Source organism: Rhodococcus yunnanensis NBRC 103083 (assembly GCF_001895005.1).
In the GTDB taxonomy this organism is placed as follows: domain Bacteria; phylum Actinomycetota; class Actinomycetes; order Mycobacteriales; family Mycobacteriaceae; genus Rhodococcoides; species Rhodococcoides yunnanense.
Map to the genome: position 1 here is coordinate 170791 of NZ_BCXH01000008.1, position 57671 is coordinate 228461.

The window sequence follows — 57671 nt, forward strand, 5'->3', positions numbered from 1 at the left end:
TGGCGGGCAGGAACCGAGGGACCGTCAGTAGTGCGGCGAGGCGTCGGGCTATGGAGAATGCCTGTCCGTAGTGGCTGCGCAGGAGTGCGGGCCACGCGTGGGTCAGATCCTTCGTACCGATGAGGTCGGCGATCATGCGGCCACCTTCGAGGCCGTAGTCGATGCCCTCGCCGTTGAGTGGATTGACGCAGGCCGCCGCGTCGCCGATGATCGCCCAGTTCTCGCCCGCGACACCCGACACCGCCCCGCCCATGGGTAGCAGCGCCGACGCGACCGCTCGGAGATCGCCGTCGAGCTTCCAGTCCCGACGGCGTTGTGCCGTATACAGATCCAGCAGCGGACGCAGTGCGCCGGGACCGGGACGCTTTGCCGTCGCGAGCGTACCGACGCCGATGTTCACCTCGCCCGTGCCGAGCGGAAAGATCCAACCGTAACCGGGCTGCAGCGTCCCGTCGCCGTCGCGTAGTTCCAGGTGCGAGGAGATCCAGGGATCATCGCTGCGCTGAGAGGAGATGTACGCCCGTGCGGCCACGCCGAACGTGGTGTCCCGGTGCCACTCACGCCCGAGCTTCTTGCCGAGGGAAGATCGGACACCGTCGGCGACGATCAGTGTGCCGCAGCTGATGTGGTGCGTTCCCTCGGGTCCGGCGAACGTGACCGATCGGACCCGATTGTCGACGCGTTCGACGTCGACCGCCTTGAATCCTTCGAGCATTCTCGCGCCGGAATCGACTGCCACGCTGCGTATTCGGTCGTCGAGCTCGGTCCGCGGCACCGCGCTACCGACGGTCGGCAGCGATCCGCCCGGCCACTCGAGCTGCAACTCCTGGCCGAATCCCGACAGCCTCAGGCCACGGTTCTCGGCACGGCCACGTACCCACTCGCCGAGGCCGAGACGATCGAGCTCCGCGATCGCCCGCGGAGTCAGGCCGTCACCGCACGTCTTGTCCCGCGGGAACACCGCAGCATCGGCGAGCACGACGTCGTGGCCCGCTCGCGCCGCCCACGCCGCCGCCGCCGACCCGGCAGGCCCGGCTCCGATGACCAGAACTTCGGCATGGACCGGGATTGGGGGAGTCACCGGTCCAGTATCGCAGTGCGCGCCGTCGGCTTCGCATCCTCGGGCCATCGCATCCTCGGGGCGTGGGCTGCGGCACCTTCCGTCGCTGTCGCCCACTAGGTTCACTACGGTAGAACCGGGGATGCAGGACGCCGACAGCAGCCGCCGCAGAGTAGCCGTTCAGGACGAAGAGGACAGGATCAACAATCGTGAGCAGCACAGATGACGTAGGAGTGGAGCCTGCGGAACGACCCGGTTTGGGGCGAGTGGAGCCTGCGGAGCGACCCGGTTCAGGGCGAGTGGAGCCTGCGGAACGACCCGGTTTGGGGCGAGTGGAGCCTGCGGAACGTGAGCGACCTGGTTCGACGGTTGTTGCAGGGGTGGATCTGGTGGATCCGGAGCTCGCACGAACCGTGGCCGCTGGACTGACCAGCGTCGAGGACCTGATGATCGCCGAACTGTCCGACGGCGAGGACTTCCTCACCGAGGCTGCGCTGCATCTCGCGAAGGCAGGCGGCAAACGCTTCCGACCTCTGTTCACCGTCCTGACCGCTCAGCTGGGCCCGAAACCCACCGACGAATCGGTCGTGACCGCTGCCACCGTCGTCGAGCTCGTCCACCTCGCGACGCTCTATCACGACGACGTCATGGACGAAGCCGACATGCGTCGCGGCGCCCAGAGCGCCAACTCCAGATGGGGTAACAGCGTCGCCATCCTGGCAGGCGACTACCTCTTCGCCCACGCCTCACGGCTGGTGTCCACACTCGGACCCGAGGCTGTCCGCATCATCGCCGACACCTTCGCCGAACTCGTCACCGGACAGATGCGCGAAACGATCGGCGTCAAGAAGGACGAAGACCCCGTAGCCCACTACCTGCGCGTCGTATGGGAGAAAACCGGGTCGCTGATCGCCGCCTGTGGCCGATTCGGTGGCACGTTCTCCGGCGGCGACGACATCCACATCGCGGCGCTCGAACGACTCGGCGACGCCGTGGGCACCGCCTTCCAGATCTCCGACGACATCATCGACATCTCCTCGGTATCGGAACAGTCGGGCAAGACTCCGGGAACCGACCTCCGCGAAGGCGTCCACACCCTTCCCGTCCTGTACGCACTGCGCGAGGACACCGACGACGGCATCAGGCTGCGCGAACTCCTCGACGGGCCCGTCACCGACGACGACGCCGTCACCGAAGCCCTCGAGCTCCTCGGACGCTCACCCGGAATGGCCAAGGCCAAGGCGACACTCGGCGAGTTCGCGGACAAAGCTCACGCCGAACTCGCGAAACTTCCGCAGGGCCCAGCCAACGAAGCCCTCGGGCGGCTCGTCGACTACACCGTCGAACGCGTCGGCTGACACACTCCGCAGGCTCGGCTCCTGCATACCGGGTCACTTCGCAGGCTCCGCTCCTGCACTGTGGGTCACTCCGCAGGCTCCGCTCCTGCACTTCGGGTCACTCCGCAGGCTCCGCTCCTGCACTGTGGGTCACTCCTGGCGGGAACCAGAGCGGGTGCCACAGGCGTTCTTCCCTGTAGTGGACAACGCTTGGAAGGAAGTGGCGACCAGTGAGCTACGCGAACGGGGCAAAGACATTCGGGCTGCTCGTGGGTATGTCGGCGCTGATCGTATTCATCGGCGCACTGTTCAAGAGTCCGGTCATTCTGGCCGGCTCGATCGTTCTTGCCGTCGGCGTCAACGGATACGCCTACTTCAACAGTGCCAAGATGGCGCTGCGGTCGATGCGAGCTCAGCCGGTGACCGAGGTCGAGGCTCCGATGATGTACAAGATCGTCCGCGAGCTGGCGACCACGGCCCATCAGCCGATGCCCGCCCTCTACATCAGCCCGACCAACAACCCGAACGCATTCGCCACCGGGCGCAATCCCCGAAATGCCGCAGTGTGCTGCACCAGCGGAATTCTGCAGATTCTGGACGAGCGTGAACTGCGCGCAGTTCTCGGACACGAGCTGTCGCACGTCTACAACCGCGACATCCTGATCTCGTCGGTCGCGGGCGCCATGGCAGCGGTCATCTCCGGCCTCGCCAACTTCGCGATGTTCGCATCGATGTTCGGCGGGCGCGGCAACGGCGGGGCCAACCCGTTCGCGTTGCTGCTGGTGTCTCTGCTCGGGCCGATCGCGGCGACCGTCGTCAAACTAGCGGTGTCGCGGTCACGGGAGTACCAGGCCGATCAGTCCGGTGCAGAGCTGACGGGCGACCCGTTGGCACTGGCATCGGCGCTGCGGAAACTCGAACGCGGCGTGCAAGCCGCCCCACTGCCTCCTGAGCCGCGTATCGCAGCGGAGTCCCACCTCATGATCGCCAGCCCGTTCCGGGCAGGGGAGAAGGTCGGCAGGCTCTTCTCGACGCACCCGCCGATGGCGGAGCGGATCGAGCGTCTGGAGCGTATGGCGAGGGGCGGCTAGCCCGATCAGCGTGTGTCGACGAACCGTAAGTCGACGAACTCAGCGGTAGTTGACGAACTGCAGCGCGATACCGAAGTCCTCGCCCTTGAGCAGCTGCTGCACTGCCTGTAGGTCGTCGCGCTTCTTGCTGCTGATGCGAAGTTCGTCACCCTGGATCTGTGCCTTGACGCCTTTGGGGCCGTCGTCGCGGATCTTCTTGGTGAGTTTCTTCGCGTTCTCGGTGGTGATGCCCTGAACGAGCTTGCCGGTCACCTTGTAGACCTTGCCCGACGCGGCCGGATCGTTCGCCTCGAACGCCTTCAGCGACACGTCACGACGGATCAGCTTCTCCTTGAACACATCGAGGGCGGCCTTGACCTTCTCCTCGGTCTCGGAGGTGATCACGATCACCTCCGCTTCGCCGCTACCGGACCACTCGATGACGGTTCCCGAGCCGCGGAAGTCGAACCGGGTCGCCAGCTCCTTCGCTGCCTGGCCCACCGCGTTGTCCACCTCTTGACGGTCGACTTTGCTCACCACATCGAAGGACGAATCAGCCACTTGCAACTCCTGTGTCGAATCGAATTTGTAGAACTCTCGGTACCGACGTTAGCCCGTCCGCACCCCCGCTATCCACCCGGTTTGCGTTGGAGGGGCACGTTCGTTGTATTCTTCTCTCCGCGTCGAAGAGGTCGTGAGAAGTCTTCGGTTGCACCCGGCAGATTGCCCGAGCGGCCAATGGGAGCGGACTGTAAATCCGTCGGCTTATGCCTACGTAGGTTCGAATCCTACATCTGCCACCTGGAGACCCCAGCGAGTTGTTCTCGCTGGGGTTTCTATCTTCACGAGGAACCGCACGAAGTGCGCTGAGCATGCAATTTGGTACTCGGCGCCCGGACTGTGTAACCTCTTGAAGGCTTCGGCGCACAGGTAATTGTGCAAAGATGCCGCGCCCCCTTAGCTCAGTCGGTAGAGCGTTTCCATGGTAAGGAAAAGGTCAACGGTTCGATTCCGTTAGGGGGCTCGCTGGATTGGATGGTTCGCCCGGACATATCAGTCGACGAGGTCACTCGGAGATGAGAAGGTGTAGGGGTGAGCACCTGAGGCGGTGTAGCTCAGTTGGTAGAGCAAACGACTCATAATCGTTGCGTCGCCGGTTCAAGTCCGGTCACCGCTACACAAGAAAATGCACGAACATCACACTGCACGAACACAGCAGCATGCACAGTCCTGATTAACCGGATCAGATTTACCCGAAAGTAGGCGTCCAGTGGCCTCCTCCACCGATGTGCGGCCCAAGATCACCTTGGCCTGCGAGGTTTGCAAGCACCGTAACTACATCACCAAGAAGAACCGCCGCAACGATCCCGACCGCCTCGAGCTGAAGAAGTTCTGCTCGAACTGCGGAACGCATCGCGCGCACCGCGAATCTCGCTAGTCGCGGGCCGGCTGCCGGTCTTCGTCTGTAGGCGACGCCACGCGTTAGGCTTACTTCTTTCGCCCTAACAGCTATTGCGTCCTGGGTAGAAAAGGTTCGATTCTCGCGTGACCGAAATACTGCAAGATCCCGCTGCTCACGCTGCCACGATGGTCGGTCACCACTACAAGGTGGAACATCCGTACGAGGTAGGCCGAGAGAAGGTCCGCGAGTACGCGCGGGCCGTCCAGGACTGGCATCCGGCTCACCACGACGAGGACGCCGCCAAGAGCTTCGGCTACGACGGCCTCATCGCTCCTCTGACGTTCATTTCGTTGGTCGGAATCATCGCCCAGTCGCGCATGTTCACCGAGTTCATCACGGGTTACGACCCGAGTCAGATCCTCCAGACGGATCAGCGCCTCGAGTTCCACAAGCCGATCCACGTCGGCGACGAACTGATGTGCGAGGTATTCCTGGAGTCGTTTCGGCAGATGAGCGGCAGCGATATCATCACGACGAAGAACATCGTGACCGATCAGAACGGTGAGCTGGTTCAGACCACGTGGACTACCTTGGTCGCTCGGACCGGCGGAGAAGTCGACGAGAACATCGCCCACGCAGTCAAGGAAGTGATCATGCATGGCGCTTCGTAATTTCGCGGACGTGACCGTCGGCGAGGAACTGCCCGAGCGCATCGTCAAGCTCACTCGCGGCGACCTGGTCAACTATGCAGGCGTGTCCGGCGATCCCAATCCGATCCACTGGAGCGACGAAGTCGTCAAGCTCGCGGGTCTGGACAACGTCATCGCACACGGCATGCTCACGATGGGCCTCGGCGCGGGCTTCGTCACCTCGTGGCTCGGCGACCCCGGTGCGGTCACCGAGTACAACGTTCGGTTCACCAGCTCCGTCTACGTGCCCGCAGATTCTGCCGCGTCGGTCGAGTACACGGGCAAGGTCAAGTCGATCGACCCGGATTCGAAGTCGGCTGTCATCGCCATCACCGCACGATCCGAGGGCAAGAAGATCTTCGGTCGCGCCACGGCAACCGTCCGCCTGGCCTGATCGATCGGTGGAACCTGCTGCCGACGGGCAGGGATTTCAGGGTTCCACAACCTGTGCAGTACACTGAGATTTCTGGGGTTGTTCAGCGCTGCGCGCTGCCTAGGCTCTTCTCGGAGAGTCCATCGGGTAGCGCGTATGTTGTGTGATTCCAGAACGGCCCGATTCGATTCGGATGGGGCCGAAGGGGCGTAGCTCAATTGGTAGAGCAACGGTCTCCAAAACCGTAGGTTGCAGGTTCAAGTCCTGTCGCCCCTGCCCATGTTGCAGATACCTCGCCGACGGCGAGGTGGCAATGATTTCGGCTACTGAGAGGAACGACGGTGAGCGAGGAGCGCGGTAAGCGCGACGAGACGTCCGAGGACTCGTCGACGCCCGAAAGTGCTTCGTCTCGCACCGACGACGCAACTGCTTCCGGGGACACCGAGAGCGCAGGCGCCTCCAGTGCCACCGCTCGTCCCACCGGTAAGCGGACGGCTCGCCGGTCCCGCGGAGCGTCGATCGAGAAGACTCCTGCTGCCGCCACCTCGACCAAGGTTGCTTCGCGCGCCGAGAAGTCGCGTGAGCCGAAGCGCATGAACATCTTCAAGCGACTACGCAAATTCTTTCGCGAGGTCATCGCCGAGCTGCGCAAGGTCATCTGGCCCAACCGCAAGCAGATGGTCACGTACACCAGCGTCGTACTCGTGTTCGTGGCTTTCATGGTTGCGTTCATCAGTGGTCTCGACCTTGGGTTCACTCAGGGTATCGAGTGGCTGTTCGGTTGAGCCGACCGTGATCGACGAACTCCCGACCCGCATGAAACGACAGAAAGGGTGCCTGCTGTGAGCACGCCGCACAACGACGCCACCGAAGTGGCCGCATTCGACGCCGATGTCGAGGCGACCAAACAGGGCCTCGAAGCGGAGCAGGCCGCTGTGGATCGCGAGACCGACGAGGCCATCGCGGCCGACGTCGCCGCGGCCCAGGGCGACGACGTAGCCGTCGACGACTCGGTCGACGTCGCTGCCGAACCCGAGGACCCGGTCGCCGAGCTCAAGGCTGCATTGCGACGCGCGCCAGGAGATTGGTACGTCATCCACTCGTACGCAGGTTACGAGAACAAGGTGAAGGCCAACCTCGAGACCCGCGTCCAGAACCTCGACGTCGGCGATTACATCTTCCAGGTCGAGGTTCCGACCGAAGAAGTGACCGAGATCAAGAACGGCCAGCGCAAGCAGGTCAACCGCAAGGTCCTGCCCGGTTACATCCTGGTACGCATGGAACTCAACGACGAGTCGTGGGGCGCAGTGCGCAACACGCCTGGTGTCACCGGATTCGTCGGCGCCACGTCGCGTCCGTCGCCGCTGACGATCAACGAGGTCGTCAAGTTCCTGATGCCACAGGACGGCGCCAAGAAGGACGCGAAGGCTGCAGGCGCAGGCGGAGACGCGTCGACGGATACCACGTCGAAGCCGACCATCGAGGTCGATTTCGAGGTCGGCGAGTCGGTCACCGTCATGGATGGCCCGTTCGCGACCCTCCCGGCCAGCATCAGCGAGGTCAACGCCGAGCAGCAGAAGCTCAAGGTGCTGGTGTCGATCTTCGGCCGCGAGACTCCGGTCGAACTGGGCTTCACGCAGGTCGCCAAGATTTAACCGGCGCAGCTCCCGCGAGCCCGCACAGAACTTGCAGTAGTAACCGCAAGAAACCCGAGCGAATACAAGGAAAACGAAATGCCCCCGAAGAAGAAGAAGCTAGCCGGGATCATCAAGCTTCAGATCCAGGCAGGACAGGCCAACCCTGCTCCTCCCGTCGGCCCCGCACTGGGCCAGCACGGCGTCAACATCATGGAGTTCTGCAAGGCGTACAACGCAGCGACCGAGTCGCAGCGCGGAAACGTCGTGCCGGTCGAGATCTCGGTCTACGAAGACCGCACGTTCGACTTCAAGCTGAAGACTCCTCCCGCCGCCAAGCTGCTCCTCAAGGCCGCAGGCGTTGCCAAGGGCTCCGGCGAGCCGCACAAGACCAAGGTCGCCAAGGTGACCTGGGACCAGGTGCGCGAGATCGCCAAGACCAAGGCAGAAGACCTCAACGCCAACGACGTCGACCAGGCCGCGAAGATCATCGCCGGTACTGCTCGCTCGATGGGCATCACGGTCGAAGGCTGACCCTCAGCATTCGCAGCACCCCGTGGGAGGGCCTGCCAGGCCCGTCAACCACACTGAACTCACGATTGGACAGCAAGATATGGCAAAGCGCAGCAAGGGCTACCTCGAACAGGCAGCCAAGATCGACGCGGACAACCTCTACTCGCCGCTCCAGGCGACGAAGTTGGCCAAGGAAACGTCATCGAGCAAGTTCGACGCAACCGTCGAGGTCGCCGTTCGTCTCGGCGTCGATCCTCGCAAGGCAGACCAGATGGTGCGCGGCACCGTCAACCTTCCCCACGGCACCGGCAAGACCGCTCGGGTCATCGTTTTCGCCGCTGGTGAGAAGGCTGCAGAAGCCGAAGCAGCAGGGGCCGACGTCGTCGGCGCCGAGGATCTGATCGAGCGCATCCAGGGCGGATTCCTGGACTTCGACGCAGCGATCGCCACACCGGACCAGATGGCCAAGGTCGGCCGCATCGCCCGCGTCCTCGGACCGCGTGGCCTGATGCCGAACCCGAAGACGGGCACCGTCACCAACGATGTGACCAAGGCCGTCAACGACATCAAGGGCGGAAAGATCAACTTCCGCGTCGACAAGCAGTCCAACCTGCACTTCGTCATCGGCAAGGCATCGTTCGACGAGACCAAGCTGGTGGAGAACTACGGCGCCGCTCTCGACGAGATCCTTCGTGCGAAGCCGTCGTCGGCCAAGGGCCGCTACGTCAAGAAGGTCACCGTCTCGACGACGACCGGACCTGGCATCCAGATCGACCCGAACCGCACCCGCAACCTCCTCGAGGACGAAGCAACCGCATAAGTTCACTCGATTCCGAAAAAGCCGGCCCCTGTTATCGGGGGTCGGCTTTTTCGTGCGCGCTCACCTCGCACCTCGCACCGGGGATTGGGGAAGGCGGCGGGCTGGCGTCACACCCGCCCGAAGTTCGACGACAATTCGCCGAGGATTTCGTCCCACAGCGGGCGCGGGAGGTCGTGGCCCATCCCGTCGATGAGGTGCAGTGTCGAACCACGTACCGCGCGTGCGACGGCTTTGCCGCCGGTCGGACGCATCAGGCGGTCTGCACGCCCGTGGATGACGACGGTCGGTGAAACGATCCGAGCAGCGATACGACGCAGGCTTCCCGAACCCGTCACGGCAGCCATCTGGCGGAGCGAACCGGCAGGGTTGTAGTTGCGGTCGTACATCTCGCCTGCCGTCACGAGCAGCTCTTCCAAGGGAGTCGGGTAGGCAGGGCTTCCGATGATTCGACGAGTGTTGGCCGAATGCGCGACGATCTGCTCGCGCGTCGCATCCGGGCCGGGCCCCTTCATGAGAGGAATGAGCGCTCGCGGGTCGGGAGGCGGCAGGAAGGCCTCGTTGGTGCTCGAGAAGATGATGGCTGTGCTCAGCACTCGCTCCGGGTACAGGCCCGCGAACACTTGCGCGATCATGCCGCCCATCGATGCGCCGACGACGTGGACCTGGGGGATCTCGAGGTAGTCGAGCAGCCCTTTGGTATCGAGGGCCATGTCCGCCAACGTGTACGGGACACGGCTCGGCGCGCCGAGTCCGGTCCTGAGCAGTCGCAGCAGTGCCGAGCCCTCGATGCGCTCCCCGTCCATCTTGGTGGACAGTCCGATGTCTCGGTTGTCGAAGCGGATGATGCGGAATCCCCGGTCGACTATCCGTTCGCAGAATTCCTTGGGCCACAGCGTCATCTGGGCGGACAGGCCCATGATCATGAGTACGACGGGGTCGTCGGGGTTGCCCATGTCCTCGTAGGCGAGTTCGATGTCGTTCGATGGCGCGAAGCCGGTGCGTGAGAGCATGTTCGCCTTTCTCTACCAGCCGGGTCGGCCGAGTAGCGGCACGACGAGGAAGCTCGGATCGTCCGCGTCGAGGACGACGTCCTGTGCCCGACCTCTGGTTCTCAGAAGATCGGGGAGTATCGGCATGAAACGTGGTGCGTCGGTGGCGAATATGTCGACGCGGAGGCGGTGGCCTGCCTCGATGACGGCCTCGGTGGTCAGTAGGTCGATGTCGAGTGTCAGCACCTCGCCGATCGGCACGGGCAGCAGCGTGTTCGCGCGCAGAGGGTGGTGTGGCCGGGTGTAGTCGCCGTTCGGGGCGAAGAGCGACAGTTCGTCGTCGACGGCCCGCCTCGATGTCAGCAACGCACCGTTGGTGAGAACCGTCGGTGTGCCTGCCGGATCGACGTCGCACACCATGACAGCCCACAGCGCTTCCGGTGCGTGGCAGACGACCGTGAGATGCAGATTCATCGGCCCCGAGACGACGGTGTCCGAGTGCGCTATCGATGTGGTGAACGTCAGCGCGCCTTTCTCGGCGAACCTGTTGTCGTAGGTGAAGCCGCCTCCGAGCGCGGCAGGCAGTCCGGCGAGAACCTGGGTCGTGTCGCGGGACACGACCGATCGCAGTGTCGGGCGTATGGAGAACTCGCCGCTCGACCGGTCGGCGATGCCGACCAGACTGCCATCGGACACAGCGTGCGGCGCGGTGCCGGACTTGGACGCCGACAGATACAGGCGCGTCGGTTCGGCGTGCGGAGCAGGGAACCGTCCGTGCGCGGTCCAGTCGCCGCCCTGCTGCCTGAGCGTGACGGGACCGTAGTTCTCGATACCGTTGTCCTCGTCGCGTAGCCACCGGTCGAACCATGCACGCTCCAGCACGTCGAGCCTCGGTGGAAAGCCCGGTTCGCCGAACCCGATTCCTGGGTTGCCGTGATATCCGTCGCCGACGAGAAGTTGTTTGTGTCCCCGTTCGAGGGGCAGGCGGTTGTAGATGTCGGGTGCAGATCCGCCGAAGATGTCGTGCCAGCAGCCGTAGAGAAACGTCGGAACGTCGATGTCCTCGATGACCGGGTCGATGGTGTCGTAGTACGGGTCGTCGTAGATCCTCGGGTCGCCGCCTGCGAGGAACCCCTTGGCGAGATCCACGAGGTTGGTGGCAGGGGAGCGGACGCGGTCGGACAGCCAGTCGAACGTGTCGAGATCCCGTAGTGACGGAATCCATTTGAGTCCGTTGACCGTGGCGAGCCACAGCGGAATGAACAACGACGGTGCACCACCGGTCGCGAAGATCTCACGGACGATGTCCACGGATCCTTCGACGGCGAAGACCGCCTCGAGTCCGACGGGCTTCTTCGACGCTGCCTGCAATGCGTTGATCGCGGAATACGAGATTCCGGCCATTCCGATTCGGCCGTTGCACCACGGTTGGGAGGCAGCCCAGTCGATCACTTCCACCGTGTCGAGCTGCTCGCGAACTCCCAGTACGTCCCACGTGCCGGTGGACGAGCCGGTTCCGCGGACGTCCGCGATGATCTGCACGTAGCCACTACGGACCAGCGGACGGTTGAGCGACAGCAGGTCGGGAGCTCCGCCTGCCACCACACGTGTCAGTTCGGTGATGCCGTCGAATCGGGTTCCGGTCAGATCGAACGAGCTGGAGAACTTCCGGACGAGTGGTCCGATCAGCGGGGTGTCCAGAATTGTGTCGACGGCTTTGACCAGCAGCTTGTTGTACGGCGTTATGTTCAGGACAGTAGGGAAGTCACCGGCCACCGCACGGCCCGACGCGTCGGCCGGGCGAAAGACGTACGCACGCAGAACGGTTCCGTCGCTCATCGGTATTCGTACGTCGGCCGACGTCGAGATGCGGGGGTAGAGGGGCTTCTCCTCGACGAGTGCTCGCCACCTCTGCGCAGCGGTTCCGCCGCTCGGATCCCTCTCGCGTCCGGAGCCGGGGGCCGGTCCGGGGCGGAGGAGGGGGCGTGGCTGCGCTGCCGTCATACATATGATTGAACAGTCAAGGTAGGCAGTCTGTCAGGCGACCGGCACACCGACACGCGATTGTTGTTCGAGCTGACAGCGGTTCGCGCAGCGGTTCGTGCGCAGTCACAGCAGTGGGTGTTCGCGTGCCGGGACAACGTCCGGTCGGAGGCGGGGCAGGCTCGTTTTGGATATCGACCGGGCTCTGAGGTAGCCTGGTCGACGGTTCCGAATCAGAGATTCGTCTTTGCTTCGATTCCGCCCAATCAAGTTCTACCCAAGACCGTTGGTCACCGCTTTCTCGAGGGCATGCTTCCGTTTCACGGAGGTCCTGACAGATGCGCGGTTGAAGGTCCGAGATGTCGGACGGCCCACGCAGGAGAACGCGGTAGGGACTCGTTGTACGGCGTTCTCGCCGTGTGCCTGTCTACGCCCCGTGTGCTTCGTGCGCCGGGGCGTTCGTTGTTTCACGGACCTCTCGCGATCGACACAACTTCCCACGAGAGGAGGCGAAGTATGGCAAAGCCCGAAAAGATCTCTGCAGTTTCGGAGATCACCGAACAGTTCAAAGGATCGACGGCAGCCGTCGTCACGGAATACCGCGGTCTGTCGGTTTCCGGTCTGACTCAGCTCCGACGTGCGCTCGGCGAAGGTGCCACGTACTCCGTCGCCAAGAACACCCTGGTCAAGCGCGCAGCTGCCGAGGCCGGTATCACCGGACTCGACGAGTTGTTCGTCGGCCCGACCGCCATTGCATTCATCAAGGGCGAGCCGGTCGACGCGGCGAAGGCCATCAAGGCTTTCGCCAAGGACAACAAGGCCTTGATCGTCAAGGGCGGCTACATGGACGGCGCAACGCTGTCCGTGGACGAGATCAACAAGATCGCCGACCTCGAGTCGCGCGAGATCCTGTTGGCAAAGCTCGCAGGCGCCATGAAGGGCAACTTGTCGAAGGCTGCAGGCCTGTTCAACGCTCCCGCATCGCAGTTCGCTCGTTTGGCGTTCGCCTTGCAGGAGAAGAAGGCAGCCGGCGCACCCGCGGTTGCCGACGCACCTGCAGAAGCAGAAGCACCGGCGGAAGCTCCCGCCGAAAGCTGATCCGCTACCGCAGCGAAACAGCTCAACCGAAACACCATGTCGCGGATCAGCGGCCCGGTACTTATAGGAAGGACCCGCCACCATGGCGAAGCTCAGCACCGAAGAATTGCTCGACCAGTTCAAGGAGCTCACCCTCCTCGAGCTCAGCGAGTTCGTGAAGGCATTCGAGGAGACCTTCGAGGTCACCGCAGCTGCTCCCGTCGCGGTTGCAGCAGCAGGCGCAGCCGGTGCTCCGGCTGAGGCTGCCGAAGAGCAGGACGAGTTCGACGTCGTCCTCGAGTCGGCCGGTGACAAGAAGATTCAGGTCATCAAGGTCGTTCGTGAGGTCGTTTCCGGCCTCGGCCTGAAGGAAGCCAAGGACCTCGTCGAGAGTGCTCCGAAGGCCATCCTGGAGAAGGTCGCCAAGGATGCAGCCGAGGCTGCCAAGGAGAAGCTCGAAGCAGCAGGCGCCAAGATCTCCGTCAAGTAATTCTTGTCGGGCCGATCACGGTCTGTTCGTCTCCACGTAGAAGGGTCATCTCCATCACGGAGGTGGCCCTTTTTCGTGCGCAATGGAGTCACCTCGTACGGGGTGACTCCATACTTCTTTTGCCTGCGTCACGAACTCCGGCGACCTATTCTGTATTCGGTCCCAGGTCCGTGGCGTCGGGTTCTGTCACAAATCGGGCGAGTTGCACGCGTGTTGCTGTGGTGTGAGTCACACTGAACGAAGGATCGAAGCCCGCCTCGGTTTTTTTATTACTGGGCAGTAAGCTCCAGTGTCGGTGAAGACACCGGTGTGCGATAGAGTGACCCAACCCACATCCGGGTCGATGTGAACGAACTGTGGAGGTCAGCGTGGGAGTCGAGGTTTCGGTCGAAGGTTTGACCAAGTCTTTCGGTGTCCAGAAGATTTGGCAGGACGTGACCTTGACGTTGCCATCCGGTGAAGTCAGCGCACTTCTCGGACCGTCGGGAACCGGTAAATCGGTGTTCCTGAAGTCGTTGATCGGGTTGCTCCGACCTGAGCACGGCAAGATCTTCATCGACGGCACCGACATCCTGCAGTGCTCCTCGCGCGAGCTGTACGAGATCCGCAAACTGTTCGGAGTGCTGTTCCAGGACGGTGCACTGTTCGGCTCGATGAATCTCTACGACAACGTGGCGTTCCCGCTCCGCGAACACACCAAGAAGTCCGAGTCCGACATCCGCAAGATCGTGATGGAGAAGCTCGAGCTCACCGGCCTGATCGGGGCCGAGGACAAGCTTCCCGGTGAAATCTCCGGCGGTATGCGCAAGCGCGCAGGACTGGCACGCGCGCTGGTGCTCGATCCGGAGATCATCCTCGTCGACGAGCCGGACTCCGGCCTCGATCCAGTTCGCACGACCTACATCTCGCAGACGCTGATCGACATCAACGCCGAGATCGATGCGACCATTCTGATCGTGTCCCACAACATCAACTTGGCACGTACAGTGCCGGACAACATCGGGATGCTCTTCCGCCGTCAGTTGGTCATGTTCGGTCCGCGCGAAGTGTTGTTGACCAGTGACGAGCCGGTGGTCAAGCAGTTCTTGAACGGCACGATGATCGGCCCGATCGGTATGTCGGAGGAAAAGGACGAGGCGCAGATGGCGCACGAGCAGGCGCTCGTCGACGCAGGACATCACGCCGGTGGCGTGGACGACGTGGAAGGAATTGTGCCGCAGATGAAGGCGACGCCGGGTACTCCCGTCCGACAGGCAGTCGGCCGTCGGCAGGAACGCGTGCGCCAGATCATGCACACTCTGCCCCACAGCGCGCAGGTCGCGATCCAGGAGAGCCTCGACTCGACCGACCCCGGCAATCGGCAGGTACCGGCCTACGCGGGCGGCCCCGATCACGAAGGGACGGGATACCAGCAGCAGCCGGGCCAGCAGCAGGGCTACAACCAGCAGGGCTACAACCAGCAGGGTTACGACCAGCAGGGTTACGACCAGCAGGGTTACGACCAGCAGGGTTACGACAACACGGGTTACGACGACACCGGATACAGCGATCAGGGCCACGGTCCTTCGCAGGGGCGGGGACAGTAAGGGTTATGGGGGGTTCCAAGAAGTCCGCGTTCGCTCCGGCGAACGCAGCACTCACTCAAGCCGGAAATATCGTCGAACTGTTGGTGGAGGTGGCCAGGGCCACCTTCAGAAGACCGTTCCAGTTCAGGGAATTCATCGAGCAGGCGTGGTTCATCGCCAGCGTGACGATCCTGCCGACGGCGTTGGTCGCAATTCCGTTCGGCGCGGTCGTCTCACTGCAGACCGGCTCGCTGATCAAACAGCTCGGTGCCGAATCGTTCACCGGTGCGGCCAGCGTGCTGGCGGTGATCCAGCAGGGCAGCCCTATCGTGACGGCACTGCTGATCGCAGGCGCTGCGGGCTCGGCGGTCACCGCCGACCTCGGATCGCGCACCATCCGCGAGGAGATCGACGCGATGAAGGTGCTGGGCATCGACCCGGTCCAACGGCTCGTCGTACCGCGTGTTCTCGCAATGATTCTCGTGGCACTGCTGCTCAACGGACTGGTCTCCGTCGTCGGTATTGCCGGCGGGTACTTCTTCAACGTCGTTCTCCAGGGCGGTACTCCTGGCGCGTATCTGGCGTCGTTCTCGGCGTTGGCGCAGCTGCCCGATCTCTACGTCGCCGAACTCAAGGCAGCGATCTTCGGGCTCATCGCCGGAATCATCGCCTCCTACAAGGGACTCAACCCCAACCCCGGTCCCAAGGGCGTCGGCGAAGCGGTGAATCAGACGGTCGTCATCACGTTCCTTCTGCTGTTCTTCGCCAATCTCATTCTCACCCTGGTGTACCTCCAGGTCGTGCCGGCGAAGGGAAGCTGACCCGCAATGACCATCGCCAAAGGTCGGGGCGACCGTACTCTGATGCGCGCCAAGCGCGTTGCGAACGCACCGTTGAAGGTGCTCGACAGCGCGGGCGAGCAGATGTCGTTCTACGTCCGCGCCATCGGGTGGATTCCCCGCACGCTCATCCACTACAAGAAGGAGGTTCTTCGGCTCTTGGCCGAGGTGACCTTCGGTAGTGGCGCACTGGCCGTCATCGGCGGAACCATCGGCGTCATCGTGATGCTGTCCGGTGCCACCGGCGTCGTCGTCGGATTGCAGGGTTATGCGGCCCTGGAGCAGCTCGGCAGCTCGGTGCTGACGGGCTTCCTGTCGGCGTACGTCAACACCCGCGAAATCGCGCCCGTCGTCGCAGGTCTCGCGTTGTCGGCGACCGTCGGCGCAGGCTTCACCGCGCAGTTGGGTGCGATGCGTATCTCCGAGGAGATCGACGCGCTGGAGGTCATGGCGGTGCCGAGTGTGCCGTTCCTGGTCACCACTCGCATGATCGCCGGTTTCGTGGCCGTGATTCCGCTCTACATCGTCGGTCTGCTGGCGTCGTACATCGCCTCACGCACGATCAGTACGCTGTTCAACGGTCAGTCGGGTGGCTCCTACGATCACTACTTCAATCTGTTCCTGCCCCCGGAAGATGTTCTCTATTCGTTTCTGAAGGTGTTGATTTTCGCCTTCGTTCTGATCATGATCCATTGCTACTACGGGTTCCATGCGTCGGGCGGACCGGCAGGCGTGGGTGTCGCAGTGGGCCGTGCCGTGCGAACTGCCATCGTGACGGTTGCTGTTCTGGACTTCTTCCTCAGTCTTGCGATCTGGGGAACCACCACCACAGTGAGGGTTGCCGGATGATCGACTCGCCGTCGCGAACGAGGCGACTCCTGCTCGGTCTTGCGTTTTTTCTGGTGCTCATCCTCTTTCTCGGATGGTCGATCACCTCGTACAACAAGACTTTCAAGAAGGTCGTGAGCATCGACCTGATCACCGACTCGGTGGGCAATGCCTTGCCGTCCAACGCGGACGTGAAAGTTCGCGGTCTGATCGTCGGCGAAGTGCGCTCGGCGTCGACGGTGGACGGTGTCGTCACCGCACACCTGGCGATCGATCCGGACAAGGCGGAGTTGATTCCGTCCAACGCAACGGCACGGTTGCTGCCCAAGACGCTGTTCGGTGAGCGCTATGTGTCGTTGATCGTGCCGGAGGGTGATACCGCCTCGCCGATCACGAACGGGACGGTCCTGAAACAGGACACCAGCGGAAGCGCGATCGAGGTCGGTCAGTTGCTCGACAATCTGCTGCCGTTGCTCGAAGCGATACCGCCGCAGGATCTGGCGAACACGCTCGGGGCACTCGCGCAGGGATTGAGTGGTCGTGGTGCGGAGTTGGGGTTGACGATCGACCGGCTCGAGCACATCTTCAAGGGTCTGAACACCGAGCTGCCGAACATCCAGGAGGACCTGCGCGGTCTTGCAGACTTCTCGCAGACGTACTCCGATGCGGCGCCTCAGTTGATCGATGCGCTCGACAATCTGTCCGTCACCGGAAACACGTTGGTCGAGCAGCGTCCTGCGGTGGATACGTTGATCTCGTCGTTGACGTCGACGAGTTCGTCGACGGCGGATTTCCTGCAGGCGAATTCGAGCAATCTGATCAACATCGCAGCGGATTCGCGTGAGGCGTTGGAGTTGTTGGCGAAGTATTCGCCGTCGTTCGGGTGTACGTTCTCGGAGTTCGTTCCGGTCGTCGAGCGGGCGCAGAAGGTCGTCGGTGTCGGTGACGAATACCGAGGTATCAACGTCTCCGCCTCATTCGTCAATCCGAAGGGCCGATACCTGCCGAACCAGGACGAGCCGCGCTTGTTCGACAACCGCGGCCCGCGTTGCTACACGCCGGCCGACACCGCTGCGGGAGAGTACTTCCCGCAGTATCCGGGAGGATCGGCGAACGACGGTTCGTATCAGGTGCCGTCGAGAAACCCGGGACCCCAGGATATTCCGGACCTTGCAGCGCCGCAGCTGTCCGGGGTTCCCGAAGCGAGCAATGACACCGCGACGCCCGCGAGCTACGAGGGATCCGATTTCGAGCGTGACACCCTCGCCGTGATCTACGGCGAGGCAGGGGGAGTGGCGCCCGAGGAGATTCCGTCGTGGACCACGACCCTCGGAGCACCGGCATTGAGGGGAGCGGAGGTGACCATCAAATGAGGGGACTTCTGGCTCCACTCGTCAAACTGATCGTGTTCGCAGTGGTGACGATTCTCGCGACGGCGACGCTCGCGTTCTCGATCGCAAACATCAGCGGCGGCGGTGGTGAGAAGTACAGCGCGATCTTCAGTGATGTCGCCTCGCTCAACAAGGGCGACGAAGTGCGCATCGCCGGTGTGCGCGTCGGTGACGTCAAGAACATCGAGATCGTCAACGAGCGCGAGGCGAAAGTCGAGTTCTCGGTCACCGGTCGAGAGTGGTTGCCGTCGACGGTGACTGCGAATCTGCGGTACCGCAACCTCGTCGGGCAGCGGTACATCGCGTTGGAGCAGGGCTCGGGCGAACAAGGCGGGAAGCTCAATCCAGGCGAGACGATTCCACTGTCGCAAACCAAGCCCGCGGTGAACCTCACGACGCTGTTCGACGGATTCCGCCCGTTGTTCACGACATTGAGCGCCGACGACGTCAACAAGTTGTCCTACCAGATCATTCAGGTGTTCCAGGGCGAGTCGGGGACGATCTCGGATCTCGTGCGTAGCACTGCGAGCCTGACCAACACGGTCGCGGACAAGGATCAGGTCATCGGCGCCGTTATCACCAATCTGAACACGGTGCTGCAGACGGTGAACGAGCACGACAAGGAACTCGATTCGCTGATCGTCAACACGCAGCAGCTCGTGTCCGGGTTGTCAGCCGACCGTGACGTCGTCGGGTCCGCGGTGACCTCGCTCGCCGGGCTCACCGACGCGACGGCCGATCTGCTCGAGCCGACGAGGCCGTCCATCCAGGGATCGATCACGTCGTTGAACACTCTGGCTACCACGCTGAACAACCGTGAGGCGGACTTGACAAAGGTCATCCAGACATTGCCGAAGAAGCTCGACAAGCTCATTCGTACTGCGCAGCAGGGATCGTGGTTCACGTTCTACCTGTGCGGAATCGACATCCAGGCCGGGCCGGGTACCTCGCCCAATCTGAATTTGCCGACGGGACTGCCGACTGTGAATCAACCGCTGTACACGAATGCGGCTTCGCGGTGCAAGGCTGGGGGGATCACGGAATGAAGCAGCGCAGTCCCGTAGTTCTCGGTGCACTCGGTATCGCGATCGTGCTCCTTGCGACCATTTCGGTGTTCTTTCTCGACAAGCTGCCGATCCTGGGCGCCGGTTCCACCTACACCGCTCAGTTCACCGAGGCGGCAGGCCTCAAGCCGGGCAACGAAGTTCGCATCGCAGGTGTCAAGGTCGGTCAGGTGAGCTCGGTCGAACTCGACGGCGACAAGGTCGACGTCGCCTTCCGGGTGCAGGATGCCTGGGTCGGCAACAACTCCTCGGCGTCCATTCAGATCAAGACGCTGCTGGGCCAGAAGTACCTGGCAATCGATCCGCGGGGCGACGAGGTTCTCAAGCCCAAGGATCCGATCCCGCTGGAACGTACGACGTCTCCGTACGACGTCATCGACGCGTTCTCCGATGCCGCCACCACCATCTCCGACATCGACACCAACCAGTTGGCATCGAGTTTCGAGACGCTGTCACAGGCGTTCTCCGAAACACCGGACGATATTCGCGCCTCGCTCGATGGTGTCAGCCGCCTGTCGGAGACGATCGCCAGTCGAGATGCGGAGTTGAAGAAGCTCTTCGAGGCGACGGGAAAGACGTCCGAGGTGCTCGCCGATCGCAACACCGAGTTCAACCGGCTCATCACCGACGCCGGTCCACTGTTGGCCGAACTGAACAATCGGCAGCAGTCGATCTCGCAGCTGCTGACGGGTGTGCAACGACTGTCACAGCAGCTGACCGGATTGGTTCGTGACAACGAGCAGCAGATCAATCCGATGCTCCAGCAGCTGAACGGGGTCATCGACATCCTGAACAAGAACAACGAGGCGCTCTCCCGCGGTCTGGAGCTGTACGCGCCTTTCGTGCGGCTGTACGCGAACGTCGTCGGAAACGGCCGCTGGCTCGACATCACCCTTGCCAATCTGACACCGCCCGGTCTGCCGCTCATTCCCGGCTACCGTGAGCCCGCACGCGATCTCGGGGGCAACTGATGACCGATGCTCAGGAGAACGTGAAGAAGAACGGCGGAACCATCGCGGTCATCGCTGGAGTGGTCATCGCGGCGCTCGTCGTCTCGGTCGGGCTGTGGTGGTTGTTCACTCGCGCTGGTACGACCAACATCACCGCGTACTTCGACAAGTCGGTCGGCATCTACTCCGGCTCCGACGTGCGGGTGCTCGGTGTGGAAGTCGGCGAGGTGACCTCCGTGGTGCCCCAGGGCGATCAGGTCGAGGTGAAGATGCGCGTCAAGCGTGGTGTCGACATCCCAGCCGAGGTCAAGGCCGCGCAGATAACACCGTCGTTGGTGTCCGACAGGTATATCCAGCTCGCGCCTGCGTACAGCGGCGGCGACGCACTGTCGAACGATGCGGTGATTCCGCGGGATCGAACCGCGACTCCGGTGGAGGTCGACCAGATTTACGCCAGCATCGACGAGCTGTCCACCGCGCTCGGTCCCAACGGTGCCAACAAGAACGGCGCGCTGACCGACCTGGTCGACACCGGTGCTGCCAATCTCGACGGCAACGGTGAAGCTCTCGGCAACACCATCACCGAGCTGTCGCAGGCATCGCGCACCCTCAGTGATTCGCGCGGTGATCTGTTCGACACGGTGAAGAACCTGCAGACGTTCGTATCGGCACTGGCGGCCAACGACCAGCAGGTTCGCGAGTTCAACAACCAGTTGTCGGATCTGACAGGCTTTCTCAACGGTGAGCGCGACGATCTGGGTGCCGCGTTGAACCAGCTCTCGATCTCGCTCGGCGACGTCGCAGGATTCGTCGCGGACAATCGCGATCAGTTGGTTCAGGCCGCGGATGGTCTGGTTCAGCCGACGCAGACGCTGGCCGACCGCAAGGAGTCCCTGGTCGAGACGCTGACCATTTTGCCGCTCGCCATCAGCAACGTCGTGAACTCTTACGACGCCGAATCAGGCACTCTGGCAACGCGTGCCAACCTGCAGAACGAGACACAGGATCCGCTGGGAACGCTGTGCCGTCTGATCGACCTCGGCAAACTGGTGCCGGGAGACCCGCGTTTCGAGCAACTCGGTGCGCAGATCCAGCCGATCATCGACCGCTGCGGTGAGTTCACGACACTCATCCAGGGGCCGGTGCGCGACTCGGGAATGGTGTTGCCGTTCGGCGTCCTGAGCGGTACGACCGAACAGAACATCGCCGTACCAGGGACGGTGCCGGGTACGGTGTCGCCGCGACTCGCCGACAACAACACGTTGCCAGGGCTGCAGCAGTCGCTGGGAGGAGGACAGTGAGCGCGTTCATGGGTTCGTCACCGCGTAGGCGGCCGTTGGTCGCGATAGTCGGTGCCACGGTCGTCGGACTGTCGGCCACTGCATGTTCACAGGGCATCTACGGGATCCCCCTACCCGGCGGCGCCGACACGGGCAGCAATCCGATGCATCTGACGATTCAGTTCCAGGATGTGCTGGACCTGGTTCCACAGTCCACCGTCAAGGTCGACGGCGTGGAAGTCGGTCGCGTGGATTCGATCTCGGTGCCGGACGGAGAATGGACCGCCGACGTGTCGGTTGTGGTCAACGATTCGGTCGACCTGCCATCGAACGCGCTCGCTGCCGTCGAGCAGACCTCGATCCTCGGTGAGAAGTTCATTCAGTTGACGGTGCCCAAGGAGGACCCGGACACGCAGAAGTTGCAGGACGGCGACACCATTCCGCTCGATCGGACACGTGTCACGACCAATATCGAGCAGGTGCTGGGAGCATTGTCCCTGCTGCTCAACGGCGGTGGCGTCGGGCAGCTGGCGCCGATCGTCAAGGAACTCAATGCCGCGTTCACCGGTCGCGAGGGAACCACGCGTAGCTTGCTGGAGCAGGCGAACACTCTGATCGGTGGACTCGAGCAGCAACGTGACGACATCACCCGAGCACTCGACGGACTCGACGTGTTGACCACCGAGGTCAGTGGGCAAACGGAGAAGATCGATCGAGTTCTGCAGGATCTGCCGATCGCGACGGACGTGCTCGAGCAACAGCGTCCACAGTTGACGCAGATGTTGGGTCAGCTGGACCGACTCGGCACGGTGGGAACCGACGTCATCGATCAGTCGAAGGACAACCTCATCGCCGATCTGCGTGCGCTGCGCCCAACATTGCAGGCGCTCGCTGCGTCGGCCGACGACTTTGTTTCGACGCTGCCGTTGATTCCGACGCTGCCCTTCCCGGATGGCATCGAGGAGGTCACACAAGGCAATTCGGCCAACTTGTATCTGTCGCTGGATCTGTCCATCGGTACGACGCTACGCAACTTCGGTGTCGGCGAGGGAGATCCGGTCTACATTCCGCCGAAGTACGGTGACCAGTTGCCACTGGTCGATCCGTCCAACCCGTACTACAACGGCAACGGTCCGCGTCCGGGCTGGCCGACGATCTCGTTGCTGCCGCTGCCGCCGATCGTTCCTGCTCCGACGCCGCCGCCTGGCGTGCCCGTCGCACCGGGTACCGAACCGGTCGACGCCGAGGTCGGGCAGCCGACTCCGTTCGGCCCGCTGAACGATCTCATCGAACAATTCGGAGGTGGACTGTGAGGTCGCGGCTGGTCAGGATTCAGTTGATCGCGTTCATCGCCGTCGCACTCATCGGCATCGTCTATGTCGGAGGGAAGTACGTTCGAATCGACAATCTGCTCGGTTTCGGGCAGTACGACGTCAATGTCCAGTTCGCTGATTCCGGAGGCATATTCACCAATGCCGAAGTGACGTACCGGGGTGTGCCCGTCGGAACCGTCGGCGAGCTGTCGCTGACATCGGACGGCATCAACGTGGAATTGCTGCTCGACAACGGTGGCCCGAGCATTCCGTCATCGGCAAAAGCAGTGGTGGCGAACAGATCGGCAATCGGTGAGCAGTACGTCGATCTGCAGCCCACGAGCGACGAGGGCCCGTATCTCGAGAGCGGGTCGGTGATCACCGAACAGAACACCGCGACGCCGGTTCCGGTCGAGAATGTGCTCGCCAGCACCGATCAGTTGGTCAAATCGGTTCCACTCGAGAATCTGACCACCGTCGTCACAGAACTCGGAGCGGCCTTCGACGGCAAGGGCGACGACCTTCAGGTCCTGGTGGACTCGTTGAGCACGCTCACCGAGACCGGTGACGAGGCGCTGCCGCAGACACTGTCGTTGATCCGCGACAGTCGCACGGTACTGGACACACAGTCGGAGCAGTCATCGGCGATCAGGCAGTTCAGCAACGACCTGAACAACGTGACGGCTCAACTCCGCAGCAACGATCCTGATATTCGACGTCTGATCAACACAGGCACCGCCGCCAGTGACCAGGTGGGTGCGCTCATTGCGGAGGGAGGTCAATCGCTCACCACAGATCTCGACAATCTCAACCAAGTAGCCGAGTTGGCTGCTCCGCGGACCCTTGCCCTGCAGCCTTTGTTGATCTTCTTGCCTGCGTTGGCTGTCGGCGCGCAAACGCTGACACCGGGTGACGGGACCATTCACCAGGGATTGCTGCTGGAAACCAACAATCCACCTCCGTGCACCATGGGTTACGAAGGTTCGCAGGCGATTCTCGACGAAGAGAAGGCCAAGAACCCCAATTTCGATCTCACCGAGGAGAACTACCCTCTGAACTTGCAGGCGAACTGCACAACACCCCAGGGAAGTGTCACCGGTGTGCGGAGTGCCAACCGGATCGTCTTCGCCGATCCGGCTACCCCGCAGCCCTGGGATTCGAAGCCCAAAGTAGATCCGGACAAGCTGAATCTCAATCCCATTGCGACACAGCTCGCACCGCTGCTCGGTGTCACCCCGAAGTAGCCGACGGTGAGTGCTCGCGCCCTCGAATGCCAGCTGTTCGAGGGCGGGTATGGCGAAATGTCATGGTTCCCATAGTGGTGAATTACGGGAGGACTGACTACATACAGGTCATGTCGTCAAAATCATGACCTATTTTCAGCGGCCAGTGTGCGGTGGCTACTCCTTTTCGGGGGTTGATATGCCGTGGTTGAAGGCAAAGACTATGGCAGCTGCGCGGTCTCGCAAGTCGAGTTTGTCGAAGATGCGGCGGATGTGACTCTTCACCGTCACGGTCGAGATACCGAGGTGTTCGGCGATCTCGGAGTTCGAGCGTCCCCGACCTATTTCGGTGAGGACGTCGTACTCGCGTGAGGTGAGCGTTGCCCTGACCCTCCGATCCGGCGGGATCGCCATCGCCGCGTTCCGGTAGGCGTCCAGCACCCGCGCGGTAACAGCGGGGTCCAGGCAGGCCCCCTCCTGCACCACGGACCTGACAGCACGGATGAGGGATTCCGCCGACGAGTCCTTGAGGATGAAGCCCGCTGCACCTGACCGGAGTGCCCCCGCCAGCAGTTCGTCGTCGTCGAAGGTAGTCAGGACGAGAACTTGCGGCGGGTTCGTGAGCGATTGCAGACGTTGGATCGCCTCGATGCCGTCGACGAATTTCATGCGGAGATCCATCACAACGACGTCAGGGCGACATCGACTGACCGCGTCCAGCACCTCGCCTCCATCAGCGCACTCGCCGACGATGAGAAATCCGTCTCTGCGGCGCAGAATCCTGCGGAGTCCCTTCCGAACCAACTCCTGATCGTCAACTAACAGGATGGATATTTCGTGACTGTCGTCGGTCATCGTTGTCATCGGCTGTGTACCTGCTTTGCATATGAGTTCGGCTGACCGCCTGCAGAATCGAGACCAATGCAGGGCTCGCTATCGGTAATCGGAAAGCAGGCGGTGACCGACCACGTACCTTCGTGGGCGCTCGCCGACAATGTGCCTCCGAGCAGCTCGGCGCGACGGATCATCCCCCGAAGCCCAGAACCGTTGGCGCTGTAATCGGTCGGCGCATTCGTCGACGGTATTGCGTTGCAGATCGCGATGCTGATGCGGGCGCCGATCTCGATGGAAACCGTCGCGCGCGACGTCGGCGCGTGCTTTGCGAAGTTCGCCAGCGATTCCTGGGCGATGCGGTACATCGCCAGCCCAGTCGCACCGGAAACAACTGCAGGATCGCCCCGAACCTGAAGCAAGACCTCCAGGTTTGCTCGTTGGAAGTCCGCGACGAGGGAGGTGATATCCCCGACTCCGGGCTCGGGACTCAGGATGCGAACATCGTGAGGTACCCCCATGGCGTGTGGACCCGAGCCCTGTTCGGCGCCGAGATCGCCTGGGCCTGAACCGAGGACTTTCACCGTGTGACGGATGTCGGCCATGGCCTGTCGGCCGAGCCTCTCGGCGTCCGCAAGAGCCTCGATGGCGTCGTCGATGTCTCCATCCTCTTGTAGTGCCCGTCGCGCCCCAGTCAAATTCAACAGCGTGATGGTCAGAGAATGGGCGATTACGTCGTGGACCTCACGTGCAATCCGTTGCCGTTCGTCGACCGCGGCCTGTGCTGTGCGGCTCACCACGGCCTCTCGCTCGCGGTGCAGCAGGCGAAGCTGAATCAAGAACATGTAGCCGAGCATCCAGCCGAAGCCGATTCCGATCAGATAAGCGAACCCGAAGTCGAGATCGCCAGTCAGGGAGGCGACAACGACAGTCAGGGTTGCGGCGAGCCCCATACTTGCGCTGACACGGACGTTGGAGGTCGACGCCACCATTGTGGTGGCAACAGCCACCGCCATGGGTGCCACGTCCGCGGGCACAGGCGTTGTCAGGATCAGGGCAGTGCCGGCGATCGTCAGAGTCGCAAGGCCGAGTCTGGACGTCGATCCGAAAACAAGATTGCTGACGACCGCCCAAGCTATGAGGGTGGCACCCAGGCAGGCCTGCCACGTAAGACCTTCCGGCATCCGCTGGACCGTCGACATGACCGCACAGAAAACAAGCGCGCAGTGAGGCACGGCGAGATACACCGGGGGATAGTCGTATCCGGTGGCTGCGATACGACGACCCAGAAGTTGTGTGACCGAGTGCACACGTCGCAGTCTAAGAGACGGCAGAGTGATGGGAGTCCGGAAGTAGTTGCTGTCGAGAGTTTTCCGTGGTCGACACGCTCAACCGTGATACTAAGGCTTGTTCGGAGTGCCTGCGTGGGTCGACTGTGTCGTGGGTTGCGTAGTCCTCCGCCCCTGGGCGTAGAGGTAAGTCCGTCCTCGGGAGGTCGTGGTGTCGGTCGGCATTCGGTTAGCGTGTTCACAACGGGGTGAGTGGTCTGTTTGCGACGAGCAGTGGAACGGCCTGACAGGCTGCCCCTCGCGCGACACGCCGTGGCACCATCTGGCCCCAGGACCTGAAGGAACGTCATCGACACGCTTGGAGAAACGGTCATACGCTGGCGTTTCGCCATCGTAGTCCTATGTGTGAGCAGCGCAGGTGGCTTGAATCTACTTGTGCCTCAACTGGAAATCGTTGCATCGGAACGATCGGCCGCGATTGTTCCGTCGATCCTCTTCTTCGAACTGGGTGACTATGCAACAGGCGATCTGATGCTGATCGTTCTTGTCGCAAGCGCACTCACCTTCCTGATTTTCGCTGTGATGCTCCGAAGCGTGGTCGCGCCCGCATACATTCTCATCTCCGTGCTCGTGTCATACCTCTCCGCCATTCACAGTCACTGCCTCACCCGGGCCGTGAACGGGTGGCACTGCCGGAGCTGTTCCGAAAGCTGTTCCATTCAATCAATTTTGGTACTTCAGACGACCGTGAGGACGCCCCGATGAACCCAATTGTAGATATCGGTGCTCAGACGTATGGGGGCGGTGACGTCCCTGTCGCGATAGTCGGAATCGGCGCGCTCTTTCCCGGTGCGAACGATCTCGACCAATACTGGGACAACGTCCTTCGAAACATCGACTGCATCACCGATGTGCCGGAACACGAATGGCGAGTCGACGATTACTTCGACCCGGATCCTCGCGCCGAGGACAAGACGTACTCGAAGCGGGGCGGATTCATTCCGCCAGTTCAGTTCGACCCGATGGAATACGGGATTCCGCCGAAAACCGTCGAGGCAACAAGCGTGCTTCAGCTGCTGAGTCTGGTAATCGCGAAACAGACCCTGACCGATTCGGGGTGCTTCGACAATCCCGAGTTCGATCGTTCGAAGGCTGGCGTCGTTCTCGGCACTACCGGCGCCAACGCGCTGGTGCGAGACATGATGTCGCGGATGCAGGCACCGTTGCTCACCGAGGTGCTGCGCAGCAGCGGACTGAGCAAAGACGAATCCGAGGCCATTGTCGAGAAGTACAAACTTGCCTACGCGCCCTGGCAGGAGAACTCCTTTCCCGGCATCCTCGGCAATGTCGTCGCCGGTCGGATCGCCAATCGATTCGACCTGGGTGCCATGAACTGCACCACGGATGCGGCGTGCGCCAGCTCGCTGGCTGCTGTCAACGTAGCCATTGCCGAATTATCCCTCGGTCGAGCCGATTTCATGATCGCCGGTGGATGTGATCTCGAGAACAGCCCGACGATGTACGTGTGTTTCTCGAAGACACCTGCCCTGTCGATGGCGGGGGAAGTCCGCCCGTTCGACGAGAACGCAGACGGGACCTTGATCGGTCAGGGAATCGGAATGGTCGGGTTGAAGCGGCTTGTCGACGCGGAACGCGACGGTGATCGAATCTACGCCACGATCAAGGGGATTGGGTCCTCGAGCGACGGGCGCTTCAAGAGTATCTACGCGCCACGGGTCGAAGGACAGGTGAGTGCTCTGCGTCGCGCCTATGCGGCGGCGGAGGTGGCCCCTGAGACGGTTCGCTTGCTCGAGTGCCACGGCACAGGCACGATGATCGGCGACCAGGTCGAGATCGCGGCGCTCAAAGAAGTGTTCGAGTTCGACGAACTTGCAGACCAGACGATCGCGATCGGGAGCGTGAAGTCGCAGATCGGCCATACCAAGAGCGCGGCTGGAATCGCAGGCATCATCAAAGTCGCGTTGGCGTTGCATCAGCGGGTACTTCCACCCACCCATAATGTGACGATGCCGAAAGGCTCTATGGGTTTCGACGAATCCCCGCTCTATCCCAATGTGACGGCGCGCCCGTGGGTGAGCGACCCGCGCACGGTCGCTCGCCGGGCGGGAGTCTCCTCGTTCGGTTTCGGCGGTACGAACTTTCATTGTGTTCTCGAGGAACCGCCGCGCCACTCGGATGAAGAGAGCCCCGCGTGGCGCACTGTCGTGACCTACCTGTGGCATGCGCCAACGTCCGAAGAGCTGATTGCGGCGATCGACCGCGAGCCGTTGCGAAGAGCCGATGATTCGATGATTCCACGCGAGCATGCCCGCCTCGCGATCGTCGTCGATCGAACCGTCGATGTACACGCTCGCCGGGCCGCGGCCCTCGACCACATCAGATCCGGTGGACAGCCGCCGGCCGGGGTGCATTACCGAGATAGTGGCATCGCCGACGGCAAAGTGGCAGCGCTCTTCGCCGGTCAGGGGAGTCAATACGTCAACATGGGTGCGGGCGCAGCGATGGCGTTTCCCTGCGTCCTCGATGCGTTCGACGCGATGGCGCGAGAGTTTGTGTCCGGTGTATTCGGACCGACAGTCTTTCCTCCCTCGGCCTTTACTCCGGCCGCTGGCGCAGCGCACGAGGATGCGTTGCGCGCCACCGACCTTGCGCAACCCGCAATCGGAGCATTGGCGCAGGGGCAGTTCGACCATCTGAGGTCGCTGGGCTTTTCGCCAGACGGCGCGCTCGGTCACAGCTACGGCGAGGTAGTCGCACTCTGGGCAGCGGGCAGTTTCGATGACGACACATTCCGGAAGCTGACGGTTGCCCGCGGAGCAGCGATGGCGAAGCGGCCGGACCGCAGCGCAGATCCGGGCTCGATGGCCGCGGTTGCCGCGACGGCGGCGGAAGTCGAAGGGCTGATCGCCGATCGCGACGAGTTGTGGCTCTGCAATGTCAATGCACCGAATCAGGTGGTGGTCGGCGGACACACCAAGGCGATCACCGAGTTCGTCGCGTTATGTCGGAGCGTGAACATTGCGGCGCGGACGCTTACAGTGGCAGCGGCCTTCCATACACCGCTCATCGAGCACGCTGTGTCGGACTTCCGCGAGGTGCTCGAAGACGTGCACATCGGCCCGCCTGCCGTCCCGGTGTTCGCCGACACTGCGTCCGTTTCGTACGGCACCGACGTTGCGGCCAACCGAGACGTGCTCGCGAACCAGATGGTCAGTCCCGTCGCGTTCGCCGATCGATTGGTCGAGATGTACGAGCAGGGATTTCGGGTGTTCGTGGAGTTCGGACCGAAGTCCACGCTCAGCGACCTGGTCCGCCGAACCTTGGACGGTCGTGGCGACATCAGCGTCGTCGCCGTAGATGGAGGCCCCTCGGTCGACGGCGAGTTCCACGCTGTCGACGCGATCGCGCGACTGGTGGTGCTCGGCCTGCCGCTAACCGGACTTAACCGCGGTGTTCGGGCCGCTCGGCCACAGGCAGAAGAGGCAGGAAAGGGAACCATCCTGCTTCACGGCAGCGAGTACGTGACCGAGGAGCGCCGACAGACATTCCTCGATTCACTCGATAGCGGATACACGATCGAAAGGTTGACCACCGTGAACGACCATCCAGACGCTTCTGAGCACGTAACCTCGCCCGAGGCCGCGGGCGACCGAGGGCCTCAGGCCATGTCGAACGGCGACGCAGCGATTTCGGGGAATCGGAATTCGATCTGGGACATCGCAAACGAACATCTGAGCATGCATCGCGCGTACTTGGCGAGCCAGCTGTCCATTGCGGATCGGGTGAGCGGTTTGCTCAGTACAGAGGCTGCGCAGACTGTCCGACGTGACGTGATCGACGGGATCGACGCAGTGGTGCGGCAATCGGCTGCGATCAGTGAAGGTCACATTCACGCCAGTGGGGTCCTTCGCAGTTTCGCCGAGCTCGAATCCGGCTCGGATGCGGGTCGGCGGAATGGCTCGTTCGCGGGATCGGTGATCGACGGGTCAACAGGATCGGGAGCGGCTGCTCTGAGCCCAGCACCGTACTGGAAGGGAAACGACCACTTGGGTCTGAACGAAAGCGCTGGAAATCGGTTCGTCCAGAACGGGTTCGGCGTCACCGGGGCGGGGGCCGATGGCGCGGCTGTGGACGGGACGCACGTGAACGGTGCTGGGCCGTCTGGTTCGGTGGGCGACGAGACTCCTGGTATCGCAAAGCGCGAAGATCTTCTCTCGACCGAAACGGCCCGTGCGGTCACGCTGCCGAGTGATGTCGCCGAGATCACGGAATTGATGCTCGGGACCATTGCGGACAAGACTGGCTACCCAGCGGACATGCTCGATCTGCAGATGGCGATGGAGGCCGACCTCGGAATCGACTCCATTAAACGGGTCGAGATACTTAGTTCGCTCCAGGACAGCTTCCCTGACATCCCGCCGCCGCCGCCCGAGGAAGTGTTCTCGTTGTCGACGCTGCAAGATATCGTCGACTACCTGGCCAAGCTCTCAGGCGTCGGTGCAACGGGCTCGCCCGTTGTGGCGGACGACGAGGTGATCCTGGACCCAAAAGTTGACGGCGGGAGCACGATTGTCCGTCGCGACATCGACACCATCGTGCTGCCCGCCGTCGACGTACTGGTCGATCCCTTTCGCTCGGAGCCGATTGCGGTGTTCGGTGGCGCAGTGCGCGATCTTCCCGACGGGTTCGCCGACGTTCTGCGTCGTCGCGGGTGGGCGGTGCACGAGGAGGACCAGGCGCCAGACGCATCGCGCATTGACCTCGCTCTCTGGGTGATGTCGGCCGATGACCGAAGAGCTCCGGATCACGTCGTCGACGAATTGGCCGAAGCTGTGTCGTTCACAGGCTCCGTCCTCGGACGTCTGGCCATGGGTTCTGATGGCGCTCGGACGGCGCTGCTTGCGGTGACAAGGGGTGAGGGCACCACCGGCGTCGATGCGCCGTCACTCCCGAACGCAGTCGCCTCCGGAGTGGCCGGGCTCATCAAGACCGCAGGTCATGAGGGGGACGCGGTGTACACGCGGTTGGTGGACATCGACATCGATCTCGATTCCGACGCTGCCTGCGCCGCACTGGTCAAGGAGTTGTACGACTGCGACACTTCGTATTCCGAGGTCGGGGTGCGTGCCGATGGGCAACGGGTCACCCGAGTGGCGATGGCGTCGACGGAGCTGGGTGAGCTGCCGTCGTCCGGCGAGATCCGCCTCGGCGCCGATGATCTCGTACTCGTCACCGGTGGGGGCCGCGGCATCACCGCCGCATGCGTCCTTGAATTGGCAGACCGATGTGAGGCCTGTTACTTGTTGGCAGGCAGCACAGCGATCGAAGCAGAGCCGGAGTGGACCGTCGGGGTACCGGACACCGATCTGCGGCGGGCTCTGGCCGAACATTCAAGGTCGGTCGGCCGGTTACTCTCGCTGGTCGACATCGCGACGGAAGCCGCACACATCATGGCAGTTCGAGAGGTACACGAGACGTTGACGGCGCTCGAGGCAGCTGGTCGGCGGGCCACCTACCTTCATGTCGATCTCACCGACGCCGCTGCCGTAGCCCGCACGATCGGTCCGTTCGCCGAGCGTATTACTGCGTTGGTCCACGGTGCGGGCGCCATCCGAGACAGTTGGCTGTCCGAGAAGAAGGCAGACGACGTTCGGCATGTGCTGGACGTCAAGATCTCTGGCTTGCTCAACGTACTCGGCGTGCTCGAGATTTCGCGGCTCCGGCATGTAGGACTGTTCGCATCTGTGGCCGGCTTCTACGGCAACCCAGGACAGGCGGACTATGCCACCGGCAACGAGTCGATCAATCGCGTGGCCGGGTGGATCGCGGGGCGCAATCCGCAGGCTCAGGTTACTGCGGTGAACTGGGGACCATGGAACGGTGGGATGGTACGGCCGGAGCTGGCCACGATTTTCCGGGACCACGGGGTAGCGATGGTCGACATGGTGAAGGGCACAGCCGCATTCGTCGACATCTTCACGCGCGCGCCCGGAATCTCCGTCGAACTTGTGGGTTCTCGGGAGCCACTTGTCGACCGGTCGAGCATACCGGTTCGCGCCGGTGGAGTGCAGGTTGTGCGGTCGATGGCACCTGTTTACGCAAGCGCTGTGATCGCTGACCACGCGCTTGCGGGCAAGCCCGTCCTACCAGCGGCGTGGGCGATGGGCGCACTGTTGAACATCGCACGAGGTGTCACCGGCGTAACCCCACTGGTGTGGACGGACTTTCGCGTCCTCAAGGGAATCGTGTGCGACGGTTCCGAGCCGGACCGACTGATCACGACAGCGCGCTACGGGGACGATGGTGGACTGACCATCACGGCGGCAGACGCTGGCGGTCGGCCACGCTACCGGCTCACCGTCCGGCCCGAGGAGGATCGAGCGCCACTTCCTCCCCCTCTTCGTCCGGTACCGGTTCAGGGCAGTGGAGACCCCACCACTGCCTACGACGTTGGGCACTTGTTCCATGGTCCGCTCCTGCGGGGTGTGCGAAGGATCATCTCGCACACCGACTCCGAGCTCATTGCCGAATGCCGACTGGACCCTGCGAAGGTGGCTGACGGGGCATACGAAGTGGGCGGCTACGACCCTGTCCTCGGAGACGTGGTGGGTCAGGTTGTCGCGCCGTGGATTCGTAACAAGTACGGCAAATCGCCGATGCCCGCCGCGGTAGCGCGCGTCGACAGCTATCGGAGACTTCCCCATGACGAGCCGTACTACGTCGTGGCCAGCGGATTCACACAAACCTCCGAGAATGTCGTCGTCGGCACTCTTACCAGCTATGACCTGTTCGGTGTTGTGTTGCAGGTCATCGACGGGTTCGAAGCAGTGATGTCCGAGGCGCTCAACGGACTCTTCGCCGCAGGAGGTGCACAGTGACCGACAACGTAGAGGTTCAGGATCCGGTCATCGGCGACCAAGCGTCGACCTTTCGGCCGTTGGCGTTGCTGCACACCGCGATCGGCTCGGGATGGATCGACGGATTGGATGCAGCGAAGCGTCTGATGTCGAACGGTGCATTGCGCATCGTCGTGATCGACGTCGGATCGGACGAGGACACGTTCCGCAGCGAACTCTCGGACGACCTCGTTGGTTCACTCGAGACTCTCGATGTGCACACGGCGTCGGTCGAGTTCGTGAACGGTGCAGGCGGGACAGGTATCGTCCTCGATCGGGTCGCGCAACTGTTCTCCGAGGACACGGCCGACCTGGTGATCGTTCGCTCTCTGAGCGCGAAAAGTGCTGGCAGCGTGGTAGTTCTGTTGTTCGCGAACGAACGACGCCTACGGATCGATCCGCCCGTGAGGATCGACGGTTACGCCTCGCTGCCCGTGGCGGAGGATCTGCCGACCGCAGGCGGAACGACGCTACGCACGTCGATGCAGTGCGCCGAGATCCTCGATTCCGGTGCGCTGGAACACCTGCGGATCGCAGGTGACGAGGATGTTCCTGGGCTGGTGCTGGCTGCTGTCGACGCCCACGCCGGGACTGGGGCCCCCGCGGCGTCGTGCGTGCTCGGTCTTGCCGCCGGAGTTGGTTTGGAGGCTCTCGGCGAACTCGCCTTCGACATGTACTCGGCACGCATACCCGCCACCCCGGACTCGATCGGACAGATCGCCGAATCGGTCGGAATTGCCGGCTCCCCGTTGTGCATTACCGCCGCAGATCAACCGTGGCTGCGTAGGAGTCGCGGAGGGCGTCGTCATGCCGCCCTGCTCGGCACCTTCGGATCGGACGTCGAGGCAATTGTGGTGTCGGGTGTGGGTACGGTCGCCGACCATACGCCGATCGACTGGGTCGGCCGGTCGGCACCGGCGATCATCGTGTTGACCGGAACCGACGGGCCTGACCTCGCTGCTGCTGCCGGGCGGGTTCGCAGCGTCCTCGAACGCGGCGCCGACCTGTATCGGGTAAGCGCGTCGATGGCGTCGGTCACTGCCGCGAACGCGTGCGCAGATGAATCCCTGCGGGCGGTCATGGTGGCCTCAGACGCCTCGACGATGATTCAGGAACTTCGCGCTGCGGAACGTGACTTGCCGGAGGCCGTGGCCGCACGACGTCCGTGGGCAACCCCGTCGGGAAGCTGCTGCGACCCTGCATTGGCTGCCGCCGGCGGCCGGGTTGCATTCGTGTACCCAGGCACGTACGCGAGCTATCCGGGTGCCGAGAGCGGTCTCTTCGAATTGTTTCCAGCCCTGCTGACCGGTGTCGAGGTTTTCTCCGAGAGACCTGCCGAGACCTTCGGGATGGAGCGGCAGTACCTGCGAGGGCATCGGATACCGACGTCGGCGGAGGTCGCCGACCACGATCGCGAGATTCGCTCCGACATCGGCTTCATGTCTTCGAGCGCAGTGCATTACGCCATGTTGGGTACGACGCTGATGAGGGACTTTCTCGAGGTGCACGCCGACGGAGTCCTCGGGTACAGCCTCGGTGAGATGTGCATGCTGTTTTCAACCGACCTCTGGTCGCTCCGCGATGGGACCGGTCTTGGTGTGCAGAGGTCGGCGATCTTCCGAAGCGAGCTCTATGGGCCGCGAACAGTTGTGCGGCAGGCGTGGGGCCTTCCCGACGACACACCCGACGACGAGGTGTGGACGACCCTTGCGGTTGCCGCGCCGATCGGCGATGTACGAGTGATCGCAGCGCATTACGATCGCGTTTTCATCACTCACGTGAACACCGACGGTGAGGTCCTGATCGCAGGCGATCCGCTCCAGTGCGCGAGTGTGGTCGAAGGTCTCGGCTGCGGGTCGTTTGCTTTACCGGGTGGTGGCCCCGTGCTCCACGTACCCCTCGTAGAGGCCGCGAATGACAGCGTCGCGGACCTGACCGATCATCGGCTCGGCCGTCGTGACGAGTCGCTGGAGTACCTGTTCGCGGTCACCGAGGAAACGCCCGATCTCACCTCGACTTCCGCTGTTGCTGAAGTGATCAGCGCGCTGTGCAGGACCGAGGTCGACTTCCCGGCGTTGTGCAGACGGGCACACACGCAGGGCTACCGGTACTTTATCGAGATCGGACCCGGCAGCGATTGCACTCGATGGATCGACACCAACCTCGATGGGTTGCCGCACGTTGCGGTGTCACTGGACCGCAGGGGATCGTCGCAGAGTCGGTCGATCGCGCGAGCGTTGGCCACATTGATCGCAGGGGGCCTCGATGTGCCGCTGGGCCGCTTGTTTCCACCGGCGTTGGTCGACAACGACCTTATCCGGGAGCTACAGGGTGCGGTCCGTGACGTGGCAGGGGTGGACCCGATCTACGATGAGGCGATCACCGTCGACCGCCGGTCGACGACCGTAGTCGCCGCAGCTCGAGCGTTCGTACCCGCATCGCCGGAATCGGCGCCTCCCGAACCTTCGCGCAGAGGCTTCACGCACTCGGATGCCGGCTGGCTTCTGAGTGATCGGATCGCGGTCATCGCACAGGATGTGGCTCGCGCTCACATCGCCGCACTCGAAGCTCAATCCGCGCTGCAGGGGGCCGCCCTCGCCCGGCTGGAAGGTTGCGCGCCTATGGCGGGTCGCCACGCCGAGTCGACGACTCCGGACACGACGGCGAACGCGGTCGCCACCGTCGATGATGTGCAACCGATCACGCTCAGGCCGATTCCCCCACGCACCCGCTCGCTTCGCGTGGAGCGCCGCAGAGGCTTCAAACCCCTCGAATTCACCGACCTGCGGGCTCTCTCACCGCAAGCCGTCGTCGGACTCGCTGCGGGCGACCTTGTCGCGGTATTCGGAGAGCGGTGGGCACAGCAGAACCCGGATGCAAACCCGGAGATCCGGATCGCGGCCGGACGGCCGCTGATTTCCCGCGTACCGGTGCTCGACCCCTCCGGAGGCGAGTTCCGACTCGGCAGCATTGTCGCCGAGCATTTGCGGGAGCAACCACAACAACGGCGGGGGTCCTCGAATACGACGGACAGCGACGCTGCGGAACTGACGGAGGCGTCTGCTCAGGTTCTCCGCGCATACGCGATCTACCTCGGTCTGCACCTGGTGTTCCCCGACGCCGAATTTCGTCCGGCACCCGATGTCGCTACCGTGTTCGCCGCGGCGCGTCGCCTAACCCCAGAGGATTACGAGCTCAGGTACGAGGTCGAGGTCACCGACATCGCGATGACTCCGCGACCTACCGTCGTCGCGAACGTCCATGTGCTCGCCCGAGACGAGTTGGTGGCGACCGTCGAAGATCTTGCGGTCGAGATCCGCGAGCGAGCCGGAACGCTCTTCCGGCCTGAGATTACCGAAGATGGGTCACCTGTTCCGGTGAACCGGTGGGGACGCAGCGGAGAACTGGTCTTCCTCAACGAGTTTCATATGGCCCACTTGGAGGATGGTCAAGTCGATATCGCCCTCGGTGTCGAGGTCGCGCAATACAAGGGCAAGACCGAACTCTACATTCCCAACGGTGAGTTCCGTCTCGTGGACAGGGTGCTGTCGATTGCCGGCGACCGAGAGCGATTGCGCACCGGGAGAATGGTTTCGGAGTACGACGCAGCCACACAATCGTGGTACTACGAGGACAATTCGTTCGACGGGATGCCTGCCTCGGTGATCATGGAGTCCTCGTTGCAGTCCGCGGCTCTGACCGGCGCCTGTCTGGGCGTTACCCTCCATGTGCCACCCGACCAGCGACTTTCGGTGCGCAATCTCGACGGAACCGCCACTATCCTCGCAGATCTCGACGTGCGCGGCATGGTTCTGCGTCAGGAATCCACGTTGCTCTCGACGACAGTCGTAGCCGGCCAGATCCTGCAGCGCTACGAATACGAAATGACCGCGGACGGAGTCCCGTTCTACGCAGGGGAGTCACTGTTCGGGTACTTCACTGCTGATGCACTGGCATCGGACATGGGCCTGGACGGTGGAAGGTCTGAACCGTACTGGATCGAGACCGACGCCGCGAGCGAGTTTCGGGATTCGGTCGTCGACGTCGATTTCTCCCATGACGCCAGCTGGTTCGATCCGTCGGCGCACAACGGTCTGCGCATTGGGTCAGGACATTTTCGCCTCGTCGACACGGCGCAGATCGTCATCGGCGGGGGGCGTCACGGCAAGGGATACCTACGCGGCGCGCGTGCAGTCGAACCGGACGACTGGTACTTCGACTGCCATTTCCACAAGGACCCCGTCATGCCAGGAACCCTCGGTGTCGAGGCGGTCACGCAGGGTTTGCAGAGCTACGTGATCGCGGCTGGTCTCGCGGAGTCGTCGGGGCCGGTGCGGTTCGGTATCGCAGCGGGAGTCCCGTTCGGTTGGACCTATCGGGGGCAGATCCTGCGGAACGACGCGGAGATGGGTTTCGAGCTGGACGTGACCGACATCCGCCGAACCGAGCGTGGTCTCGTGGTGACGGCCGACGCCAGTGTCTTCAAGCCTGGCGTCCGTATCTATCACTTCACGAACCTCGCGGTGGAAGTAGTCCGAGAGGGATGTGAGGGATGACCCAACGAGTCCGAACTCCAACGGGTATCGCAGTCACCGGTACAGGTGTACAGACCGACACTCATGGAATGCGCAATGTGCTCGAGCAACTCGACAAGGCGTGCTTCGTGCTGGAAAGCCGAGGTAGGACTGGTTTGTCCGTTGAGTCGGCACACCCTGGATGGCAGGTGATCGCCGCTGTTCCGGACTGCCCGCCAGACGCGCTCGGCGCCCGAGGTTTGGTGACAGAAGGTTCTCTGAGGGCTGCGTACATGTCAGGTGCGATGGCGGGTGGGATCTCGTCGGTCTCCGTGGTCCGAGAGATGCGGCGCCATGGCCTGTTGGCGTCCCTGGGAGCGGGCGGGCTCTCGGCCGCGACGATCGGAACCCTGTTGGATGAGCTCGATCGCGAGCAGTCGGTCGCCGGCTACCTGGTGAATCTCCTTCACTCCCCGCAGGATCCACGTCTGGAGTCGGAGGTAGTCGATCTGCTGTTACGCCGACGAGTCCGGTGGATCGAGGCCTCCGCCTTCATGGGAATCACTCCCGCGCTTGCGCGCTACCGCGTCGCCGGCCTGCGGATGCGCGACGGCCGGGTAGTCGCCGGGAACCGCGTCATGGCGAAGGTCTCCAGGGTCGAGCTGATGCAAGTTTTCGGTCGGCCGGTGCCGGATGCCATCCTCGGAAGTCTGTTGGACTCGGGCCTGGTGACTGTCGAACAAGCGAACTGGGCACGCGAGGTCTCGGTCGCGGACGAGATCACGGTCGAGGCGGATTCCGGTGGACACACCGATTCGAGGCCGCTCGCGGTGCTGCTGCCGCGTTTCCTCGCCGAACGTGAGGCACTTCGCCGTGAGTTTCGCCCTGCCGGGTCGATACACCTCGGTGCCGCAGGTGGTTTGGGTACGCCGACAGCGGTTGCGGCGGCGTTTGCGCTCGGTGCGGATTACGTAGTGACCGGATCGGTCAACCAAGTGTGCCGTGAGGCCGACGTGTCCGATCGGGCCAAAGCCATGCTGGCTGCGGCAGGCGTGGCGGACTTCGCGAAAGCCCCTGCGGCCGACATGTTCGAGATAGGTGCACAGGTGCAGGTCCTGAAGAAGCCGACGATGTTCGCCGCCCGCGCACAACGCCTGGGTCGCTTGTACGAGCAGCATCAGTCGCTCGACGCTCTGCCTCCCTCGGATCTCGTATGGCTCGAGGAGAAGATCCTCCGACGGGGGATCGACACCGCCTGGGCGGATACGTTGGAGTACCTGGCTGTCGCGCGACCCCATGAGGTCGCGCGCGAGGTCGAGCCGCGCCGGAAAATGGCATTGCTCTTCCGCTCGTACCTGGGACTGTCTTCCCGTTGGGCACGCGACGGAGATTCCGAGCGGGTATTCGACTTCCAGCTGTGGGCGGGTCCAGCCCTCGGCGCATTCAATGATTGGGTGGCCGGTGGTCCTCTCTCAGACGTATCGACACGATCAGTTGTCGACGTGGCCGCCAATCTCATGGTCGGCGCTGCCTACGAAACACGGGTGCATCAGCTGCGCACCACGGGCGTGCGCTTGCCCCCCACGGTGGCGAGCTTTCGGCCCAGACTTCATTGCGCGCAATGGATGTCGAGCAATACCCGATGAAGAGAACTCTCCCACAACTACGGAGGAACGAGACCATGTCCGAGTCGAGAGATGATTCGCCACAGGAGAATTGGGATGCAATCGTGGTGGGAGCCGGCCTCGGTGGTCTGTCCGCGGCGGCCTACCTGGCCTCTGCCGGCAAGCGCACACTGGTTCTCGAGCAGCACAGCGTGATCGGTGGCTCGTCCCATGTCTTCAGGCGTCGTGGACGGTGGGAATTCGACGTCGGTGTCCACTATCTCGGCGACTGTGGGCCGGACGGGCAGGTGAGTCGTGTGCTGAAGGGCCTCGGCTTGCAAGAGCGTGTGCAGTTCGTCGAAATGGACCGGGACGGATTCGACACCGTCATCGCCCCGGACCTCGAACTCAAGATCCCGTGCGACTGGGATCAGTTGATGGACAACTTCATTGTGGAGTTTCCCAGAGAAGAACGAGCGATCCGGCGTTACTTCGGGGTTCTACGCGCGATCGGCGGGGGAATCGACCACAGCACGTCCTGTGCATCGCGGCGGAACCAGCTCGCGGCGATGCGTCGGATCGGCGCGAAGTCGTCGTGGATGTACGCACCACATGCCGCACTGATCGGAGCAAGCGGTATCAGTCCGCGGATCGCGCTGCTGGTGTCCCTCTATTCGGGTGCTTACGCCTCCGCAGCGACCACGGCGTCCGTGGGCATGCATGCGGGATATTTGCATGCATATGTCGATGGCGGGTCGTGGTTTCCCAAGGGAGGCGGGCAAGCCATGTCGGCGGGATTCGCCGACGTCATCCTCAGCCACGGTGGTCGGATCCGCACCGAAGTCACGGCGAGCTCGGTCCTGATCGAGAACGGTCGGGTCACGGGGGTTGAACTTGCAGACGGTAGCGAACTCCGAAGCCCGGTCGTCGTGTCCAACATCGACATCGGCAAGACCTACCGCGATCTCGTCGGCTACGACCACCTACCGTGGTGGCAGGCCAGAAGGATTCGCGGGTTCAAGATGTCGCCTCCGTACTTCACCGCCTACTTCGGCCTCGAACTCGACCTTCGTTCGGCGCCGAATACCAACTACTACGTCCTGCCGTCCTGGGACGACACCGCGAACACTAGGACTTTGCTGAGGACGTTGCCGGAGTTGGTCACCAAGGCAGGAGGACGCGAACCTATGGCGTGGGCACGCGACTACGCCCGTCGGCAGATCAGCATGGTCCACTCCGGAACGACGCGTGATCCCGACAACCCGCGGACTGCGCCGCCGGGATGCGCAGCAGTAGAGAGCTTGTCGATCGCACCGCCGGAACCCTCGGTATGGGGTCTGGACCAGGCGTCGGTCGACAATGGCAGCTATCGGGAGAACCCGGTCTACAGAGAGGTGAAAGAGATCCTGACCGAAGGGATGCTCGACCGGGTCGAGCAAGCGATTCCAGGCGCGCGAGCTTCGGTGGCGTGGTCCGAGAGTTCGACACCCGCCACCCAAGAGCGCTACACCGGCACCAATCCTGGCATCGGGTTGGAGCCGCGGGTGAGTCAGTGGGGAATCTTCCGGCCCGGTGTACGCACTGCGATCCCCGGCCTCTTTCTCGCCGGGACCAGCACTACGTGGGGCCCGGGAGTTTCCGGCGCGATGCTGAGTGGAATGCATGCTGCGGGTGCCATTCTCGGTCGTGACCTCGACGCGGAGGTGCGCGGCGGTGCCGTCCTTGCCGACACTCGACGGCTTCGACCTATTGGCGACACCGTGGACCCCCTGTGGGTGTGCACTCGCCCGGAGCGCAAGCAGTCGCACCCGGATCCCGCGGGGAGACGAAACGGAGCGCAGGTCGACAGTCACTCGGAGACGGCGGGGCGACGACCGACACCTACGTCGGCTCGTCTCGTCGAGGACCCTGCCGGGGATTCACAGACGTGACGTCAGTGATCATCATCGGTGCCGGATTCGGCGGTATGGGAGTTGCGGTCGAGCTCCTCGCTCACGGAACAGAGGATCTTCTGATCTTGGAGCGCGCGGCCGACGTGGGTGGGGTCTGGCGGGACAATCGCTATCCCGCAGCAGGCGTCGACACCCCGTCGCCTCTGTACTCGTTTTCGTTTGCTCCCAAATCGGACTGGACCTTTCGGTTCGCGATGCGCAACGAGATCTACGAGTACGCACAGGAGGTCGCAGAACGTTTCGGGCTCACCGATCGGATCAGGTTCGGTAGCGAGGTGGTCGGCGCTACCTATGACAACGAGCATTCTCGATGGACGGTTGCGACGGCCGACGGCGCACAGTTCAGCGCTGACGTTCTGGTGAGCGCCGTCGGGCAACTGTCTCAGCCTCGTCTGCCCGATATAGCGGGAGTCGAGAATTACGAGGGCATCTCGATGCATTCCGCCGAGTGGGACCCCACTGTCGATCTGGCGGACAAGCGTGTCGCGGTGATCGGTACGGGAGCCAGTGCGGCCCAGCTCATCCCGGCCATCGCGTCGGAGGCGGTGCAGTTGTCGGTCTTCCAGCGTCATGCCCCGTGGGTGTTCCCCAAGATGGATGTCGAGTACCCGAGATGGCGGAAGGCCCTCTTCGAGAGATTCCCGTCGGTACAGCGGGGTGAGAGGTTCTTCTTCTTCGCCATGCTCGATACGGCCTCTCTCGGCCTTGTCGACGTCCCGGCGGTTCGGTGGCCTCTGTCCTGGATCTCGCGTCGACATTTGCGCCGCCAGGTTCCCGACGACAACGTGCGCACGACGCTCACCCCGGACTACGAGATGGGCTGCAAGCGAGTGGTGTTCTCGAACACCTACTTGCCTGCGGTCGCGCGATCCGACGTCTCGGTGATCACCGAAGACATCGCAGAGATCGTTCGATCCGGCGTCAGAACCACCGACGGAACCGTGCATCCAGCGGACGTCATCGTCTATGCCACCGGGTTTCGGGCGACCGAGTTTCTTCGGTCGATCACCGTGACTGGGCGGGACGGATGTGATCTCGCCGAGGAGTGGGCAGCCAAGGGAGGTGCGCACGGCTACCTGGGGATGGCAGTCCCGAAGTTCCCGAACTTCTTCATGGCGGTTGGGCCGAATACTAGTCTGTCGGCCGGATCGCTCATCTATGTGATCGAGTCGCAGTCGCGGTACATCCGCCAAGCTGTCGACTTGATCAAGCGCAATGTCGGACAAGGTTTGGAGGTGCGCGCGGATGCGGCGGCGACATTCGACGAGGAGATGCAGCGCAAGCTACGGCGGTCTGTCTTTACGCGGTGTGCCAGCTGGTACCGGCACGACAGCGGCCGCGTTACGAGTAGCTGGCCCGACGCCGTTCTGGCCTACCGGCTTCGCACCCGACGTCTCGACCCGACTGCGTACTCGCTCGTCGGAGGTGCACGCGAGCCGATGCCGGAAGAAAAGATCCACACACCACTGAGAGGAGAGGGCATACAGTGAATACCCCGCAATTCAAGGTGGAGTTGACGGGTATCCCCGAAACTCTGCTATGGCCTCTGTACTGCCGTGCGGAAGAGTCGCGCCGTCCGGATTCCTTCCTCGACGACCCCGTTGCCGAGCAGCTATACGCATCCATCGACTATCCGTTCCGGCAGCGCTTCGGCGATCCTCGGGCGGTATTGGCCTTGCGAGCGCTTACCTTCGACCGACAGATCGAGGAATTCCTCTCCAGTCACCCGGCGGGCACCGTGGTTGCGTTGGGCGATGGTTTGGAGACTCAGTTCCAGCGGGTCGACAACCAGCAGGTCCGCTGGGTATCGGTCGATCTGGCGGACGTGATCGCGTTGCGACGAAGGGTCATGCCGCCTTCGGATCGAACCCACCTTCTCTCTCGCTCTGCGCTCGATCATTCGTGGATGGACGAGATCGATGCGTCGGACGGATTGTTGATCACGGCACTAGGTCTGTTCATGTACTTGGACGGCGATGCGGTGTTCGATCTGGTAGCGAAGTGTGCGGAACGATTCCCGCGAGCGTCGATGATGTTCGATGCGGTACCGCCCTGGCTGGTCGGTGAGACGACCGACGGCACGTGGTTGTCGAAGCTCATGATGCGCGGACGCGACGTCGATACCAAAGATGATGCCTACCGTCTCCCCCCGATGGTCTGGGGTGCGACATTCGGATCGATCCGCGCTGAGTTGTCCACGATTCGTGGAGTCGCCGCGGTTCGCGACATAAAGATGGTCCAGGGGCGCGGGTTGGTATTCAAGAGGCTGAATCCGCTGTTCGGGTCGTTGGCAGGCGTGCGTGATCTGCGCCCTTGCAACATTCTCATCGAATTCGCCTGACACGGCTCGTGATCTCGACGAAGTGAAGCGACGGCGAAGTAGAAGATCGAGTGGGACGGCACAACCTTGATCCGAGCTAGACCTCTGTCTGCACCATCGGTCGGCGCCAATTCTCGGTAGTCAGGAGTTGAGGTGCTGAAGTTACCCCGTAGTAGGGTGTGGAGTGTGACGTCAAACACCGAAGCTCAGGAGTCGGCAGCATCGGCTCCTGAGCCGAAGAACAGAGCAAGGCCGGTTTTGATCGGCGTGTCCGTCGTCGCAGTGGTGGCCCTGGTGGCAGCGGTGTGGTTCGGGATCGGATGGAAAAACGCGTGGGCGGACAAGTCGGTCGCCGACACTCGTGACTCCGCGCTCACGGGTGCGCAGCAAGTAGCGATCAACCTGAACACCGTCGACGCGGCGAACATCGATCAGTCCTTCGACGACATGAAATCGTCCATCACCGGTGACACGATGCTGAACGACCTCGAAGCCACTCGATCCTCCATCGACGACACCGTCCGCACGTCGGGTGCGAAGAGTTCGGCGGAGTTGATGCATTCGACACTCACCGAATTGAGCGCCGACGAGGGCACGGCGACGGCACTCGTCGTCATCGCGGCAACCACCACCTGGCCGGACAAGCCGGAGCAGAAGGTGAAGCTGACGATGCGCCTGTTCATGGAGGACGTCGACGGCACGTGGAAGGCCAACAAAGTCGATCCCGTGGGCGGTCGAATCGCGCTCGACCCGGCCGCAGCGCAGCCGGATTCGAATGCCCTGCCGCTCGATCCGAATGCACCGCCCGTCGATCCGGGTGCAGTGCCTACCGACCCGAACACGGCTCCTTCCGGGGCCGAGGCTCCTGCCGCCGTTCCCGGTGCCACCAGCGGCCCGTAGCGAGAACCGCCTCCGTTGCCGGACCGAAGTTCAACAGTTCCAAGGAGTTGTTTGCAGTGCCTCCCCAGCGCCGGAAGATCGTCCCGCCCACCACGACGAGCAAGGCTCGAAAGAAGGTCGCGGGCGCCAACCGCAAGACCGAGTCGATAGCCGACTCCGCAGCAGAGTCCACGGCTGAGTCCACGGCCCCCGAGCCGGTAGGCACAGAACCGGTGAGCACAGAACCGCTGAGCACAGAGCCTCCGACAGTCGATCTGTCCAAGGCGGAGACCACCAAGGCCGAGACCACCCAGGCGGAGACCGCCAAGGCCGAGACCACCAGCACCGCCGCTGCACCCGCAACCGCCACCGCCGGCCGCAGATCGTGGACCGGGGTCGCTGTTGTCGGAGCAGTAGCCGTGGTGCTGGCGGCGTTCGCGGTGGTTGCCGCGTTCGAGCCGGGTGCGAAGGTGGACAACACGGCCTGGGTCGATCAGGGCGCCACCTCGGAAGTGACCCGGGAAGCCGAGGATGCTCTGACCGCGCTCTACACCTACAGTGACGCCACCGTCGACCAGGATTTCGACAAGGCGCGTGCGTATCTGAATCCGGAGATGCTGGCCGAGTTCGACCGCGTGGCGGATACGACCAAGTCGGCTGTGCAGCAGACCCAGACGGCGACGCAGGCCGATATCTCGGACATCGGTGTGACCCGCCTCGAGTCGGACAAGGCGGAGCTCGTGGCGGTCCTGAATGTCAGTGCGACACAGGGCGGCGTCGCGCAGGGCAATGCCGAGGGGCCGATCGTGGTGAACATGGAGAAGACCGACGGCAAGTGGATTCTGTCGGCAATTTCCGACAGCTGAGATGTGACTTCTGTTACAGCTGAACGCGCGGTCGGTGGAAGAAACCGACCGCAGAAGAGGTTTCAGGCCTTTCGACGTACTCCGTGTGCGAAATCCTCACTGAGCGCCGCATGTTCGACGGTTAGCATCGCGCTTGCGTCCTGCAGTGGGGCGAGCCCTGGTTGCCCGCTGGCAACGCGGGCGGCCAGGGGTGGTTTCGAAAGAACACGGAGCATTCATGACCGACACCACCATCGGGCATCCCGTCACGAGCCAGTCCAGTGGCAGCGCGGGGTATTCGGCGTATGTGAATCCAGAATTGTCCGGCTTGTTGAGCGCCGTCGATCTCGACGCGGAATACGTTCGCGGCGAAGGTACGACGCTCTACGACGCCGCAGGCCGGGGTTATCTCGATTTCGCCGGGGCATACGGTGCTCTTCCGTTGGGGCACAGTCCTCGTTCGGTGTGGCGGGCGATCGAAGGAGTGCGAGAGCGCAGTGAGGCAGTCTTCGTTCAACCTTCGGTTCTGTCGGCCGCAGGGGATCTTGCCGCACGGTTGGTCAGCGTGGCCCCCGTCGGTCTCGGCCGCGTCACGTTCGTCAACAGCGGCGCCGAGGCCATCGAGGTAGCCATCAAGATCGCGCGTTCCGCGACGGGCAGGCTGGGAATCCTCAGCACCGTAAACAGTTTTCACGGAAAGACCCTCGGAGCCCTGTCGGCCACGGGGAACGGTAAGTACCAGGTCGGGTTCGGGGCGCCGGTGTCCGGATTCGACGCCATCGAGTTCGGTGACAGCGACGCGTTGGAGCGGGAGTTGACGGCCAGGCCGGGCTACTACGCCGCATTCGTCGTGGAGCCGATTCAGGGGGAGGGCGGCGTCGTGTCGCCTCCGCCCGGATACCTGACGCGTGTGCGTGAAATCTGCACTGCGCACGGCGTTCTCATGGCCGTGGACGAGGTGCAGACCGGGTTCGGTCGGACGGGTCGGATGTTCGCCTGCGATCACGAAGCCGTCGTTCCCGACATCCTGGCTTTGGCGAAGGCGCTGGGCGGTGGTCTTCTGCCCAGCGGAGCGGTGCTGTGCAAACCAGATCTGGTCGGGGAGAGTTTCGCACTGCGTCACACGTCGACGTTCGCGGGCGGTGCATTGACTGCCAGGGTCGGCCTCGCGGTGATCGACGAACTGATCGCCGGTGACCGTGCGTTGGTGTCCCGCGCGCGTGAGTGCGGTGATGTGTTGAAGCGGGAACTGCAGAAGGTGGCAATGAAGTACCCAGGGGTGATCACCGACGTGCGAGGACAGGGCTTGCTGCTCGGTGTCGAGTTCACCGACGACATCAACTTCGTCGGGGCGCAGTCCTTGCTCGGCTCGATCGCCGATCAGGAGAACCTAGCGGTGATGGTGGCGTCGTATCTGCTGCGGGTGGAAGGGATTCGGATCGCGCCGACGCTGTTCGGTGCGAGGGTGCTGCGGGTGGAACCGCCACTGACCGTGTCGGATTCCGAGTGCAGGCGTCTGGTGGCTGCACTCGATCGTGCTGTGGGTTTCGCCGCCGCAGGCGATCTCGCCGGCCTGATGGGCCACCTCGTCGGGCATCAGCCCAAATCGGTGCCGACGGTGTACCGGAATGCGGACTCCCGGTTGCCTCATGTTCAGGTGCACGAGAGTGATCACCTGTTCGGGTTCCTCGCGCATCCACTCGATCTGGAGGTGTTCGGGGCGTTCGACAACGCTCTCGGCGAGTTCGACGAAACGGAACGAGGTGAACTGCTCGGCCGATTCGCGCGGGCGACGTCGGAACTCAATCCGTCACCGATGGTGATCGGCAGCGGCCGCGTGATCCCGACGCAGGGAGATGCTGCGCATGGAACCCTGATCGGGCTTCCGTTCACGTCTGCGGCGCTGCTGAAGTTGCCGCCGATGGTGGCCGTCGCCGCAGTGGCGGCTGCTGTCGATCTGGCATTCGCCCGAGGTGCCGAAGTGGTGGGATTGGGCGGATACTCGTCGGTCATCACCGCTAACGGTCTGGCGCTCGGACAGCGGGCGGGGTATTTGACCACCGGCAATTCGTTCACTGCCGCAGCGAGTATCCGTGCTGTGCGGCGGGTGTGCGTCGAACGGGGTCTCGATCTCGCCGATCTGCGGGTGACGATACTCGGTGCGGCCGGAGCGATCGGAAGCACGATCGCGCGGGCGCTAGCACCGGAAGTGGGCACGGTGTCGTTGGTGGGACGTCCGGGCGAGCACGGAAAGATCGCACCGAAACTGTGGAAGGCGGCCACCGTCATCGTCGGCGGCGCAGGGGAGGGCAGTGGTCGATTCGCGGATGCGGTACGCCAGACAGGTGGGTCGATCGACGACCTCATCTCGTCGGGACGTCTGGAATTCTTCGACGATCCGAGGCTCGGAGTTGCGCGCGCTCACATCGTGATCGCGGCAACATCGGCACCGCACTCGCTGATCGATGCGGTCGATCTGGCACCGAACGCCATCGTGTGCGACGTCGCTCAACCGCCGAACATTCCGCACGACGTCGGCAGCGTTCGTCCCGATGTCACCGTGTTCGACGGCGGCATCGTCCGGTTGCCTTCGGGCTCGAACTTCGGGCTCACCTACGGTCTGGCTCCCGGTCTGACGTACGCGTGCATGGCCGAGACGATGCTGTTGTCGTTGTCGCGGGAGTTCGAACTGCGCAGCATCGGAGTCGAACTCGATGCCGCGAACGTCGAGAGGTTGGGAGAGCTGGCCGATCGCTACGGCTTCGAGTTGGCCGAGTCGACGCGGTGGCGTGAGGAGAAGTAACCGGTAGGACACCCATCGGCTGTACAGGGAGACGGGCGGGCTACGGCTCGCTCGTCACCTGTGCGGGCGGACGATTCACCCGATACACGAGTGGGCCCTTCGGTCCGATGGTGACGGTCTCCGCCTCGACGAAGCCCATTTCCGTCCAGAACGGAAGGTTGCCCTCCTTGCAGATCCCGTACATCGTCCGGCCGTCGCGATCGCACCGATCGACCATCGCGCGAGTGAGTCGGCGACCGACCCCCGATCGGTGCAGCGACGGTTCGACACCCAGATAGACCCACAGAACTGCCTCGGGATCGGGCGCGCCCGCATCCAGCACGCGATCCATCTGGATGCCTGCGCGCACACCGCGGCCCATCGCCCACAACAGGTGCGGTCCGCTGATCAACATGCGCCACCACGGATCGGGTGGTGCATCGTGCGGATGCCACAGGCTCACACCGACGATCACGCCGTCGACGACGGCGACGTCGGCACCGCCCACGGGCAGATAGCGATGGCGGATCAGCGCGGACATCATGCGGCGCTGCTGTGTCGGCCGGCGTCGGTCGTCGGGAAAGAAATAACCGCTGACCGGGTCGTCCACCTGAAATGCACGAGACATCATGGCGGACATCGCCGGTATGTCCGCACTCGTGGCGAGTCTGATCTCAACCGACATGTTGGGAGTCCTTGTCCGTCGTTCGGAGATTCGGGTCGAGGGGTTTTCGTGGGTGCAGCCACCAGTTCGCCTCGCCCATGAGTGCGACAAGCGCCGGAACGAGAAGCATCCGCACCACGGTCGCGTCGAGAAGCAACCCGACGATGACGCCGATGCCCACCAGTCGCATCATCGCCAGCTCGGACAGCGAGAAGAAGGCGGTGACGGTGATGAGCAACAGCGCTGCCGCGGTGACGACCCGTCCAGTTCGCGCGGCGCCGGTTGCGACCGCTTCCCGTGTGGTGGCACCGGCGTCGTGCGCTTCGACGATGCGCGAGAGAAGGAAGATCTCGTAGTCCGTCGACAGTCCGAAGACCACGGCCATGATCAGGATGCTCATCGTCGCCTGCAGCGGGCCAGGGGTGATACCGAGAAGCCCTGCGCCATGGCCGTCGTGGAAGACCCACGTGAGTACGCCGAACGTTGCTGCCAGGCTCAGCATGGCCATCGCAATCGCCTTGGTGGACAACACCACCGAGCGGAATGCTGCGGTGGTGACGACGAACGTCGCGGTGATCATGATCGCGAACATCCACGGGATCGTGTCGTACACCGAGGAGATACCGTCCTGGCTCAGAGCCGTCGCACCCCCGATGCGAATCTCGGTTCCGTCGGGGGCGTCGAGGCCTCGCAGCCTCGTGACCGTCGCCAAGGCCTCCTTGGTTCTGTCGGGGGAGGTCAGAATGGCTCGGATCGCCGCGTAGTCGTCCGCACTTCCCGAGGGGATCGCGGCAGCGATGCCGTCGACTCGTCCCATCTCGCCCGCGAATTGTTGGACGAGCGCAGGATCCGGTTGGCCGCCCGCGTCGGACACGACCATGACCGTCACACCGGAATTGGCGAGCGGAAAGTCGGAGAACAGCGTGTCGGTCGCGATTCGTGCGGGCGCGTCGGGAGGAAGTCCCTTGTGGTCGAGGTCGCCGAGCGCCACCCCGAAGATCGGCGCGCTGAGCAACCCGAGGAAAACGAAGATGGCGACTGCGACGACCACGGGCCGCCGCATCACCCGTTCCGCGACGGAGCGCCAGAAGCGTTCGGCCCGGGCATCGCCGCGATCGATCGCGCCTTTTCTCCAGCTCAACGAATTGATGCGTGGGCCGAGCAGGACGAGCGCAGCGGGTAGCGCAGTGAGTGAGACGAACGCGGCGACGGCGACAGCGGCCATACCGCCGAAGCCGAGTGATCGGATCATCGCCTGCGGGAAGATCAGCATGCCGATGAAACCGCACACGAGAAGCAACGCCGAGAATGCCACCGTACGGCCGGCCGTGGACATCGTCCGATACACGGCTTCTTCGGTGGACGCGCCCCGCCGAAGCTCCTCCCTGAATCTGGTCAGCACGAACAGGCTGTAGTCCACCGCCATGCCGAGCCCGACGAGCGAGGCGATGTTGGTCGCGAAGATGCTGACTTCGGTGAACGTGGTGAGCAGCCGCATCACCGCGAGTGAGGCCAGAATGCTGAGCCCGCCGATACACAGTGGAACGGCCGCCGCGGTCACGCCGCCGAAGATGAGTAGCAGCAGAACCATCAGGATCGGGAACGTGATGGTCTCGGCTCGGACGAGGTCGGCTCTGGCTTCGGTGTTGTAGGCGTCGGCGATCGTGGAGAAGCCGCCGAATTGCACGTCGATACCGTCGATCTGCCTGGCATCTCGGAGGTCGAGGAACGTCTTGACGCGTGTGTCCTCGTCGCCGACGAGTGTGAGCACCGCGATGGCGGATCTTCCGTCGAACGACTTCAGGCCCTGGGAGATGACCGGTGGCATGTTCCAGTACGAGACGGGATCGCGAGCGAGGACCGCCCGATCGATTTCGTCGAGATTCTGCTCGACGTCGGTGCCGATCCGATCGATGCTGCGCCCGTCCTCGGGCGTGTAGAGAATGACGACGTCCGGAACCTGACGACCGAACTGTGCCTCGACGATCTCGTCGACTTCGGCGGCCTCGCTTCCCGGGTCCGTGTAACCGCCGAGACTGAGATCTCGGACGACGCCGATGCCCCACACTCCCGCGACGACGATGACGAGAACGCATGCTGCCACGACGAAGCGCGCGTGCCGGATGACGAACTGCACCGGGCGGTTTCGATGCTGGGTCGATCCATCGGCGTTGTCGGCCACAGTGTGTCCTGTCCGTTCGAAACGATCGCTCGACGGGGCGAGATTACCCCGATCGAGAGGAGCAGTCGATAGTGTTGGAGAAGATCGTGCCGGTATGGTCCGGCGGGCCGAGCTTCTCGCGTATCTCCTTCCCCTGCTTCGTGTTCGGATGTCCCTTCGTCAGAACTGCTCCAACACCGAGGCGAGAACGGTCAGCGCAGTGTCGATCTGTTCGTGCGTGTGTTCGCTGGAGACGAAGAATCTCAGTCGCTCCTCGCCGAGCGGAACGGACGGATACGTGATCGAGTTCGCGTTGATCCCCTCGTGCAACAGACTCACTCCGGCAAGCACGGTCTTCTGTGTGTCACCGATGATGATCGGCAGAATCGGTGTGCCCTCGGCGAGTCCGGTCGCAAATCCCAACGATTGGGAGAGCGCAAACGCGTACGACGCGTTCTCCCGCAGCCGGGCCACTCGCTCGGGTTCGGCGTCGATGATGGCGAGCGCCGTCGATGCCGCAGCGATGGACGCCGGTGCGGGAGCGGTGGCGAACATGCTGAGGCCGGGGGCCGAGTACTTGAAACCCCGAATCAGTTCCCGTCGTCCGGCGAGAAATCCCCCGACACTGCCCAGCGCCTTCGACATCGTCCCCATCCAGACGTCGACCGCGTCGCCGGGAAGCCCGTACAACTCGCGAATGCCGTGGCCACGTTCCCCGAGAACACCGAAGGAGTGCGCCTCGTCGATCATCACGGCGCAGTCGAAGCGACGGGCGATCTCGACGAGCTGCGGCAGCAGGGCAACGTCACCGTCCATGCTGTAGTGGCTTTCGAGAATCACCATCGCGCGGCCGAAGCTGCCGCGAGACATCTTCAGTATCGCTTCGAGTGACGCCGGATCGTTGTGCCGAAACGTGACTCGGCGACATCCCGCCCATTCGGTTCCGGAGACGATGCTGCTGTGCACCAGAGCGTCGCAGACCGCGAGATCACCGTGGCCGAGCAGGTAACCCACCGCAGCGGCATTCGTCAGGTAGCCGCTTGTGGTGACCACGGCATCGTCGACGTCGTACTTCTCGGCGATCTGCGCCTCGAACTGCGCGTACAGCGGTATCTGGCCGGAGACGATCCGGCTTGCCGACACCGACGTGCCGTACTCGTCGATGGCGGCCTTCGCTGCATCCGCCACACGCGAGTCGGCGCTCAGGCCGAGGTAGTTGAAGCTGCCGAAGTTGATCATGTCTCGATCGAGCTGCCGAATGGTCGGTCCGCTCTTGCCCTCGTGTGGAAGGTACAGCGGGTTCGGCAGTTCCAATCCGGCGAACATCTGCTCGACGCCGTCGAACTGGGCGACGGTGGCAACGATGTCCGGATGATCGAGCAACCCTCGGCCTTGCGCAGACTCGGTCCGGCCGAGCAGCGTCGGGGCGGACTTCGGAGTGCCGGCCGCAGCAGCGTTCTCGTCGACGTGCACCGTCGAATAGCCGGTCCTGGCCAGTAGCTGCCGTGCGATCTCACGCGAATCGGTGGTCATGTCACACACTCCCTACCGGCTGGATTTCGGTGTCGTCCGCGGCTGCGCCGACCGCAGCGATGACGTCGACGTCGATCGGTGCAGGTGCAGGCGTCGATGTTGCGCTGTCCGCGCGTGCCGTCAGACCCGCAGCCAGCTTCGCGCCGATGGCCGAGAGGCCGTGACCGCGGCCGAACTCGAGCACGGACAGTTCGAGGCCGACTGCCTTGCCGACCCGGGCTGCGAATTCGACAGCCATCAGTGAATCGAGCCCCAGTTCGGGTAGGGGAGTCACGATGTCGACGGCTTCGGCATCGATGCCCATCACGAGCGCCAGCTGCTCGGCGAGGATGAACGTCAGGACCTCGGCCCGCTGTTCCTCCGGAAGTGCGAGGATCTCGGCGTGCAGCGCCGAGATGCCGGAACCTCCGGTGCTGGCCGCCGCGATATGAGCGGCGAAACGCGGAATGCTCGCCGATGCCGGATTGGCGATACCCCATTGCTCCCAGTCGATTCCGACGAGTGCGACGTGCGGGATGTCGAGCGTCAGGCTCTCTCGGAGATAGAGCGTCGCCGCGTCCATGTCGATGTTCCGGAACCCGAGCATCTCCAGATAGCGAACCACCTCCTGCTGCGATTCGGCCATTCCACCTCCTGACATCGAACCCCAGCTGACGGTGAATGCGGACTTGCCCCTGTTACGCCTGGACCATGCCAGCGCGTCGAGGACGGAATTGGCTGCCGAGTACGAGACCTGTGGTGCGCCTCCGGTCAGAGAACTCATCGACGAGAACATCACGAAGATGTCCGGATCCACTCCCGCAGCATCGAGTGCACGATCGAGATTGAGAGCCCCGGTCACCTTGGGAAGGAACACGCTGCGCAGCGAATTCTCGTCGATGTCGTTGACTGCGTGGTTGTTCACCACTCCTGCCGTGTGGAACACCCCACGCAACCGGTGAGGTGTCGCGCCGACTCTGGCGATCATCGCAGCGACGGCATCGGGATCGGAGATGTCTACGAGCTCCTGCGTGAGAACCACTCCGGCCGCGGACAACGATTCCACCGTCGCACGGGCTCGATCGGTGATCGCCCCGCTCCTGCCGACCAGCACCAGGTGGCGCGCACCCTCGTCGACGAGCCACCGCGCGATGGCCGAACCGAATGCGCCGAACCCGCCGGTGACGAGATAGGTTGCGTCGGGGTCGATGTCGACCGTGGGGATCCTCGGACGTACGACGGGGGAATCCTCGGCCAGGCTCAGCACGACACGGCCGGTGTGGGTCGAGCGCACCACAGCATCGAATGCTTCACCCACCCGGTCCAGCGGATACGTGGTATACGGAAGGTGGACGTAGTCGCCCGAGATCATCGTATCGAGCACTTCGCGGGTGACCTGCCGCGCCAGAGCCGGTTTGTGCTCGAACATCCGGTCCATGTCCACCGCGAAGAACGTGAGGTTACGGTCGAAGGGCTCGAGGTCCATGACGCCGCCGAAGTAGATATCGGCCTTGCCGATCTCCACGATTCGTGCGAATTCCGCTGCCACGTGCAGATTCTGGGCCATGATCTCGCCGGGAGACGAGTTGAACACGACGTCGACGCCCCTGCCGTCGGTCAGGGCCATCACTTCCTCCGAATAGTTCAGCGACCGCGACGCGAGAACGTCGTCGGCGCCCGCAGCCCTGGCGACGGCTCGTCGGTCCTCGGTACCCGCGGTCGCGATGACGCGAGCGCCCAGCAGGTGCGCGACCTGGACGGCGGCGAGACCCATCCCTCCCGCGGCCCCGTGGACGAGAACCGTCTCACCCGGCTGCACGCGCGCGAGGTGGATCAGTCCGTAGTGCGCACACAGGAACGGGAGGATCGACGAGCACCAACCTGCCTGCCATCCGTCGGGAATGGACATCGTGCCGCCCTCGTCGATTCCGACGGTGACGTAGCGGCGCATCATGTTGCGGGCGCAGACGCCCATCTGATCACCGGGGGACACCTCGGTGACGCCGGGGCCGACACGGGTGACCGTTCCTGCGCCCTCTAGCCCGAGAGTCGTTCCGAAGTAAGTGCCCGCGAGCTCCTTGTCCGTCAGTACTCCCATGACCTTGAGCGGGTCCTTGTAGTTCAATCCGACGGTCTCCATGCGGACCTCGACCTCGCCTGGCCCGGGGGCGCGTCGATCGTGTGCACGGAAGGCGATGTCGGACAGCAGCTTCGACTTCGGAACTTCGACCGCGAAAGACTGCTCGGGGTCGCGCAGAACCGTCGGTTGATCTCGGAGCGCGAGGTGATCGTCGAGGCTGCTCTGGAGTACGACAACCCACCGCGAGCCTTGACGGAGTGCGACCTCGTCGACGACATCACCTGCGAACGCACCCGAGGCGAACGTCTCGGTGACCAGTTCCAGTTCGGATGTCCGCGGCTCGGTATCGATGAATCGCCATGCAGCGGGCGACTGTTCGTTTCGAAGCGATCTGCGCGCACCGACGAGACCGGCGTGCGCCAGGTCGGCGCCGTCCGTGTCGCCCGGCATGCAGAACGCGCGCTCGGTGACGACGACCGCGGTGACCGAACCCGGTTCCGTCGCGGGGCCGGTGTCGTCGCCGTAGATCGAGATGTGAACGGCCCGTGCGAGAATCAGCAACGACGCGACCGCGTCCGCCGGGTCCTCGAACCGTCCGGCGACGGCGACGACGGTTGCATGCTCGACGCCGTCGACAGCCAGTCCCTCGCGCAGCGCTGCGACCAGATCTCGATCGGTAGTGCTGTCCGCGTCCATGATTCGCGCATTCTCACGTGAGGAGGCGATGGCATCGGCTCGCGCCGTCGCAGTGGTCCCCTCGGCGTCGCCGAGTACGACGACGAGCGCGAAGTCGTGTGCTGCCGTCTCACCCACCGCGCCGGCGTCGCGGTTGTCGCGCAGTTCCCAGACCGGCTCGTAGAAGACCTTCGACAGCTGCGCGTGCAGCGATTGCGGCGGCGCGATGGGGCGGAACTCGACACCGTTCAGGGTGACCGCGGCTCGCCCTTCGTCGTCGGTGACGGCGATATCGGCTCGCATCGGATCGGTCGACGTCCGGCGGACGACGACGGTGGCACGGTCGGGGATGGGGCCGTAGCGGCGCACTGTCGCCACCGCCGCAGGCACCACCGCACCGGAGACACCGGACGGAGAGGCGAGGGTGGCCACACACTGCAGCGCGGTGTCCAGAACTGCCGGATGAACGAGGTGGCCGGACCCCGAATGCGCGGTCGTGTCGATCGTCGCGACGACGAAGTCGGTCCCGATGCGTGCTTCCTCGATACCTTGGAACGCGGGACCGTACTGCAGGCCCGCGGCATGCAGCAGCGGATACAGCGCGTCACCGGTCACCTCGTGAACGGGCCCGGTCAGCTCGGACGCAACGAACGGCGCATCGAAGTGACCCTCGACGAGACGTCCGGTCGCGTTGACGGTCCATGTCGTCGACGCCGCGGATCTGGACCTGATGACACAACGCCGGGTGCTGTCCTCGACCGCGATCTGCAGCACCGGTACATCGTGCTTGTCGACGACGAGTGGCGCCACGAACTCGACGTGTTCCAGTCCCACCTCTCCTCGGCCGCTTCGCACGGCTGCGGCGCTGAGGGCAGCGTCGAGGTATGCGGTGCCCGGCAGCAGTACGAGTCCGTCGACGACGTGGTCGTGCAACCAGGGGAGTTGTGAGATCGCCAGCTCCGCATGCCATTCCGGCGAGGCCGATCCGGAACGGTCACCGAGCATCGGATACACGGTGGTGGATCCGAAGCGATCGGCGACGGACGCCTCGTCCTCGGTCCATACCCGGCTGCGCTGCCAGGGGTAGGCGGGCAGCTCGACGTGCGGTGATGCTGCCGCCTCGCCGGGCGCGAAGATGCGACCGTCGAACGAACCGGCTGTGTACAGGTTCGACAGTGTGGCAGTGAGGCTTTCGGTATCGCTCTGCTTGCGGACGAGCGTTGCGATCGACGTGCCGGGATCGCCGGTCCGAATGAGAATCTCACGAATGTTTCCGGACAGCACAGGATGCGGGCCGACCTCGAGGAACACGCGGTGGCCTCGCGCGAGAAGTGCAGTGATCGTGTCCGCGAACCGAACCGGCTTGCGCACGTTGTCGACCCAGTACGACGCGCCCCATCCGTCGTCGGTGACCTCGTCTGCGGTGACGGTCGAGAACAGCGTCAGTTCGGGAACCCGCGGTTCGATCGACGCGAGCGCGCCGGCGACCTCGTCGAGGATCGGATCCATCAGATGGCTGTGGTACGGCACCTCCACCTGGAGGCGCTTGGCGAAGATGCCCGCTTCGGTCAACGCCTCGGCCAGCGAGGTGAGGTGAACGGCATCGCCCGCAAGCGTGACCGCGGACGGGCTGTTGACCGCTGCAATGGACACGTGCGCGCTCATGTCCTCCCCGGCCTCGGCCAGACGGGCGAGCGCGTCCGTTTCGGACAATCCGACAGCGAGCATCGAGCCGCTACCTGCCGTCGTGGCCTGCAGGCGCGCTCGGTGGCAGCTGACCAGCAACGCGTCGTGCAACGTCAATGCGCCGCTGACGTACGCCGCACTGACCTCGCCGACGCTGTGCCCGACGACGGTGGCAGGCTCGACGCCGTGCGACCGCAGCTCGGCGACGAGGGCGACCTGGACCAGGAAGTTCGCCGGCTGCGCTACCTCCGTGTCGGTGATCCGCGAGGACTCCTCGTCGCGGTTCAGCTCCTCGATGATGGACCATCCGGCGATCTCGACGAAGGCTGCGTCGACGACTGCGGCTGTGCGTGCGAATTCTCCTCCCGCAGCGAGAAGTTCACGTGCCATGCCCCACCACTGCGGCCCCATACCGCTGAACACGAAGACCGGGGGAGCGTCCGCGCCGGCGACCGTGTGTGCGGTTTTCCCTGTGCCGGAGGCGAAATCGCGCAGTCCGGCGAGTAGACCAGCGGAGTCGCTGTAGCTCAGAGACGCCCGGACCGGGTGATGCGCACGCCGAGTCCACGCGGACGCGGTGAATGCGTCGACCGTGTACTCGGGTGCATCCTCGAGAAGGGACTCGAGCCGGTCGGCGAGGGTTGCTGCGACCTCGCGTGCCGCGGCCTCGGTACGAGCGGACAGGGGAAAGATGCGTGGGCCTGCCGGGGTGTCGACATGTGGGGTGATGGTCGGGGCGCTGTCCATGACGACGTGCGCGTTGGTGCCGCCGTAGCCGAAGCCGTTGATGGCGACGATCGGCCTGTCGTACAGATCGGGAAACGGCTCGACCTCGACGGGAACACGAATCTTCAACTCGTCGAACGGAATTGCCGGGTTCAGGGTATCGAGCCAGGCCTGAGGCACGATGGTGCGATGGTGGATCGACAATGCGCTCTTGATCACGCTCGCGATACCGGCGGCGGCCTCGGTGTGACCGATCGAAGCCTTGATCGACCCGACGACGAGTGGAATCTCGCGGCCGGGCACAGCGCCGTATGCGCCACCGAGAGCATCCAATTCCAGTGGAT

General features: G+C 63.4%; 40 protein-coding genes and 4 tRNA genes (2 of these 44 only partly in view). 34 read left to right on the forward strand and 10 right to left on the reverse strand.

Features of this window, described 5'->3' with window-relative positions:
* Positions 1-1129 carry the 5' portion of a geranylgeranyl reductase family protein gene (locus RY1_RS15320; protein WP_072804518.1) on the reverse strand. It extends 158 nt beyond the left edge of the window, so the window shows 1129 of its 1287 coding nt (coding positions 1-1129); its start codon is at positions 1127-1129; its stop codon lies beyond the left edge, outside the window.
* A 254-nt stretch (positions 1130-1383) separates the two neighbouring features.
* On the opposite strand from RY1_RS15320, the gene RY1_RS15325 reads away from it, so the two are divergent.
* Together RY1_RS15325 and htpX are read left to right on the forward strand one after the other, a co-directional pair.
* Positions 1384-2418 (forward strand): polyprenyl synthetase family protein, encoded by a 1035-nt coding sequence (locus tag RY1_RS15325; RefSeq protein WP_281249980.1) that lies wholly within the window; start codon positions 1384-1386, stop codon positions 2416-2418.
* A gap of 209 nt (positions 2419-2627) precedes the next feature.
* Entirely contained in the window at positions 2628-3488 is an 861-nt protein-coding gene (gene htpX / locus RY1_RS15330; RefSeq protein WP_072804521.1) for a zinc metalloprotease HtpX, read from the forward strand.
* Positions 3489-3527: 39 nt separating this feature from the next.
* On the opposite strand, the gene RY1_RS15335 is transcribed toward htpX, so the two are convergent.
* Positions 3528-4028, reverse strand: a complete 501-nt coding sequence (locus RY1_RS15335; RefSeq protein WP_072804523.1) for a YajQ family cyclic di-GMP-binding protein — start codon at positions 4026-4028, stop codon at positions 3528-3530.
* A gap of 156 nt (positions 4029-4184) precedes the next feature.
* Here RY1_RS15335 and RY1_RS15340 point away from each other — a divergent pair.
* The 11 genes from RY1_RS15340 (at position 4185) to rplA (ending at position 8898) form a co-directional block, all read left to right on the forward strand.
* A tRNA-Tyr gene (locus tag RY1_RS15340) sits at positions 4185-4267 on the forward strand.
* A 151-nt stretch (positions 4268-4418) separates the two neighbouring features.
* Positions 4419-4491 (forward strand) — tRNA-Thr (locus RY1_RS15345).
* A gap of 80 nt (positions 4492-4571) precedes the next feature.
* Positions 4572-4644 (forward strand) — tRNA-Met (locus RY1_RS15350).
* A 93-nt stretch (positions 4645-4737) separates the two neighbouring features.
* Positions 4738-4905, forward strand: coding sequence for a 50S ribosomal protein L33 (gene rpmG / locus RY1_RS15355; RefSeq protein WP_019666436.1), 168 nt, complete (start codon positions 4738-4740; stop codon positions 4903-4905).
* A 149-nt stretch (positions 4906-5054) separates the two neighbouring features.
* Positions 5055-5540, forward strand: coding sequence for a (3R)-hydroxyacyl-ACP dehydratase subunit HadA (gene hadA, locus RY1_RS15360; protein ID WP_218019806.1), 486 nt, complete (start codon positions 5055-5057; stop codon positions 5538-5540).
* Positions 5527-5952, forward strand: coding sequence for a (3R)-hydroxyacyl-ACP dehydratase subunit HadB (hadB, locus tag RY1_RS15365; protein ID WP_072804526.1), 426 nt, complete (start codon positions 5527-5529; stop codon positions 5950-5952). Before hadA ends, hadB begins: the two co-directional genes overlap by 14 nt.
* A gap of 182 nt (positions 5953-6134) precedes the next feature.
* A tRNA-Trp gene (locus RY1_RS15370) sits at positions 6135-6207 on the forward strand.
* A 65-nt stretch (positions 6208-6272) separates the two neighbouring features.
* A complete protein-coding gene (gene secE, locus RY1_RS15375) occupies positions 6273-6716 on the forward strand; it encodes a preprotein translocase subunit SecE (RefSeq protein ID WP_072804528.1) in 444 nt (147 codons plus the stop codon).
* A 57-nt stretch (positions 6717-6773) separates the two neighbouring features.
* Entirely contained in the window at positions 6774-7586 is an 813-nt protein-coding gene (nusG, locus tag RY1_RS15380) for a transcription termination/antitermination protein NusG (RefSeq protein WP_072804610.1), read from the forward strand.
* Positions 7587-7664: 78 nt separating this feature from the next.
* Complete coding sequence (gene rplK, locus RY1_RS15385) at positions 7665-8099, forward strand: 50S ribosomal protein L11 (RefSeq protein WP_072804530.1); 435 nt, start codon at positions 7665-7667, stop codon at positions 8097-8099.
* A gap of 79 nt (positions 8100-8178) precedes the next feature.
* Entirely contained in the window at positions 8179-8898 is a 720-nt protein-coding gene (rplA, locus tag RY1_RS15390) for a 50S ribosomal protein L1 (RefSeq protein WP_072804532.1), read from the forward strand.
* 107 nt (positions 8899-9005) lie between these two features.
* On the opposite strand, the gene RY1_RS15395 is transcribed toward rplA, so the two are convergent.
* Positions 9006-9908 carry an alpha/beta fold hydrolase gene (locus tag RY1_RS15395; protein ID WP_072804533.1) on the reverse strand — a complete coding sequence of 301 codons (903 nt, stop codon included), beginning with the start codon at positions 9906-9908 and terminating at the stop codon, positions 9006-9008.
* 12 nt (positions 9909-9920) lie between these two features.
* Positions 9921-11891, reverse strand: coding sequence for a CocE/NonD family hydrolase (locus tag RY1_RS15400; protein ID WP_072804534.1), 1971 nt, complete (start codon positions 11889-11891; stop codon positions 9921-9923).
* A 495-nt stretch (positions 11892-12386) separates the two neighbouring features.
* Here RY1_RS15400 and rplJ point away from each other — a divergent pair, with 495 nt between their 5' ends.
* The 11 genes from rplJ to RY1_RS15455 all read left to right on the forward strand — a co-directional run bounded on the left by rplJ (position 12387) and on the right by RY1_RS15455 (position 23911).
* Positions 12387-12968, forward strand: coding sequence for a 50S ribosomal protein L10 (rplJ, locus tag RY1_RS15405; RefSeq protein ID WP_072804535.1), 582 nt, complete (start codon positions 12387-12389; stop codon positions 12966-12968).
* A gap of 82 nt (positions 12969-13050) precedes the next feature.
* On the forward strand, positions 13051-13437 hold the full coding sequence (gene rplL, locus RY1_RS15410) for a 50S ribosomal protein L7/L12 (protein ID WP_032380460.1): 387 nt from the start codon (positions 13051-13053) through the stop codon (positions 13435-13437).
* A gap of 368 nt (positions 13438-13805) precedes the next feature.
* The gene (locus RY1_RS15415) at positions 13806-15023 is read left to right on the forward strand and encodes an ABC transporter ATP-binding protein (RefSeq protein ID WP_174565387.1); all 1218 of its coding nucleotides are present in this window, start codon (positions 13806-13808) and stop codon (positions 15021-15023) included.
* Positions 15024-15028: 5 nt separating this feature from the next.
* Positions 15029-15823, forward strand: a complete 795-nt coding sequence (locus RY1_RS15420) for an MlaE family ABC transporter permease (protein ID WP_072804539.1) — start codon at positions 15029-15031, stop codon at positions 15821-15823.
* A 6-nt stretch (positions 15824-15829) separates the two neighbouring features.
* Complete coding sequence (locus RY1_RS15425; protein ID WP_072804541.1) at positions 15830-16690, forward strand: MlaE family ABC transporter permease; 861 nt, start codon at positions 15830-15832, stop codon at positions 16688-16690.
* Entirely contained in the window at positions 16687-18042 is a 1356-nt protein-coding gene (locus RY1_RS15430; RefSeq protein ID WP_072804542.1) for an MCE family protein, read from the forward strand. The genes RY1_RS15425 and RY1_RS15430 overlap by 4 nt, the downstream gene beginning before the upstream one ends.
* Complete coding sequence (locus RY1_RS15435; protein WP_072804544.1) at positions 18039-19106, forward strand: MCE family protein; 1068 nt, start codon at positions 18039-18041, stop codon at positions 19104-19106. Before RY1_RS15430 ends, RY1_RS15435 begins: the two co-directional genes overlap by 4 nt.
* Positions 19103-20095, forward strand: coding sequence for an MCE family protein (locus RY1_RS15440; RefSeq protein WP_072804546.1), 993 nt, complete (start codon positions 19103-19105; stop codon positions 20093-20095). Before RY1_RS15435 ends, RY1_RS15440 begins: the two co-directional genes overlap by 4 nt.
* Positions 20095-21375: an MCE family protein gene (locus RY1_RS15445; RefSeq protein WP_072804548.1), complete on the forward strand. Its 1281-nt coding sequence runs from the start codon at positions 20095-20097 to the stop codon at positions 21373-21375. The genes RY1_RS15440 and RY1_RS15445 overlap by 1 nt, the downstream gene beginning before the upstream one ends.
* A gap of 8 nt (positions 21376-21383) precedes the next feature.
* On the forward strand, positions 21384-22667 hold the full coding sequence (locus tag RY1_RS15450) for an MCE family protein (RefSeq protein WP_072804611.1): 1284 nt from the start codon (positions 21384-21386) through the stop codon (positions 22665-22667).
* Positions 22664-23911, forward strand: a complete 1248-nt coding sequence (locus tag RY1_RS15455) for an MCE family protein (RefSeq protein ID WP_072804550.1) — start codon at positions 22664-22666, stop codon at positions 23909-23911. The genes RY1_RS15450 and RY1_RS15455 overlap by 4 nt, the downstream gene beginning before the upstream one ends.
* Positions 23912-24067: 156 nt before the next feature.
* On the opposite strand, the gene RY1_RS15460 is transcribed toward RY1_RS15455, so the two are convergent.
* Both RY1_RS15460 and RY1_RS15465 read right to left on the reverse strand, forming a co-directional pair.
* A complete protein-coding gene (locus RY1_RS15460) occupies positions 24068-24754 on the reverse strand; it encodes a response regulator transcription factor (RefSeq protein WP_371829477.1) in 687 nt (228 codons plus the stop codon).
* Complete coding sequence (locus tag RY1_RS15465; RefSeq protein WP_139279865.1) at positions 24751-26031, reverse strand: sensor histidine kinase; 1281 nt, start codon at positions 26029-26031, stop codon at positions 24751-24753. Before RY1_RS15465 ends, RY1_RS15460 begins: the two co-directional genes overlap by 4 nt.
* 414 nt (positions 26032-26445) lie before the next feature.
* Here RY1_RS15465 and RY1_RS31020 point away from each other — a divergent pair, with 414 nt between their 5' ends.
* The 10 genes from RY1_RS31020 to RY1_RS15515 all read left to right on the forward strand — a co-directional run bounded on the left by RY1_RS31020 (position 26446) and on the right by RY1_RS15515 (position 47844).
* Entirely contained in the window at positions 26446-26775 is a 330-nt protein-coding gene (locus RY1_RS31020; RefSeq protein WP_371829478.1) for an MMPL family transporter, read from the forward strand.
* Positions 26772-32909 (forward strand): type I polyketide synthase, encoded by a 6138-nt coding sequence (locus tag RY1_RS15475; protein WP_072804554.1) that lies wholly within the window; start codon positions 26772-26774, stop codon positions 32907-32909. Before RY1_RS31020 ends, RY1_RS15475 begins: the two co-directional genes overlap by 4 nt.
* Complete coding sequence (locus RY1_RS15480) at positions 32906-37483, forward strand: hypothetical protein (protein ID WP_072804556.1); 4578 nt, start codon at positions 32906-32908, stop codon at positions 37481-37483. Before RY1_RS15475 ends, RY1_RS15480 begins: the two co-directional genes overlap by 4 nt.
* Positions 37484-37551: 68 nt before the next feature.
* Complete coding sequence (locus tag RY1_RS15485; protein ID WP_218019805.1) at positions 37552-39087, forward strand: PfaD family polyunsaturated fatty acid/polyketide biosynthesis protein; 1536 nt, start codon at positions 37552-37554, stop codon at positions 39085-39087.
* 35 nt (positions 39088-39122) lie between these two features.
* Complete coding sequence (locus tag RY1_RS15490; RefSeq protein WP_072804559.1) at positions 39123-40976, forward strand: phytoene desaturase family protein; 1854 nt, start codon at positions 39123-39125, stop codon at positions 40974-40976.
* A complete protein-coding gene (locus tag RY1_RS15495) occupies positions 40973-42487 on the forward strand; it encodes a flavin-containing monooxygenase (RefSeq protein WP_174565388.1) in 1515 nt (504 codons plus the stop codon). Before RY1_RS15490 ends, RY1_RS15495 begins: the two co-directional genes overlap by 4 nt.
* Positions 42484-43338, forward strand: a complete 855-nt coding sequence (locus RY1_RS15500; RefSeq protein ID WP_072804561.1) for a class I SAM-dependent methyltransferase — start codon at positions 42484-42486, stop codon at positions 43336-43338. The genes RY1_RS15495 and RY1_RS15500 overlap by 4 nt, the downstream gene beginning before the upstream one ends.
* Positions 43339-43503: 165 nt before the next feature.
* Positions 43504-44217, forward strand: a complete 714-nt coding sequence (locus RY1_RS15505) for a hypothetical protein (protein WP_072804562.1) — start codon at positions 43504-43506, stop codon at positions 44215-44217.
* Positions 44218-44273: 56 nt separating this feature from the next.
* The gene (locus RY1_RS15510; protein ID WP_072804564.1) at positions 44274-45062 is read left to right on the forward strand and encodes a hypothetical protein; all 789 of its coding nucleotides are present in this window, start codon (positions 44274-44276) and stop codon (positions 45060-45062) included.
* Positions 45063-45279: 217 nt separating this feature from the next.
* Positions 45280-47844, forward strand: a complete 2565-nt coding sequence (locus RY1_RS15515; RefSeq protein WP_072804566.1) for an aminotransferase class III-fold pyridoxal phosphate-dependent enzyme — start codon at positions 45280-45282, stop codon at positions 47842-47844.
* Positions 47845-47884: 40 nt separating this feature from the next.
* On the opposite strand, the gene RY1_RS15520 is transcribed toward RY1_RS15515, so the two are convergent.
* The 4 genes from RY1_RS15520 to RY1_RS15535 all read right to left on the reverse strand — a co-directional run.
* Positions 47885-48508, reverse strand: a complete 624-nt coding sequence (locus RY1_RS15520; protein ID WP_072804568.1) for a GNAT family N-acetyltransferase — start codon at positions 48506-48508, stop codon at positions 47885-47887.
* Complete coding sequence (locus RY1_RS15525; protein ID WP_084727448.1) at positions 48498-50669, reverse strand: MMPL family transporter; 2172 nt, start codon at positions 50667-50669, stop codon at positions 48498-48500. The genes RY1_RS15520 and RY1_RS15525 overlap by 11 nt, the downstream gene beginning before the upstream one ends.
* 159 nt (positions 50670-50828) lie before the next feature.
* Positions 50829-52181: an aminotransferase class I/II-fold pyridoxal phosphate-dependent enzyme gene (locus RY1_RS15530; RefSeq protein ID WP_072804569.1), complete on the reverse strand. Its 1353-nt coding sequence runs from the start codon at positions 52179-52181 to the stop codon at positions 50829-50831.
* A 1-nt stretch (position 52182) separates the two neighbouring features.
* Positions 52183-57671: the 3' portion of a type I polyketide synthase gene (locus RY1_RS15535; RefSeq protein WP_072804571.1), read on the reverse strand. The gene runs 952 nt beyond the window's last position; only the last 5489 of its 6441 coding nucleotides appear in the window; the start codon falls outside the window, past its right edge; its stop codon occupies positions 52183-52185.

Bases quoted from the DNA above. Each gene is read 5' to 3' on its own strand.
- hadA (WP_218019806.1), top strand. From the start codon at position 5,055: ATGGTCGGTCACCACTACAAGGTGGAACATCCGTACGAGGTAGGCCGA.
- hadB (WP_072804526.1), top strand. From the start codon at position 5,527: ATGGCGCTTCGTAATTTCGCGGACGTGACCGTCGGCGAGGAACTGCCC.
- rplK (WP_072804530.1), top strand. From the start codon at position 7,665: ATGCCCCCGAAGAAGAAGAAGCTAGCCGGGATCATCAAGCTTCAGATC.
- rplA (WP_072804532.1), top strand. From the start codon at position 8,179: ATGGCAAAGCGCAGCAAGGGCTACCTCGAACAGGCAGCCAAGATCGAC.
- RY1_RS15395 (WP_072804533.1), bottom strand. From the start codon at position 9,908: ATGCTCTCACGCACCGGCTTCGCGCCATCGAACGACATCGAACTCGCC.
- RY1_RS15400 (WP_072804534.1), bottom strand. From the start codon at position 11,891: ATGACGGCAGCGCAGCCACGCCCCCTCCTCCGCCCCGGACCGGCCCCC.
- rplJ (WP_072804535.1), top strand. From the start codon at position 12,387: ATGGCAAAGCCCGAAAAGATCTCTGCAGTTTCGGAGATCACCGAACAG.
- rplL (WP_032380460.1), top strand. From the start codon at position 13,051: ATGGCGAAGCTCAGCACCGAAGAATTGCTCGACCAGTTCAAGGAGCTC.
- RY1_RS15420 (WP_072804539.1), top strand. From the start codon at position 15,029: ATGGGGGGTTCCAAGAAGTCCGCGTTCGCTCCGGCGAACGCAGCACTC.
- RY1_RS15425 (WP_072804541.1), top strand. From the start codon at position 15,830: ATGACCATCGCCAAAGGTCGGGGCGACCGTACTCTGATGCGCGCCAAG.
- RY1_RS15430 (WP_072804542.1), top strand. From the start codon at position 16,687: ATGATCGACTCGCCGTCGCGAACGAGGCGACTCCTGCTCGGTCTTGCG.
- RY1_RS15435 (WP_072804544.1), top strand. From the start codon at position 18,039: ATGAGGGGACTTCTGGCTCCACTCGTCAAACTGATCGTGTTCGCAGTG.
- RY1_RS15440 (WP_072804546.1), top strand. From the start codon at position 19,103: ATGAAGCAGCGCAGTCCCGTAGTTCTCGGTGCACTCGGTATCGCGATC.
- RY1_RS15445 (WP_072804548.1), top strand. From the start codon at position 20,095: ATGACCGATGCTCAGGAGAACGTGAAGAAGAACGGCGGAACCATCGCG.
- RY1_RS15450 (WP_072804611.1), top strand. From the start codon at position 21,384: ATGGGTTCGTCACCGCGTAGGCGGCCGTTGGTCGCGATAGTCGGTGCC.
- RY1_RS15460 (WP_371829477.1), bottom strand. From the start codon at position 24,754: ATGACAACGATGACCGACGACAGTCACGAAATATCCATCCTGTTAGTT.
- RY1_RS15475 (WP_072804554.1), top strand. From the start codon at position 26,772: ATGAACCCAATTGTAGATATCGGTGCTCAGACGTATGGGGGCGGTGAC.
- RY1_RS15485 (WP_218019805.1), top strand. From the start codon at position 37,552: ATGCGCAATGTGCTCGAGCAACTCGACAAGGCGTGCTTCGTGCTGGAA.
- RY1_RS15490 (WP_072804559.1), top strand. From the start codon at position 39,123: ATGTCCGAGTCGAGAGATGATTCGCCACAGGAGAATTGGGATGCAATC.
- RY1_RS15515 (WP_072804566.1), top strand. From the start codon at position 45,280: ATGACCGACACCACCATCGGGCATCCCGTCACGAGCCAGTCCAGTGGC.
- RY1_RS15520 (WP_072804568.1), bottom strand. From the start codon at position 48,508: ATGTCGGTTGAGATCAGACTCGCCACGAGTGCGGACATACCGGCGATG.
- RY1_RS15530 (WP_072804569.1), bottom strand. From the start codon at position 52,181: ATGACCACCGATTCGCGTGAGATCGCACGGCAGCTACTGGCCAGGACC.